The 57,671-nt window shown below is 63.1% G+C and carries 43 protein-coding genes and 1 tRNA gene (1 of these 44 running past the window's edge); 13 read left to right on the top strand and 31 right to left on the bottom strand.

What is annotated here, in order from left to right; genetic code table 11:
• The 4 genes from ACQ66J_RS10220 to ACQ66J_RS10205 all read right to left on the bottom strand — a co-directional run.
• Positions 1 to 1,282, bottom strand: the 5' portion of a protein-coding gene (locus tag ACQ66J_RS10220) for a type II and III secretion system protein family protein (RefSeq protein ID WP_430431551.1). It extends 311 nt beyond the left edge of the window; 1,282 of the gene's 1,593 nt are visible here — the first part of the coding sequence; it begins with the start codon at positions 1,280 to 1,282; the stop codon falls past the left edge of the window.
• Entirely contained in the window at positions 1,279 to 2,082 is an 804-nt protein-coding gene (gene cpaB / locus ACQ66J_RS10215; protein ID WP_375549867.1) for a Flp pilus assembly protein CpaB, read from the bottom strand. The genes ACQ66J_RS10220 and cpaB overlap by 4 nt, the downstream gene beginning before the upstream one ends.
• Before the next feature lie 96 nt (positions 2,083 to 2,178).
• Complete coding sequence (locus tag ACQ66J_RS10210) at positions 2,179 to 2,682, bottom strand: A24 family peptidase (protein WP_375549868.1); 504 nt, start codon at positions 2,680 to 2,682, stop codon at positions 2,179 to 2,181.
• A gap of 151 nt (positions 2,683 to 2,833) precedes the next feature.
• Complete coding sequence (locus ACQ66J_RS10205; RefSeq protein WP_022701485.1) at positions 2,834 to 3,049, bottom strand: Flp family type IVb pilin; 216 nt, start codon at positions 3,047 to 3,049, stop codon at positions 2,834 to 2,836.
• A gap of 341 nt (positions 3,050 to 3,390) precedes the next feature.
• On the opposite strand from ACQ66J_RS10205, the gene ACQ66J_RS10200 reads away from it, so the two are divergent.
• The 3 genes from ACQ66J_RS10200 to ACQ66J_RS10190 all read left to right on the top strand — a co-directional run bounded on the left by ACQ66J_RS10200 (position 3,391) and on the right by ACQ66J_RS10190 (position 4,988).
• The gene (locus tag ACQ66J_RS10200; protein WP_430431550.1) at positions 3,391 to 3,843 is read left to right on the top strand and encodes a pilus assembly protein N-terminal domain-containing protein; all 453 of its coding nucleotides are present in this window, start codon (positions 3,391 to 3,393) and stop codon (positions 3,841 to 3,843) included.
• A 67-nt stretch (positions 3,844 to 3,910) separates the two neighbouring features.
• Positions 3,911 to 4,447: a TadE/TadG family type IV pilus assembly protein gene (locus ACQ66J_RS10195; RefSeq protein WP_375549870.1), complete on the top strand. Its 537-nt coding sequence runs from the start codon at positions 3,911 to 3,913 to the stop codon at positions 4,445 to 4,447.
• A gap of 4 nt (positions 4,448 to 4,451) precedes the next feature.
• The gene (locus ACQ66J_RS10190; protein ID WP_430431549.1) at positions 4,452 to 4,988 is read left to right on the top strand and encodes a TadE/TadG family type IV pilus assembly protein; all 537 of its coding nucleotides are present in this window, start codon (positions 4,452 to 4,454) and stop codon (positions 4,986 to 4,988) included.
• Here the strand turns inward: ACQ66J_RS10190 and ACQ66J_RS10185 are convergent.
• The 3 genes from ACQ66J_RS10185 to ACQ66J_RS10175 are packed head-to-tail and all read right to left on the bottom strand — an operon-like array spanning position 4,985 to position 7,904.
• Positions 4,985 to 5,809: an aminotransferase class IV gene (locus ACQ66J_RS10185; protein ID WP_430431548.1), complete on the bottom strand. Its 825-nt coding sequence runs from the start codon at positions 5,807 to 5,809 to the stop codon at positions 4,985 to 4,987. The genes ACQ66J_RS10190 and ACQ66J_RS10185 overlap by 4 nt on opposite strands.
• On the bottom strand, positions 5,806 to 7,134 hold the full coding sequence (pabB, locus tag ACQ66J_RS10180) for an aminodeoxychorismate synthase component I (RefSeq protein ID WP_430431547.1): 1,329 nt from the start codon (positions 7,132 to 7,134) through the stop codon (positions 5,806 to 5,808). Before pabB ends, ACQ66J_RS10185 begins: the two co-directional genes overlap by 4 nt.
• Complete coding sequence (locus tag ACQ66J_RS10175) at positions 7,131 to 7,904, bottom strand: tyrosine-protein phosphatase (protein ID WP_430431546.1); 774 nt, start codon at positions 7,902 to 7,904, stop codon at positions 7,131 to 7,133. The genes pabB and ACQ66J_RS10175 overlap by 4 nt, the downstream gene beginning before the upstream one ends.
• 114 nt (positions 7,905 to 8,018) lie before the next feature.
• On the opposite strand from ACQ66J_RS10175, the gene ACQ66J_RS10170 reads away from it, so the two are divergent.
• Positions 8,019 to 10,070, top strand: a complete 2,052-nt coding sequence (locus ACQ66J_RS10170; RefSeq protein WP_430431545.1) for a putative bifunctional diguanylate cyclase/phosphodiesterase — start codon at positions 8,019 to 8,021, stop codon at positions 10,068 to 10,070.
• Positions 10,071 to 10,079: 9 nt separating this feature from the next.
• Here the strand turns inward: ACQ66J_RS10170 and ACQ66J_RS10165 are convergent, their stop codons facing one another.
• The 3 genes from ACQ66J_RS10165 to ACQ66J_RS10155 form a co-directional block, all read right to left on the bottom strand.
• Positions 10,080 to 11,582, bottom strand: a complete 1,503-nt coding sequence (locus ACQ66J_RS10165) for an AMP nucleosidase (protein ID WP_430431544.1) — start codon at positions 11,580 to 11,582, stop codon at positions 10,080 to 10,082.
• Positions 11,583 to 11,585: 3 nt separating this feature from the next.
• Positions 11,586 to 11,801, bottom strand: coding sequence for an AMP nucleosidase (locus tag ACQ66J_RS10160; RefSeq protein WP_107711462.1), 216 nt, complete (start codon positions 11,799 to 11,801; stop codon positions 11,586 to 11,588).
• Positions 11,802 to 11,903: 102 nt separating this feature from the next.
• Positions 11,904 to 13,199, bottom strand: coding sequence for an ectonucleotide pyrophosphatase/phosphodiesterase (locus ACQ66J_RS10155; RefSeq protein ID WP_430431543.1), 1,296 nt, complete (start codon positions 13,197 to 13,199; stop codon positions 11,904 to 11,906).
• Between the two features lie 146 nt (positions 13,200 to 13,345).
• Here ACQ66J_RS10155 and ACQ66J_RS10150 point away from each other — a divergent pair, with 146 nt between their 5' ends.
• Complete coding sequence (locus tag ACQ66J_RS10150; RefSeq protein WP_430431542.1) at positions 13,346 to 15,940, top strand: bifunctional aspartate kinase/diaminopimelate decarboxylase; 2,595 nt, start codon at positions 13,346 to 13,348, stop codon at positions 15,938 to 15,940.
• 152 nt (positions 15,941 to 16,092) lie between these two features.
• Here ACQ66J_RS10150 and ACQ66J_RS10145 read toward each other — a convergent pair whose 3' ends face one another.
• Positions 16,093 to 17,688: an alkaline phosphatase gene (locus ACQ66J_RS10145; protein ID WP_430431541.1), complete on the bottom strand. Its 1,596-nt coding sequence runs from the start codon at positions 17,686 to 17,688 to the stop codon at positions 16,093 to 16,095.
• A gap of 121 nt (positions 17,689 to 17,809) precedes the next feature.
• Between ACQ66J_RS10145 and ACQ66J_RS10140 the strand changes: the two genes are divergently transcribed.
• Both ACQ66J_RS10140 and ACQ66J_RS10135 read left to right on the top strand, forming a co-directional pair.
• On the top strand, positions 17,810 to 18,703 hold the full coding sequence (locus tag ACQ66J_RS10140) for a diacylglycerol/lipid kinase family protein (RefSeq protein ID WP_430431540.1): 894 nt from the start codon (positions 17,810 to 17,812) through the stop codon (positions 18,701 to 18,703).
• Positions 18,700 to 19,482 carry a metallophosphoesterase family protein gene (locus ACQ66J_RS10135; RefSeq protein WP_430431539.1) on the top strand — a complete coding sequence of 261 codons (783 nt, stop codon included), beginning with the start codon at positions 18,700 to 18,702 and terminating at the stop codon, positions 19,480 to 19,482. The genes ACQ66J_RS10140 and ACQ66J_RS10135 overlap by 4 nt, the downstream gene beginning before the upstream one ends.
• 73 nt (positions 19,483 to 19,555) lie before the next feature.
• Here ACQ66J_RS10135 and ACQ66J_RS10130 read toward each other — a convergent pair whose 3' ends face one another.
• The 7 genes from ACQ66J_RS10130 to ACQ66J_RS10100 all read right to left on the bottom strand — a co-directional run bounded on the left by ACQ66J_RS10130 (position 19,556) and on the right by ACQ66J_RS10100 (position 33,747).
• Positions 19,556 to 21,235 (bottom strand): serine hydrolase domain-containing protein, encoded by a 1,680-nt coding sequence (locus ACQ66J_RS10130; RefSeq protein WP_430431538.1) that lies wholly within the window; start codon positions 21,233 to 21,235, stop codon positions 19,556 to 19,558.
• Positions 21,236 to 21,353: 118 nt separating this feature from the next.
• Positions 21,354 to 23,438, bottom strand: a complete 2,085-nt coding sequence (locus ACQ66J_RS10125; protein WP_430431537.1) for a M13 family metallopeptidase — start codon at positions 23,436 to 23,438, stop codon at positions 21,354 to 21,356.
• A 119-nt stretch (positions 23,439 to 23,557) separates the two neighbouring features.
• On the bottom strand, positions 23,558 to 25,450 hold the full coding sequence (locus ACQ66J_RS10120; protein WP_430431536.1) for an alpha/beta hydrolase-fold protein: 1,893 nt from the start codon (positions 25,448 to 25,450) through the stop codon (positions 23,558 to 23,560).
• 200 nt (positions 25,451 to 25,650) lie between these two features.
• A complete protein-coding gene (locus tag ACQ66J_RS10115; protein ID WP_430431535.1) occupies positions 25,651 to 27,681 on the bottom strand; it encodes a M13 family metallopeptidase in 2,031 nt (676 codons plus the stop codon).
• A gap of 115 nt (positions 27,682 to 27,796) precedes the next feature.
• The gene (locus ACQ66J_RS10110; protein WP_430431534.1) at positions 27,797 to 31,018 is read right to left on the bottom strand and encodes an efflux RND transporter permease subunit; all 3,222 of its coding nucleotides are present in this window, start codon (positions 31,016 to 31,018) and stop codon (positions 27,797 to 27,799) included.
• A gap of 21 nt (positions 31,019 to 31,039) precedes the next feature.
• Positions 31,040 to 32,317, bottom strand: coding sequence for an efflux RND transporter periplasmic adaptor subunit (locus tag ACQ66J_RS10105; RefSeq protein WP_430431533.1), 1,278 nt, complete (start codon positions 32,315 to 32,317; stop codon positions 31,040 to 31,042).
• A 47-nt stretch (positions 32,318 to 32,364) separates the two neighbouring features.
• Positions 32,365 to 33,747 (bottom strand): efflux transporter outer membrane subunit, encoded by a 1,383-nt coding sequence (locus tag ACQ66J_RS10100; RefSeq protein WP_430431532.1) that lies wholly within the window; start codon positions 33,745 to 33,747, stop codon positions 32,365 to 32,367.
• A 202-nt stretch (positions 33,748 to 33,949) separates the two neighbouring features.
• Between ACQ66J_RS10100 and ACQ66J_RS10095 the strand changes: the two genes are divergently transcribed.
• From ACQ66J_RS10095 to phoB, 6 genes are all read left to right on the top strand, one after another.
• On the top strand, positions 33,950 to 35,380 hold the full coding sequence (locus tag ACQ66J_RS10095) for a sensor histidine kinase (protein WP_430431531.1): 1,431 nt from the start codon (positions 33,950 to 33,952) through the stop codon (positions 35,378 to 35,380).
• Between the two features lie 136 nt (positions 35,381 to 35,516).
• Entirely contained in the window at positions 35,517 to 37,208 is a 1,692-nt protein-coding gene (pstC, locus tag ACQ66J_RS10090) for a phosphate ABC transporter permease subunit PstC (protein WP_430431530.1), read from the top strand.
• Entirely contained in the window at positions 37,201 to 38,946 is a 1,746-nt protein-coding gene (gene pstA / locus ACQ66J_RS10085; protein ID WP_430431529.1) for a phosphate ABC transporter permease PstA, read from the top strand. Before pstC ends, pstA begins: the two co-directional genes overlap by 8 nt.
• Positions 38,947 to 38,959: 13 nt before the next feature.
• Complete coding sequence (pstB, locus tag ACQ66J_RS10080; RefSeq protein WP_430432247.1) at positions 38,960 to 39,778, top strand: phosphate ABC transporter ATP-binding protein PstB; 819 nt, start codon at positions 38,960 to 38,962, stop codon at positions 39,776 to 39,778.
• 37 nt (positions 39,779 to 39,815) lie between these two features.
• Positions 39,816 to 40,523: a phosphate signaling complex protein PhoU gene (gene phoU / locus ACQ66J_RS10075; RefSeq protein ID WP_375549892.1), complete on the top strand. Its 708-nt coding sequence runs from the start codon at positions 39,816 to 39,818 to the stop codon at positions 40,521 to 40,523.
• A gap of 14 nt (positions 40,524 to 40,537) precedes the next feature.
• Entirely contained in the window at positions 40,538 to 41,224 is a 687-nt protein-coding gene (gene phoB, locus ACQ66J_RS10070) for a phosphate regulon transcriptional regulator PhoB (protein WP_375549893.1), read from the top strand.
• 110 nt (positions 41,225 to 41,334) lie between these two features.
• On the opposite strand, the gene ACQ66J_RS10065 is transcribed toward phoB, so the two are convergent.
• The 13 genes from ACQ66J_RS10065 to ACQ66J_RS10005 form a co-directional block, all read right to left on the bottom strand.
• Positions 41,335 to 42,537: an acetyl-CoA C-acyltransferase gene (locus tag ACQ66J_RS10065; protein ID WP_430431528.1), complete on the bottom strand. Its 1,203-nt coding sequence runs from the start codon at positions 42,535 to 42,537 to the stop codon at positions 41,335 to 41,337.
• A gap of 35 nt (positions 42,538 to 42,572) precedes the next feature.
• A complete protein-coding gene (locus ACQ66J_RS10060; RefSeq protein ID WP_430431527.1) occupies positions 42,573 to 43,496 on the bottom strand; it encodes an SDR family NAD(P)-dependent oxidoreductase in 924 nt (307 codons plus the stop codon).
• Positions 43,497 to 43,591: 95 nt separating this feature from the next.
• Positions 43,592 to 44,122, bottom strand: coding sequence for a hypothetical protein (locus ACQ66J_RS10055; RefSeq protein WP_430431526.1), 531 nt, complete (start codon positions 44,120 to 44,122; stop codon positions 43,592 to 43,594).
• 222 nt (positions 44,123 to 44,344) lie between these two features.
• Positions 44,345 to 46,336: a methyl-accepting chemotaxis protein gene (locus ACQ66J_RS10050; RefSeq protein WP_430431525.1), complete on the bottom strand. Its 1,992-nt coding sequence runs from the start codon at positions 46,334 to 46,336 to the stop codon at positions 44,345 to 44,347.
• A 77-nt stretch (positions 46,337 to 46,413) separates the two neighbouring features.
• Positions 46,414 to 47,310 (bottom strand): M23 family metallopeptidase, encoded by an 897-nt coding sequence (locus ACQ66J_RS10045; protein WP_430431524.1) that lies wholly within the window; start codon positions 47,308 to 47,310, stop codon positions 46,414 to 46,416.
• Positions 47,307 to 47,990, bottom strand: a complete 684-nt coding sequence (locus tag ACQ66J_RS10040; RefSeq protein WP_430431523.1) for a hypothetical protein — start codon at positions 47,988 to 47,990, stop codon at positions 47,307 to 47,309. The genes ACQ66J_RS10045 and ACQ66J_RS10040 overlap by 4 nt, the downstream gene beginning before the upstream one ends.
• Before the next feature lie 73 nt (positions 47,991 to 48,063).
• On the bottom strand, positions 48,064 to 51,177 hold the full coding sequence (locus tag ACQ66J_RS10035) for an efflux RND transporter permease subunit (RefSeq protein ID WP_430431522.1): 3,114 nt from the start codon (positions 51,175 to 51,177) through the stop codon (positions 48,064 to 48,066).
• Positions 51,161 to 52,462, bottom strand: coding sequence for an efflux RND transporter periplasmic adaptor subunit (locus tag ACQ66J_RS10030; RefSeq protein WP_430431521.1), 1,302 nt, complete (start codon positions 52,460 to 52,462; stop codon positions 51,161 to 51,163). Before ACQ66J_RS10030 ends, ACQ66J_RS10035 begins: the two co-directional genes overlap by 17 nt.
• Before the next feature lie 35 nt (positions 52,463 to 52,497).
• Complete coding sequence (locus ACQ66J_RS10025; RefSeq protein ID WP_430431520.1) at positions 52,498 to 52,812, bottom strand: hypothetical protein; 315 nt, start codon at positions 52,810 to 52,812, stop codon at positions 52,498 to 52,500.
• 246 nt (positions 52,813 to 53,058) lie between these two features.
• Positions 53,059 to 53,135 (bottom strand) — tRNA-Arg (locus ACQ66J_RS10020).
• A 171-nt stretch (positions 53,136 to 53,306) separates the two neighbouring features.
• Complete coding sequence (locus ACQ66J_RS10015; protein ID WP_430431519.1) at positions 53,307 to 55,001, bottom strand: methyl-accepting chemotaxis protein; 1,695 nt, start codon at positions 54,999 to 55,001, stop codon at positions 53,307 to 53,309.
• 138 nt (positions 55,002 to 55,139) lie between these two features.
• On the bottom strand, positions 55,140 to 57,137 hold the full coding sequence (locus ACQ66J_RS10010; protein ID WP_430431518.1) for a TonB-dependent receptor plug domain-containing protein: 1,998 nt from the start codon (positions 57,135 to 57,137) through the stop codon (positions 55,140 to 55,142).
• Positions 57,138 to 57,162: 25 nt separating this feature from the next.
• Positions 57,163 to 57,666 (bottom strand): hypothetical protein, encoded by a 504-nt coding sequence (locus ACQ66J_RS10005; protein WP_430431517.1) that lies wholly within the window; start codon positions 57,664 to 57,666, stop codon positions 57,163 to 57,165.
• Positions 57,667 to 57,671: the final 5 nt, after the last annotated feature.

The following is a 57,671-nucleotide window of genomic DNA, read 5'->3' as shown; positions in this document are numbered from 1 at the left end:
CGATCACCATGGAGCCGCCAGAGGGCAGCTCAACCGTGGTCTCGGCGCGGTTCACCGACAGGGCCGGAATGGTCACGCCCGGCACCGAGCCGGTGACATTGCCGTCGCTGTCGGTGATCACGGTCGAATTCAGAGAAATCGCGCCTTCATTGGACAGCTCGGAGACTTCGGTGGAGACCCGCAGTGAAATCCGCCCTTCGGACAGAACGACGGGGGTGAAGCCCAGCCCGACGCCGAAGGGTTTAAACTCGATGGTGACATTGCCGTCGCGGTCACGGCCGACAGGCACAGGGAATTCCCCGCCCGCCAGGAATTGCGCCGGCTCGCCGGAAATGGCGGTGATGTTGGGTTCGGCCAGCGTCCGCACCAGCCCCACGCGCTCGAGCGCGTTCAATGTGGCGGAGATGGAGCTTTGCAGCACGCCGTCCACCAGATTCCGGGTCCCGATCGTGCCCGCAAGACCGCCGAGCGCCGCCCCTGCGACGCCAAAGGCGTTCGAGGTGCCCCAAGACGACGAATTCTGGAAGCGTCCGGCTTGATAGACTTCGAAAATGGGCGCGCCGTTCTGATCAAACAACGGGTCGCCGCGATCATTGGTGGCGGCGGTGCGAATGTTCGGCGTGAACTCGCCAAAGGCCTGTTCGCCGCTGAGATTGACGCCCAGCTGGCGCACCAAGGTGCGCTCCATCTCGACGATGCGCACCTGCAAGGTGACCTGATCGCGCCCCTCCACGGTCAGGAAAGAGACCACCTGGTCAGGGTTTTCCACCCAGCGCTGCGCCACCTGCAAGGCGGTGTCGGCGGCGGAGGCGGACGGGACCTGACCAGACAGCACGATATTGTTGTTCATGCTTTCCGCCTGCACCCGGCCTTCGGGCACAAAGCGGTCCAGCGCGTCCTGCAGCGCGGCGATGTCGCGCTCGACCCGAACATTGAGGTCGAGGATCAGTCCGCCGTCGGCGTCAAAAAAGAAGATATTGGTGCGGCCCACATCCTGACCCAAAACGAAGGCGCGCCGCGTGGTGCGCACCACGGCGCTGGCGACCGCATCATTGGCGATGACCACATCAGCGGCGTCTTCGGGCAGATGAATGACAGCGGCTTGCCCCAGCGGCAATTGCAGGCTTTCCGACGCCGGGCCTGCGCCCGGTTCGCGGATATGAACCTGCAAGGTGTTGTTGGCTTCGGTCCGGCCGCCCGACAGCTGGGCCTGCGCAGAAACCGTGCAAGCCGCTGCAAGCACAGCGGCGGCGCAGACAGCCTGGGTGATGGATCTCATCATGGCGTCCCTCCCAGAGCGACGCGCTGTTCGGCGCCATAGCGGATGATGCGCACTTCTCGGCCATTTTGGTTTTGATCATTGGACGATCCGTCCGGCAGGCGGGGCCCGCCCTCGCGGTCCGCGACCGAACGCAGGGCGAGCACGATATCGCCTTCCGCCACGCCCAGCGCCACGGCGCGGGTCTGTTCCGGGGTCAACTCCAGCGTGGCGGTCGAGCCCAGCACGACGCTTTCGCCATCCTCCACATAGGTCTGGTCGATGGCGAGCACGCGGACATTCTCGACGAGGACCTCAGAGATATAGCCCGTATTGCGCCCGTCAGTCGTCACAAGGACATCCACCCGGTCATTAGGCAGGATGAACCCGCCCGCACCGGATTCAGCCGAGATCGGCACGGCGACGCCGCGCATGCCTGGATCAATCACGGCGGCCATGAAGCCCGCCTCACCCGGCTGCACCAGCTTGCCCGGCAGGATCGGCTCGCCATCCACAAAGGCGGCGCGCGCGATCGAACCGCTCAGGGTTTCCAGCGCATCCGGAGTGTCATTGCGATTAAGAAAGGCGGGCATCACCGCTTCGACCGGCCAGTCCGCCCAGCGAAAATCAGAGGCGCTGACCCGCATGGAGGGGCTGATGTCACGCGCCGCGACAAGCACTTGCATCACTTCAGGCGCGGCCGCCTGTTCCACAATGACAGGCGCCGGCGCGGCGGCAGGCTGCATGGCGCCGCGCACGAACACGGCGGCGAAGACAGCCGCCAGCGCAGCGACAGCAAGCACAATCAAGCGGACAGCGTTCATGTCGGACCCCAAAACCCTTTTGCGCACAAGGCGTCAGCAGGCATCAGAGCCGATAATTCTCAAGGCCGCGTTAATGGTGGGTGATCAGCGCGTTAACTATCCGGTATAGACCGCGAACATCTGGGCCTGGGGCAGCACCAGCAAGGCGCCCGCCGCAATGGCGATCGCATAGGGCACCGGCGCGCCCTGCGCGAGCGCGGTCGCGCCCAGAACATCCGATGAAATCGGCAGCATGTTCACGATCTGACGCGCGATCACCAGGATCACCGCCAGCACGCCGCCCGCCGCCACGGCGATCAGCACAAAGGCCAGCCCGTCTGGCCAACCGAACCAGAGCGCGCCTGTCGCCAGCAATTTGACATCGCCGCCGCCAACCCAGCCCGGCGCCCAGAGCGCCATGCCCAGCGCCAGCACGCCCAGACCGGTCAGAAATGACAAGCCGGCGTCCATCCAGCCCAGGCCGAGAAAAGGCGCGGCGACGACCCAGCCGACTAACAAGGCGCCCGGCACCCAATTGGGAATGGTGAAGCTGCGCACGTCATACCAGACGGCGCAGAGCATCAGAAAGGCAAAACCCAACAGGGCGATATTGGAAATCATGACCCGAACCCGGACACAGCAAGAGGAGTCCGGAGCGTAGGCGCTTATGCTTAAGGCTTCTCAAACGCGATCAATTCGACCGCAAATGCAGAAAAGCCGCCCCTTTCGGGACGGCTTTTCACATGCGTCGCTTAAGTCAGCGCTGCGAGGCTTAGCCTTCGCCGCCGCCTTCACCGCCGCCGCCAGCTGCGCCGCCGTTTGCGGTCGAGAGCTGCGTGCCCACATTGGTGAAGGTGGTGCTGAGGTTAGTGCCGAGGGTCGTCACGGCCGTGATGATCACGACGGCGATAAGCGCAGCGATCAGGCCGTATTCGATCGCAGTAGCGCCAGACTCATCTTTCAGAAAACGCGAAACCAGGTTGTTCATCCCATCCACTCCATAGATATTTTTCTGTGGCCCCAGGAGCGCAGCCTTGTTTCCGCCCCGTCCTGAATGCATGTGGAGTAAAACCCGAAGACGATTTAAAGCGAGTAAAAATCCATGCTTTATTTTTGGTAAATCTCAAAACCCGCAGCCATGACTAATAAAAAGTAAACACAAAACCCAAAAGAACTCAGATCATCAACACCAATAAACAATCAACTAACTTGATCTCTCCTTAAGCCTGCGCACGGTCGCGCTTCAAACCCCGGATGCAGAAGGAGCGTTTAGGTTTCCTTCACGGCCCAACTCCATACTGACGTCAACTCTATAGAGAGAGGCCTGTCATGGGTTTTCGCGCTATCGCCATCGCCGTCTGTCTGGTTCTGGGTCTGGGTCTGGGGTCTGCTCAGGCGCGGGAATTTGTCGTCTCCGCCGATCAGGCGGGGCTGATCCGGCTGCCCGGCGACGCAGCAGGCGTAATTGTGGGCAATCCCGGCATCGCCGACGCCATGCTCTATGACTCGCGCACCCTATTTGTGACCGGGAAGGTGTTCGGCCGCACCAACCTCATCGTGCTCGATGAAGCAGGCCGCGTCCTCTATACCTCTGACCTTGTGGTGGCGCAGCCCGATAGCGGGACCGTTCAGATCTTCCGCAACTCTGGCCGCCCGGAAACCTATGTCTGCGCGCCGACCTGTCAGGCCCTGCCTCAGATCGGCGATGATCAGAGCTGGTTCAACGACATGAACATCCAGCGCAACGCGATCCGTGACGGCGCGGGAACCGCCGAAAATTAACTCTACCGTTTCATCGGGCATTAAGCGCTCTGCCGCATACTCCCGCCTTCAATAAGAGGGTGGGATCATGCCGCTGAAGGCGACGATCAAACGCAGCTTGCAACGCTTCATCCGTGCGCGCCGAGGCGCGGCGGCGGTCGAGTTTGCGCTGATTGCAGCCCCGTTTTTCCTGTTGATCTTCGCCACGCTGGAAGTCGCCTTGTTCTTTCTAGGCTCAACCATCATCGAGAACGGCGTCCACGAAGCGGCGCGCAGCATCCGGACAGGCCAGCTTCAGCAATCCAACCAGACTGTGGCGGATTTTCGCGGCTCGATCTGCGAGCGCATCAGCTCGGTCGCTGATTGCAGCCGCATCAGTGTGGATGTGCGCACCTTTGACTCTTTCTCTTCGAGCTCGACCAGCGCGCCCTTGAATGGGGACGGCGAGATTGACGACAGCGCGTTTACATTCGACCCCGGCGGCGGCGGCGATGTGGTTGTGGTGCGCGTCTTCTATGACTGGCAGTTGCTGGCGCCGGGCGTGGTCTCTGGCATGTCCAATATGGGCGGAAATAAACGCCTGATCACGGCGACCGCCGTGTTCCGCAATGAACCCTTTGAGTAGCCCCATGCGTCAGTTCATTCAGTCATTGCTGAGCTTACGGCGCGACGAACGCGGCGTGTCGGCGGTCGAGTTCGCCCTGCTCGCTCCGTTCATGATCGCGCTGTATCTGGGCTCGGTGCAGCTGACGCTGGGACTGACCGCGGATCGCAAGGTCTCTCAGGTCGCCAACTCCGTGGCCGACCTCGTCACCCAGGACGATTTCATCACGGATGCAGACCTGATCGATATCTACGCGGCAGGCGACGCCATTCTGAACCCGTTCGATACAGGGCCGTTGAGTCTGCGCATCACCTCGATCCGGATGGACGCCGATGAGGAAATCTTCGTGGACTGGAGCGATGGCGAGGGGATGACCCCGCTCGACACTGACAGCCTGCCCGAACTGCCCGAAGGTCTTCTGGCGCCGATGAACTCGATCATCATGGTGGAGGCCAATTACGTCTTCTCCACCAATCTGGGTGAGTTGACGAAAACCCCGATCACCTTGTCAGACACCGCCTATCTGCGGCCCCGTCGCGGACCCTGGGTTCGCCGCGGCTAAGGCGCAGCGTCACAGAGCGCCGCAAAACGAGCGGTCGCGCTGTCAGCGGATGGAAAATCACGGTCATTCACACGCGCAAGCGGCACGACGCCCCGTACGGCGTTGGTGACGAACGCCGCCTCAGCCTGCATCACGGCCTCTGGCGTAAACCTCCCCTCGATCACAGCCTCGCCCTCGGCCTTGAGCGCCGCAATCAGCGCCGCGCGACTGGTCCCGGGCAGGCATCCGCAGGACAGATCCGGCGTATAAACTCGCCCCTCCGTCACCCAGAACACATTGGCGCTGTCCGCGCTGGACACATGGTCGTCAGCGGACAGAACCAGCGCCATGTCCGCGCCCTGGCGCACCGCGTCGCGCCGCGCCATCAGCATGTCGGCGTAATCAGTCAGCTTGAACCGGCTGGAAATGTTTCGCGCATCGCGCCGGGCGCTCTCAACGATCGTGGCGCTCTGAGCTTGCTGCGCGCCCGGCAGCGCGCTGGCGGTGATCAGCACAGTCGGCATAGCGTCCGCGGGCGGCGCCAGCCCGCCTCCGGACGGGCCGCGAGAGACTGTCAGGCGCACCCTGGCGCGCTCAAGCGCATTCGCCTCACAGAGCTGCGCCGCCGCCGCTTCGAGCGTGTCAAAGTCCGGGCAGGCGATCTCGATGTTCAGCAAGGCGCTCTCAAGACGCGCCCGGTGACGCGGCCAGCGGCGCACCGCGCCCGCCTCATACCGCATCGTCTCAAACGCGCCATCGCCCAGAAGAAAACCCCGGTCCGCCGGATCAATCCGGGCGGTGTCCGCGTCCAGCATGTCGCCGTTCAGCCAGAGCTTTGTCATCGGCGCCCCTCGATCGCGGCCTTGAGCGCGGCGGCCTTGTCCCGGGTTTCCGCCAGCTCGTCTTCAGGGATTGAATCAATGGTGATCGCGCCGCCCGAACGCACCTCCACATCCCAGCCCGCCCCCGCTTTTCGCAAGCTGGCGGTGCGGATCATCACATTGAGATCGCACGCGCCGTCGGCGCCCAGCCAGCCCAGCGCCCCGCAATACGGTCCACGGCTTTGTTGCTCGAGCTCGGCGATAATCTCCATGGCGCGCACTTTCGGCGCCCCGGTGATGGAGCCGGGCGGAAACGTCGCCGCAATCAGGTCAAACACATTGAGGTCGGAGCGCAATCGCCCCCGAACGGTGGAGACCAGATGATGGACATTGGCGTAGCTCTCAATGCTGAACAATTCAGGCGTTTTGACTGAGCCGGGCTGACAGACCCGCGCCAGGTCATTGCGCATCAGATCTACGATCATCAGGTTTTCCGCCCGATCCTTCAGAGACGCCGCCAGCGCGTCCGCTTCGGCCCGATCCTGAACGGGGTCTGTTCGGCGCGGCCGGGTGCCTTTGATGGGCCGGGTCTCGATCTCCCCGCTCGCGGACGCCTGAACAAAACGCTCTGGCGAATTGGTGATGATGACTTGCTCATCGCTCAGCCGGAAATACGCTGAGAAAGCGGACGGGCTGTCCGCGATCAGACGCTCAAAAAACGCCAGCGGCGCTTGCTCCCCCGTCATATGACCAGTGAAGGCATGGGAGAGATTGACCTGAAACACGTCGCCTGCGTGGATATAATCCCGCGCGGTCTCGACAGCCTCGAGATATCGCGCATCCGGCCAGTCCTGAGACAACCGCCCGGCGCTGACGGACGGGTCGAGATCAAGCGCAGACGTCTTGAGCGCCTCAATCAGTCGCGCCGCCGCCTTCGGCGCGCCTAACGCCCGGATCGTTCGCGCCCCGTGATCAAACTCCAGCACCGCGTCATACCAGCCCATGGCCATGACGGGGCATCCGCCCCGGGCCGGGGGGCAGACCGGCAGGTCTTCGAACGCCTGGCCCAGATCATAGGCGAACAGCCCCGCATAGCCGCCGGCAAACCCCTCACCCTGCGACGAGCTGACAGGACGATAGCCCGCCTTGAGGCGCTCAAACCCCGCAAGAGGGTCCTGATCTTCAAGAGTGAATGCGGGATAGGCGCACAGATAGCTCTTGCGCCCCCAGGGCTGGGCGCCGCCGCCTTGCAGCAACAAGGTGTAAGGCGCAGCCTCAAACGCCCGGAGCGCCTGGACCGGCTCTACCCAGTCCAGCGTGGGCGCCCGATCCGGCGCCGCGGTCACGAGGTTTTCAGCCGCTCGTGCAATTGCGCGATCACGGCGTCACTCAGGCCCAGCTCATTGCGCAGATAGCCCGGCACATCGCCCACGGCGTCCATGGCGGTGTCGAGATAGGACTCCTCAACCCCTAAAAAGGCGCGGATCTCGCGATCGCCCACATCGCGCCCCATGTTGTCGCGGATGCGTTTGGCGAAACGCGGCGCCAGTTCGTCATAATCTACGGCGGTGTTGGTCATCAGATAGTCTTCGCGCACGGCGTCGGCGTCCACGCCCAGCTCGAGCAGCAAGAAGGCGCAGAATATGCCGGTGCGGTCCTTGCCCGCCGCGCAATGAACCACGAAGCCGTCTTCGGGGTCAGAGTGCGCCAGCGCTTCGAACCCGGCCTTGAACACCGCCTTGTTGCCCGCATCGAACGGCAGACGCTGATAGGTCTTCTGCATGAAGCCGCGGATATTATCGAGGGTCAGATCGCTTTCGCGCAGAAAGGCCAGATGCGGCGGCTCGGCATGACCGGCATGGTCAGAGCTGAGCACCGTCACGGCGTCGGTCCCGCCCCAGTGAGACGGCTCAAGCTCACGTTCCCTGGGGCGGCGCAAATCGGCCACGACCTTGATGTTGAGCCCGTCCAGGGCCTTCACATCCTCATCGGTCGCGCGGGAAAACTGTCCCGACCGATAAAGGCGGTCACGCACCTGTCCCCCGCCGCTGAGCGGGTAGGCGCCGAAATGGCGAAAATTGTAAACGCCGGCGAGAGGCAAAACGCGATCAGTCATTCTGATGAGGTAAATCTGAATACGTTTATGAGCAAGAGGGCGCCGAGAAGTTCCCAACCATAAGCGCGAGTTAAGGGTGTGCTGCTACCCAGTTTGCACCTTAAGGAGAACCCTTTGCGCGTCCTCACCTGCCTCTCTCTTGAACATCATTTCCCCAGCGTCATTCTGGCGGCGCTGGTGTGTATCCTCAGCTGTTTGCTCAGCCTGCGGCTGCAGCGGCGAAGCGAGCGCAGCAATGGCGGCGTACAAGTGGCGTGGCTGGTCATCACCGCCATCTGCCTGAGCGCCGGGATCTGGTCCACGCATTTCATCGCCATGCTGGGCTATCGCCCGGCTGCGACGGTCACCCTGGATGTGGACCAGACGGCGCTGTCCGCCCTGATCATCGTGTGCGGCACGATTGTCGGCAGCTATGTCGCGACCCTGTCCTGGTCATTCGCCCGGGCGCTGGCCGGCGCTGTTGTGGGGCTGTCGGTCACCGGCATGCATTATGTGGGCATGGCCGCTTATGATCTGGACGCTCTGGTGAGCTGGGATTTGCGCTATGTGATCGCCTCGGTGGTGCTGGGCGTCTTCTTCGCATCATTGGCGTTTGAAGTGTCTGACCGTTTCGACAAAGGCCTGAAAAAACTCATTCCGGGCCTGCTGCTCGCCCTGGGGGTGGTCAGCCTGCATTTCACCGGAATGGGCGCCATGGTCGTGATCCCCCTGGGCGCGTCTGAAGGCCTGAACCCTGTCACCTTCCAGATCCTGGCCTTCACCACCGCGGTCGCGACGCTGGTCGTGGTCGGCGCCGGCGGGATCGGCTATGCGGTTGAAGCGGGACTGCGCGAACGGTCGGACCGGCGCATGCGCCATCTGGCCTTGCATGACATCGTCACCAACCTGCCCAACCGCGCCTGTTTTTCCGCCATGGTCGATCACGCCATCGAAACCCGCGCTGGCAAGCGCCTGGCCGTTCTGATGATCGACCTCAACCGGTTCAAGGAAATCAACGATGTCTGGGGCCATCAGGCCGGGGACACAGTGCTGTGCGACATCGCCGACCGTCTGCGCGGGCATGAGCGGCCGGGCGGCTTTGCGGCGCGCCTGGGCGGCGACGAATTCGGCATTGTCATCCCGGTTGAGGATGAAGCGGCTCTGACAGAAGAACTGAACCTGATCGATTCCCTGTTCCAGACGCCGGTGCGTCATGCGGATTTTGAAATCATCACCAGCGCCAGCCTCGGCGTCGCTCTGTGCCCTGACGACGGCGAAGACCGCGAGACCTTGATGCGCAATGCGGACCTGGCCATGTACAAGGCCAAGACCGATCCCCTGCACCGCATCCAGCAATATGAACACGCCCTGGGCGAGGCCGTCCGGCAACGGCGTGAGCTGGCGCAGGATTTACGCCGGGCGCTCGAAACCAGTCAGCTCAAAATGCATTATCAGCCCCAGATCGACCTCAAGACCGGCGATGTATGCGGCTATGAAGCGCTGGTGCGTTGGCCCCACCCGGTCCGAGGCCTGGTGTCCCCCGCCGAATTCATCCCCCTGGCCGAAGCGAACGGGCTGATCGGTCGCCTCGGCGATTGGGTTCTGGAGACCACCTGCGAGGAAGTGGCGCGCTGGCCGGGCTCGCCCAAAGTGGCGATCAACCTCTCGGCCATTCAGCTCAATGACCCGCATCTGGTGGGCAAGGTGTTGCAGGCGCTGGTCTCCACAGGCCTCAGTCCGACCCAGCTCGAGATCGAACTGACCGAAACCGCTCTGATCCATGATCTGCGCCAGTCGCTCAGCGTGCTGCGGCGGATCAAGGCGCTGGGCGTGTCCATGGCGCTCGATGATTTCGGCACCGGATACTCGGCGCTCGAGACCTTGCGGCAATTCCCGTTCGACAAGATCAAGCTCGACAAGGGCTTTACCGACGGCCTGTCGGATGGCGGACGGTCCCGCGCCGTGATCAGCGCCGTGGTGACCCTGGCGCGCAATCTGGATATCCCCGTCCTGGCCGAGGGCGTTGAAACCGCAGACCAGCTGGAATTGTTGAACATGGTGGGGTGCGAACAGGCTCAGGGCTATCTGATCGGACGCCCTGCCCCGGCCGAGAACGGCGCGCCGCCCGCGGTGCAGGATGTGATGTGGCGACCGGCTGAACCGGCCGCCACCCACTATGGTTCGTGACGCCCAAGTCTAACGGAAGGGCGGCTCGTCAAAGCTGCGCAGCTTGCGCGAATGCAACGCGTCCGCGCCCTGCCGCTTGAGAATCTCCACCGCCTCAATGCCCGCCGCCAGGTGTTCCGACACCGATTTGGCGTAAAAGCGATTGGCCGCGCCGGGCAGTTTCAGCTCGCCATGCAGGGGCTTGTCGGACACGCACAGCAATGTGCCGTAGGGCACTCTTAAGCGAAACCCGTTGGCTGCGATGGTGGCGCTTTCCATATCCACGGCGATGGAGCGCGACTGGTTGATCCGCCGCGCTTCCTGGGTATAGCGCAGCTCCCAGTTCCGGTCGGCATAGGTCACCACGGTGCCGGTGCGCAAACGGCGCTTGAGCTCGCTCGCATCATCGCCGCTGACCGTCTCCACCGCTTCTTGCAGAGCGAGCTGGATTTCCGCGATCGGCGGGATCGGGATCTCCACCGGCAATTCACGGTCCAGCACGCTGTCATAGCGCAGATAGGCGTGCGCCAGCACATAATCGCCCAGACGCTGGGAATGACGCAGACCGCCGCAATGGCCGATCATCATCCAGCATTCAGGCCGCAGCACCGCCAGATGGTCGGTGATGTTCTTGGCGTTCGACGGTCCCACCCCGATATTCACCAGCGTGATGCCGCGACCGGTCTTGGTCTTCAGGTGATAGGCCGGCATCTGGAACCGCCGCCAGGGCGCGCCGCTGATCTCGCCCACCGGGTCTTCGGTGCTGGCGTCCACATGGACGAAACCCGCCGCGGACAGAGAGTCATACTCGGTGCTCTCGTCCTTGACCTGCTCGACCGCCCATTCCACGAACGCATCCACATAACGGTGGTAGTTGGTGAACAGGATGAAGGGCTGCACATCCTCATAGGGCGTGCCGGTATAGTGCCGGATGCGCTGCAGCGAATAATCAGTGCGCACCGCGTCAAACAGGCTCAGGGGCCGCGGCCGACCCGGAATCGAGGGCCGCTCGCCATTGGGCAACGCATCGTCAATGCCCGCCAGATCCGCATAGGGGAAATGGCGCACCAGCTCGGCGGGCGAGGCGGCGTCCATATCCAGATCATCCGCGCCGTCGAGCACATAGGAGAACGGGATCTCCTGCACCGACAGGCCGGTTTCGATCTTCACCGGATACATGTCCGACAACAGCTCGATCTGTTCGACCAGATAGTGGCGGAACTGTTCAGGATGAGTGATCGTCTGCTCATAGACGCCCGCTTCGGAAAACTTGCCGAAGGCGCGGCTGATCGGCGGCACGGCGCCGTCAGGCTGGTAGACGATGCGCAGCGCCGGATAGGCGAAGGCGCCGGAAAAGCGATCCGCCTCCGACGGCGGCGGTCCGCCTTCGAGATAGATTTTCAGCTCTTCGCGCAGCGCCTTGACCGACGCTTCAAACATCACGCACAGCCGATCCACCGCCTCAGTGGCGGTGGCGGCGCGTTTGAAGGTCTTCTCGACAGCCTCGTGTGACACGATGTCGGTATCGCCCAAGGCCTAGTCCTCGCGCTTGACGAAGGTCACCGTGAACAGCGGCTCGCCGTCAAACACCGGCTCGGTCTTGCCGTCTTCGTCAATCATCTGAAAGGCGGTGGGCTCGATCCGGCCTTCCATGCGGTAGCCGCGTTCGGCCATACGGCCGCGATGAAATTCGAGAGCCGCCGCCGAAAACGTCTTGGCCAGGAAAGTGATGCGATGCGGTTCGTCTGCCATGACGGCCTCCTTGAAACTCAGGTGCGCACGAAGCGCGGTTGTTAAGTCGTACCGCTATCTCCGCGCGCTTCCAAGCCGGGATGACCACCCGGAGCGTGCGACTTACTGCGCGGGGCAGCGCCCGCCGGTCACACGCGCGACCTCAGCGGGATCGCCGTCGGTCTCAGCGGGGTCCAGCTCCAGCGCGCAGGCGATCATCAGATAGACGTTGACGTTCTCGAACGCCGCCACCTCGCCCACCCCGTCAAAGCGGGGGCCGGCGGCGATGAACGTCGCGCCCATCACCGGGTCCATATTGTCATAGCCATGATTGCCCGGAATGATGCGCCGCGGCGATTGCTCAAGGCTCGGCGCGACCAGGCTCCAGCCCGCCTCCGCTACGACCAGCAGGTCCGGGCCGCGCGTGGGATGGTCGAGATGGTAATGATCGGGCATCTCGCCCGCCTTGTAGGCCATCACATGCTCATTGCCCGAGGCGTTGATGGCGTCATGCGCCTCATCAATCGCGGCTTGGTCGCCATCTTCAGAGAACAGGAAGATGTAAGGCTGTGCGCCCGCGCCCCAGCGCCCTTCCATGTGCGGCGAGTACACGCGCTCAAAGTTGATCCAGTCATCGACCGCGACGATGCGCTCGTCAGAGAGCTGGGCCATGCCATGGTCAGAGACGATGATGATGTTGGTAGTCTCCAGTAGGCCGCGCGCCTCAAGACCGGCCACCAGCTGGGCCACATAACCGTCCACGTCCGCGACGGCTTCGGCGACCGCCTCGTTCTCAGGTCCGTTGCGATGCGCGACGCTGTCCACGCGGTCAAAATAGACCGCCGCCAGACGCGGCTGGTCTTCAGCGGGCGCGTCATACCAGGCCAGAACCTCGTCCACGCGCTCCTGATAGGGCTTGTCATGCTGATAGGGCGTCCAGATCGACGGGCGCAGGCCATCATGCGCCACTTCCGAGCCCAGCCAGAACATGATGGCGCTGGTGAGCCCCTCACGTTCCGCCGTGGTCCAGATCGGCTCGCCCTGCCACCAGAACGGATCCTGCGCCGACATCGGGTTCACAAACCCGGTGCGCGCCTCGCGGTCATAAGGCGCGTTCTCGGTCATGCCGTGATTTTCAGGATAGAGCCCGGTGGCGATGGAATAGAAATTCACGAAGGTTTTGGACGGCATGACCGGGATCATGCGTTTGGCGCGCGCGCCGCGCTCGGCCAGCGCCTCAAGGGTCGGCGCGTCATACATGTCCAGAGCGTCCGCCCGCAGCCCGTCCAGACCGATCAGCAATACCCGCTCAGGCTGCGCCTCAGCTTCGGGCGCAGAGCCCGCATCCGTGACGCTGGCGCAGCTGGCGAGCAGCAGCGCACTGCAAACGGCGGCGGTATGAACAAATGACCGGAACATGACGCATCCCCATGCGATGACAGTAAAATCTGCGCTCGCCCTACCCTATGGCGCCGCCGGGGTAAAGTGACGGTCCCGATAAGAAACTTTCGCACTGCAACATGGCGGGCTATGTCCATCGCTCTGTTGTAATTTTGGACGATCCGATGACTGATCAATCCCTGCTCTCCTCCCGTATCTGGACTGTGTTGAAGTTCGGCGGCACCTCTGTGGCCAAGCCGGAAAACTGGGCCGTTATCGCAAAGCTTGCGAAGGCCCGGCTCAAACAGGACAAACCGGGCGGCAAGGTGCTGATCGTCCATTCCGCCCTGTCCGGCGTCTCAAACCGGCTTGAGGCCCTGCCCGACAAGGCGCTCAATGGCGATGTCAGCGTCGAGATCGCGGCCATCAAGGCGGTCCATCTGGATTTCGCTGAAGCCGCGGCGCTCGATGGAACCGCCTTGCTGGCGTCCCATTTTGATACGCTGGATCGCCTGGCCGCCGGGATTGCGCTGGTGCGTGAAGCCAGCCCGCGCGTGCGCGCAGAGCTCTTGGCGCTGGGCGAACAGATGGCGAGCGCGCTGGGCATGGAGCGCCTGCGTCAGGAAGGGCTCAGCCCGGTCCTGCTGGACGCGCGCGACGCGCTGACAGCGTCCTCTGACAGCACCGACGCCAGCGGCTATCTGTCCAATTCCGTCATCGAGGGCCTCGATCCGGCGCTGCAGGCCAAGCTCGAAACCGCCGATCTTGTGCTGACCCAGGGCTTTATCGCCCGCAATAGCCGCGGCGAGACGGTGCTGCTGGGCCGGGGCGGATCGGACACCTCGGCGGCCTATTTCGCCAACAAGCTAAACGCGAAAAAGCTTGAGATCTGGACCGATGTGCCGGGCCTCTTTAGCGCCGATCCGCGCCTGACCGAGGGCGCGCGCCTCTTGCAGGCGCTCTCCTATGACGAGGCGCAGGAGATCGCCACCATGGGCGGCAAGGTGCTGCATCCGCGCTGCATCGGCCCGGCCCGCCGCGGACATGTCCCTCTCGAAGTGCGCTCCACCTTGCGGCCGGAGCTGGCGGGCACCCTCATCACGTCCGAGCCCGGCGATGACGCGCCGCAATTGAAAGCCGTGTCGGTGAAGACCGGCGTGCGCATCGTCACCATGGAAGGCGCGGGCATGTGGCGCCAGGCGGGCTTCCTCGCCGATGTGTTCGCCTGTTTCAAGGCGTGCGGCGTCTCGGTGGATCTGGTCTCCACCTCTGAAACCAACATCACCGTCAGCCTTGATCCTGACCCCAGCCTCGACCAGGCGCGGCTCGACGCCCTGCGCGCGCGGCTTGAGCCGTTCTGCCGGGTGAAGATCATCGAGGATGGCGCCGCCGTGTCGCTCGTCGGCTATGGCGTGCGGCGCATCTTGCACAAGCTCGCTCCGGCGCTGGAAATGTTTCAGGATAAGCCGATCCGGCTGGTCAGCCAGGCCGCCAATGATCTCAACTTCACGGTCGTGGTGGATGAAAGCGAAGGCCGCACCCTCGCCGCGCGCCTGCATGAAGAACTGATCGCCCCCGCCCCCTCCGGCCCGGTGTTCGGGCCCAGCTGGGCGGAGCTCAATGACACCGCAGCCGCCAAGCCTCAGCGCCCCACGCCCTGGTGGGTGACCAAGCGCGACCAGCTGATCAGCCTGACCCCGCAAACCGGCGGGCGGTATGTCTATGACCTTGAGACGATCAAGGCCCGCGCCAGCGCGGTGGCGGGCATCAAGAGCGTCAATCGCGCCTTTTACGCCATGAAGGCCAACCCGCACCCGGAGGTCCTCAAGACCATTTTCGAGGCGGGTCTCGGCTTTGAATGCGTATCGCCGGGCGAGCTGATGCGCCTGAAAGACACCTTCCCCGGGCTTGACCCCAAGAAGGTGCTGTTCACCCCCAACTTCGCCTCGCGCCATGAATACGCCGCCGCGATCGAGCTGGGGACGAACCTCACCATTGACGGCCTGCATCCGCTGACCCATTGGCCGGACATGTTCAAGGGCGCGGAGATCATTCTACGCATCAATCCCGACCGTCCGCGCGGCCACCACCAGCATGTGCAGACCGCCGGGCCGAAAGCGAAATTCGGCATTCCGCTCGATCAGCTCGACGCCGCGCGCGAGGCCGCCGCCAAGGCGGGCGCGACAGTCATCGGCCTGCACGCCCATGCGGGCTCGGGCGTGGTGGAGGCGAACCATTGGCGCGAGATCGGGGCCATTCTGGCCCGCGCTGCCGAAGGCTTTTCTGACATTCGCATCCTCAATGTGGGCGGGGGGCTGGGCGTGCCCGAAAGCGCCGAAGCGCCCGCGCTCGACCTCTCAAAAGTGGACGCAGAGCTCGCCACGCTCAAACAGGCTCTGCCCGAGTATGAAATCTGGATGGAGCCGGGCCGCTATCCGGTGGCCGAAGCGGGCGTGCTGCTGTCAGGCGTCACGCAGATCAAGCACGCCTTCGGCACGCGCTTTATCGGCCTTGGGACCGGCATGAACTCGCTGATCCGCCCGGCGCTCTATGGCGCGCGACATGAGATCGTGAACCTCACGCGCTATGACGAGGACGGCACGGGCATGGCCTCCATCGTCGGTCCTATCTGCGAAAGCGCCGACCTTCTGGGCGCCGACCGCCTGATGCCCGACACGCAAGAAGGCGACGTCATCGCCATCGCCGAAACCGGCGCCTATGGCGCGGTCATGGCCAGCCGCTATAATTTGCGGGAACCTGCGGACGAGGTGGTGATTTAGGGGCCCCCTCTCTTCCCCGGCGCAGGCCGGGGCCCAGAGCCGCAGATGCGGCGTGCTATGATCTCTGGATCCCGGCCTGCGCCGGGAAAGAGGACATGAAAAAAGCCCCGGTCACATCGACCGGGGCTTTGTCGTTTCAGGATTGACGCGACCTAGTCGTCGTCATCCTCGTCTTCGTCGTCCTCATCCGCCTCGACCATGGCGGCGGTGGCGCTCCAGCCATAGGCATGGGTGATGACGTGGTGGAGGGTGTGTTGCTCCATGGCGCCATCCACCAGATGCGCCCAGGGGCCGACGGCGTAGGCGATGACGTCTTCGCCCGAATGGGTTTCAGAGCCCATGGGCACCGCCGCTTGCTGGCGGTAATCAGGGTCCATGACGATTTCGTCGGTCAGGGGCTCGGCGTCGTCGGCGCGGGGACGCAACGGGCCGCCATTGTGATAGCCCAGCGTGGTGTAGGGACGACCATCGCCCGCTGGCAGCGGCGGGGTTTCAGCGTCACTGAGGTTCGGGGCGGGCGGACGCACGAGCCCGAGGATCGGATTGCCGCGGCGCGGATAGCCCGCAATGGTGAACACATGGCCGTGGTCGGCGGTGACAAGGATCAGGGTTTCATCCAGATCCACCATCTGCTGAGCGCGATCAATGGCTTCAGAGAACGCCAGCGCGTCATTGAGCGCGCGAGCGGCGTTGGCGCCATGGTGGGCGTGGTCGATCCGGCCGCCCTCCACCAGCAAATAATAGCCGTCGTCATTATTGGAGAGGCGCTCAATGGCGAATTCGGTCAGCTCGGCGAGAGACGGCTCCACCGCCGCATCGCGATCAAGCTCATAGCTGAGATGGGAGTTGGTGAAGAGGCCCAGCACCGGCGCGTCGTCATTTGCATTCAGCGCGTCAAACCCGGCGCGATCGCCCACATAGACGCCGCCCAGATCCGCCCATTCGGCGGTGAGGTCGCGGTCGGCGCGCTGGCCGCCCTGATCGCGGGTGACGAAGGCCGCCCGGCCGCCGCCCAGCGCCACGTCCAGACCGTCGCCATAGTCACCCGTGCGCGTGCCGATTAATTGCGCCGCGATGTCGGTGCAGCCCGCCGCTGCCGCGTCCGCCGGCAGCGCGGTGTCCGTCTCCCAGTTGCGGCTGGTGAGGTGGGCGTAGGTGGTGGCAGGCGTCGCATGGGTCAGCCGCGCCGATGAGACGATGCCGGTGGACAGGCCGCGTTCTTCAGCCATTTCGACGAGAGTTTGCGGCACCGGGCCGCCCTGACAGGGCGCCAGCGTGTCGCGCGCATAGACCGAGATCGCGCCGGAATGGGTTTTCACCCCGGCATGAATGGCGGTGGCGGTCGCAGCGCTGTCGGGCACCTGGGCGTTGTCGGAATAGGTCTTGATCAGCGCCGAATGGCCCCAGCGCTCAAAGGGCAGGTAATTCTCTTCCCCGCTCATGCCCTGGTTCTGGCCGTCGAGAATGCGGGCGGCGGTGATCGTGCTGAGGTTCAGGCCATCGCCGATAAAGACGATGACATTGCGCGCCCGGCCTTCACGTTCGGGGCGCGCCAGCCGGTCCAGGATTTCGCTTTGCGCCAGCGTGCGCCACTCAGCGCCCGGGCCGTCAAACGCCGCCGGAGCGGCGGCGGCTTCAGGCGCGTCATCCTCGCGGCCCGACCAGTCGATATCGGACTGGACGGTCACGGTCTGACAGGCGCAAAGCGCCAGGGCGCTTGCAGAGAAAAGAATGGAGCGGATGATCATGATGGATCCCTCATCTAACTTGCGCGTTGGTTTAACGCGGGAATGTGACGGATCAAAGCATCTCGCCTGACTTCCCTGCGCCCCTCGCTTCGGGCGCGCCCCCCTGTAGGAGAGTAGACGCTTGAAAACCTTGTCGCTTGTGCTGAACGCTCACTCCGGAACCACGCGTGAGCTGGGCAAGGAAAAAGTGCTGGACGCTGTCACGCGCTCCGCCGACTGGGCCAAGGTGATCGTGCATGACTGCGAGGACGGGTTTGAAGATTGCATCAATCAGGCCTGCGCAGCGGCCTCTGATTACATCGCCGTGGCGGGCGGGGACGGCACGGCCGCAGCGGTGCTCAACCAGCTGGTGCGCACCCAGTGCAAAACCCCGGTGATCGCCTTGCCGCTCGGAACAGCGAATCTTCTGCCCAAACGGCTCTATGGCGACCGTTCCATCGAGACCATCTTGAAAGAAGCGCCCGGCTATCCCATCGAGCCGCTGCACGCCGGCGAGGTGGAGGGGAATCTGTTTTTCTGCGCTTTGATGGCAGGCTTTCCCGTGCGGGTCGGCCAGGCGCGCGAGGCCCTGCGCCCTGACGGAGACGGCCGTCAACCGCTGCGCGCCCTCTCCCGCCTGCGCCAGGCGCTGAAAGCTTACACCACGACCCGCCTGCGCCTGACGCTGGATGATGACGACGTACGCAAGCTCAGCCGCGCCAATGCGTTGATGACCATTCCCGGCGGCGCGGCGGCGATGATCCATGGCGCGCGTCCGGGCGATGAGGTGCTCGAGCATATCTTCACCCATACCGATGATCTGGGCGACGCCCTGGGCGCGATGACCAGCTTTCTGGGCGAGATGCTGAATATGGGGGAGCTCGCGCCCCAACGCTCGCTTGAGAGCGCCGTGCTGGATGGACCGTCCAAAGTCACCGTGATGCTGGATGGCGAGACCTTGACCCTGAAAACTCCGCTGCGCATCTCACTCAAGCCCAACGCCGCCCTGTTCGCCGCCCCGGAGGCTGACGCATGACCCGACTGGCCCAGATTTCTGACCTGCATTTCGGGGCGGAATCCCCCGGCTTGCCCGACGCCCTGCTTGAAAGCCTCAGCGCGCTCAAGCCCGACGCGGTGATCGCATCGGGTGATTTCACCCAATATGGCCGACGGAGGGAATTTGACGCCGCGCGCGATTTCTTCAGCGCCATTGATGCGCCCGTCATCGCCGCGCCGGGCAATCATGACACGCCCTATCTCAACCTGGCCGCCCGCGTCGCCTCCCCCTGGGCGCGCTTTGAAAAACGTCTGGGTCAGGGGGTGACGCCCAGCTGGCGCTCCGGGAAAGCGGCGGTGGAATCCTTTCTCACCGCGCGCGGGCTTCAGGCCCAGCTCGACTGGTCTCTGGGCCGGGCCAACCCCAAGCACGCTGCGAAAATCGCTCAGTCGCTGTCAGACTTTAACGGGCTCAAAGTGGTCGCGGCCCACCATCCGCTGGTGGCGCCGGGCGGGCTGACCGGCCGGGCCAAGACCCATGGCGGTCGCGAAGCCGCAGAGATCTTCGTCCAGTGCGGCGTGGATCTGGTGGTGACCGGGCACCTGCATCAGGTCTTCGCCCTGCCTCAGCGCCGTCCCGACGGCAAGGCATGCTGGTTTGTCGGCGCCGGCACGGCGCTCTCGCATCGCACCCGGGGGGAACCGCCGAGCTTCAATCTGTTTGACAACACGCTTGAAGGGCTCAGCCTGACCGTCTACGCGGCGCAAGACGGCGAAAACCGCTTCACCCCGATCAAGACCCAGGCCCTGCACGGCTAGATGGCCTCACCCCAAAGACAAACCCCGGGCGCTTCACGCCCGGGGCTGATCGTGTGGCAGTGTGGTCAGAGCCCTACTCCGTGACACGCTCCGCCAGGATTTCCTGGCCGCTCTGCTGCAGCGTCACAGAGGGGGCGGGTTCGCCTGCGGAGAAAACCAGGCGCGCATCCACGCCGGACACCAGGAACTCCATTTCGCTGATGGCGTTGATGGCGATCGGGTCCTGGCCTGTGAGCTGGGCTTCCAGAACGCCGGCCTCAGCGAATCGGATCTCAAGCACCGCAGCCCCAAGCGCGTATGCGCCCACATAAGCCTCAAGCGTGCTGGCGGGCAGGTCGATGACGTCAGGCAGTTCGGGGATCGGAGCGGACCACAGCGCAGGCTCCGCCTCGCTCGCGCCTTGCTGATACATGTTCATCTGATACGTCCCGGCGTCTGACGGAACAATCTCAAACCAGGTCAGGCTGTTGGGGCCATAGAAAAACCGGTTGTCGCCGGCCGGAAAGACCTCGCTGGCGCTGCCGCCAGAGCGCAGCGTGTAAAGCTGGCCGTCACGGGCGAAGAATTGACGCGTCTCGGCCGTGCCGTCGATCGCATAGACCCCGTACAGATCGTCCAGGCTCGCGAGATCGATCTCCACCGCTTCAAACATCGGATAAGGGTCGTTCAAAGCATAGCTGGCGAGGCGCCGCATCAAGACACCCACTTCAAGCGGCGGTTGATCTGAATTGGCCAGCACGGTGACGTACAGAGTGTCGTCCGGCACATAGACGCTGTCTGTGGTGAAGCCAAAAATACCGCCGCTATGGCCGATCGCCGGACGGGTGCGCACATCGTCCACAGACAGGCCGAAGCCGTAGGGAATCTCTGTCCCGTCCGGCATCTCGGTCGGCGCCGTCATTTGCTGGTAGAGCGCGGGCGACACGATCTCGCCGCCATGAAGGGCTTCAAGCCAGAGCGCCAGATCCTGCGTGTTTGCGATCAGCGCCCCTGCTGCGTGGGGCACGCTCATATGAATGGGGGTCGACGCTTCGACCGCACCCTCCTCGTTGACCGTGTAGCCAGACGCCATGTTCGCCATGGACCCGCTGTCCTCGCCATAGCGCAGCGTCTCAAGCCCGAGCGGCTCAGCGATGCGCTCGACGACAGCCTCGTGCCAGGACATCCCCGTCTTCATCTCAATGATGGCGCCCAGCAGGACATAGCCTGAATTGTTATAGGCATAGGTCTCGCCCGGAGCGTTCGGAGACGGAAGGTCTGAGAACTCGGCGATCAGCGCATCGGTCGTATACGCTCGGTTGGTGTTCGCTTCGACCATCCAGCCAGGAATGTTCGTGTAGGACTGGATGCCGGAGGTGTGGTTGAGCAGCTGGCGGACGGTGGCGTTGGCGCCGGGTTCGTCAAAGCCCTCAAACAGGTCACCGATCGTATCGTCGAGGGAGAGTGAGCCTTCCTCCACCAGCTGCAAGATCACCGCAGCGGTGAATTGTTTGGTGATGGAGGCGAGACGAAAAACGGTGTCGGGGGTCACGGCTTCGCCCGTCTCAAGATTCGCCAGCCCGGCCCCGCGTGCATAGACCACATCGCCGTTCTGGCGCACCAGAACCGAAACGCCCGGCGTTTGTCCCGTCCAGTGCGCGTCAATCAGGGCGTCGGCCTGATCGGCCCAGTCCGGCGCCTGGGCGAAACCAGCATTGAAGCCGGCCCCCATAAGGGCGATGGCGGATAGTCCGGCACGTAACATGGTCGACATTCGTCTCTTCCTTCTCTCAAGGCTTTATCAAGTCGCACCGCCCCCGTTGCGGAGCAAAAAATAACCCCGGGCGGCGAGCCACCCGGGGTCGTCAGTCATAATGATGCACGAAATGCGATCACCAGATGCGCACGCGCTGTTCGGGCGGCAGATAGAGCTCATGCTCTTCGGTCACGCCGAACGCGTCGTACCAGGCGTCCAGGTTCCGCACGACGCCGTTGATGCGGTATTGCGGCGGGCTGTGCGGGCCCTGCACCAGCTGAGCGCGCAGGGCGTCATCGGTGTACAGGTTACGCCAGACTTGCGCCCAGCCCAGGAAGAAACGCTGATCGCCGGTCAGACCGTCGATCACCGGCGCTTCGCCGCCATAGACTTCGTCCACATATTGACGCCAAGCGGTGTAGGCCATCTGCAGGCCGCCCAGATCGCCAATGTTTTCGCCCATGCTCAACCGGCCCGACACGCACATGCCGTCGATCGGACAGAAGCCGTCATACTGCTCGGCGAGCACGGAGGAGCGTACTTCAAAGCGGCTGTTGGTCTCTTCGGTCCACCAGTCGCGCAGGCGACCCTCAGAGTCGTAACGACGGCCGTTATCGTCAAAACCGTGGCCGATTTCGTGACCGATCACGCCGCCAATACCGCCAAAGTTGAGCGCCGGATCGGCGTTGGGATCAAAGAACGGCGCCTGCAGGATGCCGGCGGGGAAGGTGATCTGGTTCTGCAGCGGGCTGTAGCTGGCGTTGACGATTTGCGGCGGCCAGCCCCATTCGCGCGGGTCGACCGGATTGGCCAGGTCTTCCAGCTGTTCGGCCCAGCCGCGTTCAGCCATGCCCACCCGGTTGCCGAAATAGTCATCGGCGGAGATTTCCAGGCCTTCATAGGTGTCCCAGATTTCCGGATAGCCGATGCGCGGCTCGAAGGTGGACAGTTTGGTCAGCGCTTGTTCGCGCGTCTCGTCATCCATCCATTCCAGCTGCTCGAGGCGACCACGGAAGGCCACCGTCAGACGGTTGACCAGGTCTTCCATCTGGGTTTTCGAGCTCGGCGGGAAGTGACGCTCCACATAGATCTGGCCCACAGCATGGCCCAAGGCGCCGCCCACCAGGTTCACGCCCCGGCGATCGCGTGGACGCTGTTCGGTCTGACCGCGCAGGGTCTGGCCGAAGAACTCAAAGCTCGCCTGATCAAACTCGGCCGGCAGCCAGGAGGCGCGGTCGGAGATGAAATGAAAGGTCATCCACGCCTTGATGGTGTCGATATCGGTCTCGGCGAAGATCGCGGAGGTCTGCTCGATGGCGGTAGGTTGCACCACGATCAGGTTTTCAACGTCCAGACCCAGCGCCTGCGCGCCCTCGGAGAAGTTGAAGGACGGCGCCAGCACATCCAGCTCGTCCATGGTCATGACGTTATAGGTCTGGGTGACGTCGCGGCTGTCTTCGCGGGTCCAGTGCGCCTCGGCGATGCGGGTTTCCAGCGCCAGGATGGCGTCGGCGTTGGCTTCACCATTCTCAAGACCGGCCAGCTCATGCAGGCGGATGATGTAGTTGCGATAGCCGTCGCGATACTGCTGGAAGCGCTCGGTGTCCTCGAGATAATAGTCGCGATTGCCAAGACCCAGACCGCCCTGGAACAGGCGCAGCGCGTTGACGGTCGGATCAGACGGATCCGCCCAGACCGCAAAGCCGTAAGGCGATTGATGATGGATCGAGTTGAACAGGGCCGCCGCATCATCGAGGGTTTCGACCGCGTCGATTTCAGCCAGATAGGGCTGCAGCGGGGCGACGCCCGCCGCTTCGATCGCGTCCGCATTCATCCAGGAGGCGTACAGATCGCCGACCAGCTGGCTGTTGGAGCCGGTTTCACCGCCCTCGGCGGCGGCGTCGTCAATGATCGCCTGGACCTGTTCTTCCGCTTCCAGCGCCAGGATCGAGAAGGTGCCGTAGCGAGAGAACTCGCCCGGAATCTCGGTTTCGGTCAGCCAGGTCCCGTTGGCGAACTGGTTAAAGTCGTCGCCGGCGTGAACGCTGGCGTCCATGCCGTCCACGTCAAAACCGAACGTGCCATATACCGGCGCGGCAGCGGTTTCGGTCGAGGCGGCGACCTCTTGGTTCGCGTTTGAGTCAGCGGGCGCGTCGGCTGGGCCGCACGCCGCAAGGCTGAGCACGGCGAGCGCCGAGCATGACAGCAGAATTCGTTTCATATGGTTTCCCCTTGGTCGTCATAGCTGACGTCGGCCCGGAACGCCGGACGATGTCAAAATTGTGGCACACCCTCACGATCTCCAAGGTGGATGACAAGTGAAATTGCTGAAAGATGGGTTCAGTCAGGCGCTCGGTTTATGATCTGATCCAGCCAGACTCCGAAGGCTTCATGAGTGTCTTCATCCTGATACGTATGCCCGCGGCCTTCAACAAACCGCGTTGTCACGTCCGCCCCTGCAGATAACAGTCCGTCCGCTGTTTGCTGCATCAGATTCACGGGAAGGCCAGCATCAGCTAGCCCATGATAAATAAAGACAGGCTCTCCTTCAAAAACCTGCTGCGCCTCTCGCTCCAGGAAATTGGGATGATCGCCGCCCACCCACTCATTGGCGAGATTAGGGTGCCCCGCAAATACGGCTACACCCGAATACAGATCCGGATTTTCGTAATAGGCGCGCAAGGCGCCATACCCGCCCATTGAGAAGCCCGCTATCACGATCGCATTCTCATCAATCGAGAATTGCGCCGCCACATCCGCAATGGCTTCTACGATATCTATCTGGCTCTGCGGTTCGGAATAGGCGCGGAACTTGTCTCGCCCGAACGGAGCGAGTTCGATAAACCGGCCATTTCCTCGCTCAAGATCCAACAACCCCTGCTCGTCCGTCCCGCTGCCATGCAGAAACACCAACAAGGGGTAGGCGTGTGACGGATCATAATCCTCAGGCAGTTTAATTGAGTAAGGCTGCAAACTGCCATCTTGCGCCGAACGAAATGCGCGTCGATAGGGCGTGGCTCGCCCCGCATAAGGGTCCTCACCAGCTACGAATGCTGCGTATTCTTCTTCAAAAACAGCCCATTGCTCCAACAGCTCGGCGCCCGTTTCATAAGTGTAGAGCGCAGCCAAACCGGCTTCTAGCTGTTCGAGCTTGAACAACAGCGTGGTTCCCGCCCCCTCTGGAGCACCCCGCGCATTCGCCCTCAGGCTCTCGCGAAGAGATGGAAAGTCAAAGTCAGGAAGGACTCCAATCTCGTGCTCAGCGACGCCGTTCACACCCTCAAGCCTCAGCGTGTAGATCGCGGGCGCCAAAGCGGGCAAGGCCAAGGTCTGAACGAACTCGCGGAGGTCTGGATTGAGGCCGATGTCGAGGTCATGTGAGAATTGCACCTCGCCGTCAGAACCGATCAGAGAGAGATGAACACTGCGAGAATCCTCAGACAGTCCTGCAAACTGGACCGGTAGCGGCTCACTGATCGCCAGATTGCGCCTCGCCGGCTGGCCTAGCAGGATCGCCTGCCACTCTGGCGGGGATTCGAAAGTCAGCGGCGTCATCTGGCGACGGGGCAGTTCCTCATCCCAGATTCCCTCATCACGCACGACTGCATGTCCATGTGTGAAATACCCATGCGCCTGCGTATCAAAACCTTTGGCGAAATAGAGATTGAACCCTAGGTCATCGCTCATCCAGGGGTGATACGGCGGCAAGTCAGACCAAGCGATCAACAGCTCAAACCCCGACCCGTCAGGGTTGACGCTCGCCGCGGAGGCGCTGTCCGGTCCGAACGGGCGGTACACCTGCTGGAAATTATACGTGAGGATGCGGTTCTGATGAGGCCTCATACGCTCATCTAGCGTCGGTGAAACGCCGATCTCGTAGTACTGAGATGTGCCTTCTCCGGCCTCAGGCAAGCCAAGCAGCAGCTTGTAGCCGTCTCCCCAAAGATAACCCCGATTGTGATAACTGATCGCCTCGGCGCTTGTCTGTATGTGCACATAGAGATGGGTCGGCGTGTAGCCGAGACGATACTCGACCTGGACGGGTTCCACGGGGGGATTATCAAAGGTGAAATGGTACGGAAAATGGTAGCGTGGCAAAGACTGTGCAGTATCATCCAGAACGCCATCCAAAATGGGGTTCTCGTACAGAAACCCCGCCTGATGCGCGTCTTGCGCACTCGCTGATGAAGCGAGCACCGCTAATCCCAACCCGATAAAACCTGCGATTTTCATAGTGACCAGCCCACTCCCACTCCGATCTTGAGTGGATCTAGCCTGGGCTCATGGAATGCGTGAACAAAGTTGAAAATTGCTCATGAAGGCCTGAAACGGACTGTCTGTCAGAGAATTAATCCCACGGAAATGAACTGACGTTCAATGAAAAAGCCCGGCGCCGAGGCGCCGGGCTTCAACGGTTTCGATCAGAGGCTGGTCTACCAGATCGAAACGCGTTGCTCGGGCGGCAGGTAGAGATCATCGCTCTCATCCACCTCAAAGGCGGCGTACCAGGCGTCGATATTGCGCACTACGCCATTCACCCGATATTCCGACGGGCTGTGCGGATCGGTGCGCAGGCGGCTGATGAGGTTGTCTTCGCGATACAGACGCCGCCAGACCTGAGCCCAGCCCAGGAAGAAGCGTTGATCGCCGGTGAAGCCGTCAATGACTGGGGCTTCGCCGTCATAATGCTCGTCCACATAGGCGCGCCAGGCGGAGTACGCCATTTCCATTCCGCCCAGATCGCCGATGTTTTCACCCAGGGTGAACCGGCCATTGACGGTGTAACCCTCAAGCGGCTCGAACGTGTCATACTGGGCGACCAGCGCGTCAGAGCGTTCCACGAACCGTTCATTGGTTTCCGGCGTCCACCAGTCACGAATCCGGCCCTGGGCGTCGAAGCGGCGGCCCTGATCGTCAAAGCCGTGGCCGATCTCGTGGCCGATCACCGCGCCGATGCCGCCGAAATTGACCGCCATGTCGGCGTTCGGATCAAAGAACGGCGCCTGCAGGATGCCGGCGGGGAAGGTGATCTGGTTCAGAAGCGGATTATAGCTGGCGTTGACGATCTGCGGCGGCCAGTTCCATTCGCGGCGATCCACGGGACCGGCGAGATCTTCAAGCTGCTCCGCCCAGCCCAGTTCCGCCATGCGGATGCGGTTGCCGAAATAATCATCCGCTGAAATCACGAGACCCTCATAGGTGTCCCAGACTTCCGGATAGCCCACGCGTGATTCAAAGGTGGAGAGTTTCTCCAGCGCCTGAACGCGGGTCTCGTCATCCATCCAGCTCAGATTCTCAAGACGAATGCGGAAGGCCTCGCGCAAGCCCAGCACCAGCTCATCCATCTGGGTTTTGGACTCAGGCGGGAAGTGGCGGTCCACATAGATCTGGCCCACGGCATGGCCCAGCGCGCCGCCGATCAGATCCACGCCGCGCTTGTCGCGATCGCGTTGCTCTTCGACGCCATTGAGGGTGCGTGAGAAGAACTCGAAACTGGCCTGATCAAAATCATCGCCCAGCCAGCTGGCCCGGTCAGACAGGAAATGGAAGGTCATATAGGCCTTGAGCGTGTCCAGATCCGTGCTGGAGAAGATCTCACCGGCGTCCGCGATGGCGCTTGGCGTGGCGACCATGAAGCTGTCCTGGCCGCCCAGACCGAAACGCTCGAGATTGGCGCGGAAATCAAATTGCGGCGCGAGCTCGACCACTTCATCGAGCGTCATCACATTGTAGATCTCGGTGATCTCGCGGGTGCGCTCCTGGGTCCAGTGAACCTCGGCCAGCGCGGTTTCCAGCGCCAGGATCGCCTGGGCCTTGTCGGCGCCGCCGTCAAGGCCGGCCAGATCAAAAATGCGCTCGATATAGGCGAGATAGGCCTCACGATAGCGGGCCGAAGACTCATCGTCTTCCAGATAGTAATCGCGATCAGGCAGCCCCAGACCGCCCTGCCCCATATAGAGGGTGTAGCGGCTGGTGTCGGCGGGGTCGGGGATCACGCCCACGCCCCAGGGCGAGGCATAATGGACCGTGGCGAACAGGCGGGCGAAATCCTCCCAGTTATTGGACGCGTTGATCTCGTCGAGATAGGGCTGGGCCGGGGCCAGACCGCGTGCATTGATCGCGTCCGCATCCATCCAGGACTTGAACAGATCGCCCACCAGCTGGGCGTTCGAGCCCATGGCGGCGTCGGTGGCGGCGGCTTCATCAATAATCTCACGCACATGCTCATCCGCTTCGATGGCGAGCTTGGTGAACATGCCGTAATTGGACCGGTCGGACGGGATTTCCGTACGTTCGAGCCAGGCCTGGTTGGCGTACTGGAAGAAATCATCGCCCGGATCGAGCGCGGCGTTCATGCCGGTGGCGTCAAAGCCGAAATCGCCCAGAACCGGGTCTTGAACAGCGAAAGCGGGCGCCGCGGCGGCGAGCACGATGAACGCAGCGCCGGTCATAAGATGTTTCATACTATTCCCCTTTGAGATTTTTTGTGCGGACGCCTGAAAAAGCGTGGCGTCTGAGTAGAAAGCTGCCGCGCGAAGCCAGTGAGGCGGAGCCCCGCGCGGCAGTCAGTCGAGGGTTTTATTCAGCCGGAGCCGCACCCTCTTCAGGATGGCCGACATCCACGCCGTCCGGTCCAGAGTCATGGCCGATATAGCTCTCGCCGACCCGCGGCTGTTTCTCGCCGGTCCACAGACCTTTGAAGAAGCGGCCGATATCCGCGCCGATCGCATAGAGCGCCGGCACCATCAGCAAGGTCAGGAACAAGGCGAAGATCACCGCGAAGCCCAGTGAAATCACCATCGGCTTCAGGAACTGCGCCGCCGTGGAGCGTTCTGCGATCATCGGCAGGATGCCGATAAACGTGGTGACGGTCGTCAGAAGGATCGGACGGAAGCGTTGCACGCCCGCATCCACCAGCGCCTGCATGGCGCCGACGCCGCGGTCGCGCAGCCGGTTCACGAAGTCCACCAGCACCAGGTTGTCGTTGATCACGATCCCGGCCGCCGCCCCGATGCCGAACATGGAGAACAGCGCGAAGGGCTCGCCCAGGATCAGGTGACCGAACACCGCCCCCGCATAGGCCATGGGGATGGCGGTCATGATCATGATGGGCTGGGCGTAGGACTTAAAGGCCACCGCCAGCAGCACATACATCATCACGAGCATCATCAGCTGATACTGGATGACTTCGGCCAGGAACTGGGCTTCGCCCTCCGCCTCGCCGATGGCGCCGGTGGAGATGCCCGGATAGCGCTCTTCCCATTGCGGGAAGAACTCTTCTTGCAGCTCCTCGCGGATGCTGGCCGCCGCGTCATTGTCGGTCAGTTCTGCGCTGACCGTCACGGTGCGCTGACGCTCCCGACGGCGGATCTGATTGATCCCCGGCGCGAAATCGGCGTCGACCACGGCCGCCAGCGGCACTTCCCGACCATCATTGGTGCGGATGCGCAGATTGTTCACCGCATCCAGGCTGTTCCGAGCCTCCCGCGGATAGCGGACCATCACCCGCACATCCTCGCCGTCGCGCGGCAGGCGCTGGACTTCATAGCCATAGAAGGCCTGGCCGACCTGGCGGGTCACATCCGCCAGCGTCAGACCCAGCGCCCGGGCGTCGGGACGCAGCGTCAGGCGCAGCTCGTCAGCGGAGGATTGCAGATTGTCGACGATGTCATAGGTGGTCTCAAACGTCGCCAGATGCTGGCGCAGCTCCGCCGCCGCCGTCCGCAGCACGTCAAGATCGGGGTGGTTGATGGCGAACTGGATCGCCGGACCATTGCCGTTCAGCGTCGCTTCGAAGCGGATTTCCTCGGCGTCCGGCACCGGACCCAGAGCGTCGCGCAGACGCTGCGCCACGTCCGCCGTGGGCACGCGGCCCGGACGATTTTCCGGCGGGGCGATGTTGATCCAGGCCCGCACCGCGCCATCCGTGGCGAGGGTGGAGCGCGAGCGGATCATATCATTCTCGCCCGGGAATTCTTCGCGATAGGCGTGCTGAACTTCCAGTTCGGCCTCGTCCAGACGCGCCCGGATCTCATCGGTGCGCGACCAGGGCGTGCCTTCAGCCAGCTGGATGTTGACCCGGATCAGGTCGCTCTCGATTTCCGGCATGAAGGCGGACTTCACATAACCGTTCATCTGAAGGGCGATGGCCAGGCCGAAGACCCCGATAAAGAAGGTCAAAGTGGCGTAGCGCAGGCGGATCGCCGTCGCCAGGATCGGCGCGTACACCGCGTGTGCAAAGCCAAGCAGGCTATCGGCGATCATCGCCTGGAACTTCAGGAAAGGCCCGAAGAACCCGTCCGTGCGCTGGGGTTTGATATGCGCCAGGTGCGCCGGAAGGATCAACAGCGATTCAATCAGCGAGAAGCTGAGCGCTGCGATGATCACCAGCGAGATCTGGCGGGTGAATTGAACTTCAGGTCCTGACAGCATCATCCAGGGCGCGAACGCCATCATGGTGGTGATCACGGCGAACACCACGGGCTTGGCGACCATCTGGGCGCCCACCACCGCCGCGGTCAGGCCCTGTTCGCCCCGCTCAACACGGGCATGAATATTTTCGCCCACGATGATGGCGTCATCGACCACCACCCCGATCACGATCAGGAAGGCGAACAGCGACAGGAAGTTGAGCGTCAGCCCGATCATCGGCAGCACCAGGAAGGCGCCGGCGAAGGCGGTGGCGATGCCGATGGTCACCCACAGCGCCACGACAGGCCGCAGGAAGAGCACCAGAATGCCCAGCACCAGCACCAGCCCCAGCAGGGCGGACGAGCCGATCACCTGCAATTGCGAATTGAACTGGTCCGCGCCGTCCCACCAGACCGACAACTGCACGGTGGAGGGCAGTTCGGTGTTCTTGCGCTCGAGATACTCCTTCATGGCGTTGGAGACATCGATGATGTCCGAGCTGCCGGTGGAGCGGATCGCGATGATCACCATTTGCTCGCCATTGAAGGTGGCGTTCAGATTGGCGTCCACCAGTCCGTCGAGCACGGTCGCGACATCGCCGACACGCACCACCCCGCCGTCAGGCGTCTGACGCACGATGATGTTTTCAAAGTCATAGGCGGTGTCCGCCAGCTCGCGCGAGGCGATGCGCACATCCCCGAGATCGGTGCGGACCGAACCCGCTGAGGTGTTGATGGAGGTGTTGGCGATCGCCTGGGCGATCTCGGCGAAGCCCACGCCATAACGGCGCATGTCTTCTTCCGACACTTCAATCGCGACTTCCTCGCCCAGCGTGCCCATGATCTCGACCAGAGAGGCGCCGGGAATGGTGGAGGAGATCTCGTTGCGGATTTCACGGGCGATCCGTTGCAGATCGCGGCGCGAGACCTCGCCATGCAAGGCGAAGCCGGCGATCTGATCGGAATTCTGCCAGCGCGAGACCTGCGGGCGATAAGATTCGCGCGGCAGATTGTTGATGGAGTCCACGCGCAGCTTGATCTCGTCAATGAAGGCTGAGGCTTCCTGGCTGGGCAGACCGGACACATAGACCGAGCCCGAGCCTTCGCGGGCGACGGCGGACAATTCGTCCACCCCGTCCAGATCGCTCAGCGCTTCCTCGATGCGCACGATGATCTGCTCTTCGATTTCCTGGGGCGACGCGCCCGGCCAGGCGACCGAGATCGACGCGCCGGGGAAGACGGCGCCAGGGTTGTTCTCGCGTTGCATGGAGAAATACCCCACAACGCCGCCGATCAGCGCGATCAGCATCAAAAGGTTGGCGGCCACCGAATTCTTGGCCCACCAGGCCAGGATGCCGGTGTGTTGGTCATGTTCAGGATTATGAACCATGATCGTTCTCCTCAATCCTGATTAATTGGCCCGCGATGCGGTGGCGGTCTGTTCGACCATGGCATCGGTAGCGGGTTCATCCTCAGACTCGTCTTCGGCTTCAGGCTCGGGGTCGAGCGGATCGCCATTGGCGTCCAGCGCGCGCACCAGCATGCCGTTCGCGGCGCCGCGCAGCGGCGAGGTGACGATGCGGTCGCCCGGCTCAACGCCAGCGGTCACGACCACGCGTTCCGCACTGGTGTCGATCACCGTCACGCGATGGATGGCCAACGTGCCGTCCAGCTGCGCCACAAAGACCTGGTCAGCGCCGCGCAAGGCGCTGCGCGGCAACACGATGGCGTTGTCCAGTTCGCGACCGTCAATACGGGCGGTGACGAACAAGCCCACAGCCAGCGGCGCGCCAGCCGTTTCAGCAGCTTCACCATAAGGATCTTCGATCTCGATGATCGCGCTCATGGTGCGGGTTTGCGGGTCGATGGCGCTTTCAGAGCGCACCAGCAGACCTTCCCAGTTTCGCACCTGCCCCGCCACGTTCGCGCTCAGATGCGCCGGGCGGCCCGGATTGCTCTCATTGGCCTGAAACGCCAGCGGCAGGTTCAAGGTGGCCAGTTCCGCGTTCGTCAGCGGCAGGCGCACTTGCACCCGATTGGTGGCGAACACGCGGCCCAGTCGCGCGCCCGGGCCCACATACTGACCCAGATCGGCGGATTTGGCGCGCACCCGGCCTTCAAACGGCGCGGTGATGCGGGTGCGGCTCAGATTGAGCCGGGCTTCATCCAGAGTGGCTTGAGCCGAGGCCAGTTGGGCGCGGGCTTCAGCCATTTGCGGTTCGCGCAAGGTCAGCGCGCTGGCTTCGCCTTCGCCCAGCGACGCCCATTCTTCACGCGCCAGCTCGGCTTCGGCCTGTTCACGCACCAGCGCCTGACGGCTCTGGGCGACCAGAGCCTCGGCGCGGGTGACCGCCAGGCGATAGTCAGCGTCTTCCAGGCGAACCAGCACTTCGCCGGCCTCAAAGAACCCGCCATCCACGAAATTGGGATTCACATAGGTGATCCGGCCTGACACTTGCGCCGTCAAATCGATCTCGGTGAGCGGGGTGACCTCGCCCTGGGTGGTGACCGACAATTGCACCGGGCTCCGCGCGGCTTCGGTGACGAACACCGCGGACGGCCGCGCGACGATCTCCGCGCGTTCCGCTTGCGGCGCCGCAGCCGCCAGCACGATGTAGATAAAGATGAATGCGAAGAGCACCGCGACCGGCAGCCCTAAAATCAGAATTCGTCCAACAAACTTGCTCATGACCAACCTCTTTTGTCCCCTGACCGGTATGCCGGTCTTATGATGTCCTAGTTCTCGATATTGGATGCAGTGACGCCGCCGGCGGCGCGAAAATCGCCCGCAATGGCCAGATGCAGCGCGATCCGGTTATCGACCCGGTCATTGCGCGCTGTGATGAGTTGCGATTGCGCGGAGATCTGTCGCGTCTGCGCGTCAATCAATTCAAAAATCGTCGACAATCCCGACGCGTACTGACGCTCGACCAGCGCCAGCGCTTCACGGGCTTCATCCGCCGCCACGGTCAGGGCCGCGACACGCTGGTCCAGACGGCGATCCGCCTCGATGGCGTCCTCCGCTTCACGCAGCGCCGTCAGCGCCGTGCTCACCAGCCGGGCGGACAGCTGCTCGGCCTGGGCGTCAGCCTGATCGCGTTGTGCGCGCAGGCGGCCGCCCTGGAAGATCGGCGCGGTGATGGACCCCGCGACGGTGCGGACCAGATCGTCAAAATCAAGCGCATCGGCCAGATCGGCGCCGCCATCGCCCAGACTGGCGCTCAGGCTCAGACCGGGATAGAGCGCTTTTTGCGCCGCAGACGCGGAATAACCCGCCGCCGCCAAACGCGCCTGCGCCGCCACCACGTCAGGGCGACGCGACAGCATGGCTTCGGGGCGGCCCGGATTGGGCAAGGCGCCCAGCGTCGGCAGATCTTCCGCCGGCAGGATCTGGGCGGAGGGATACCGGCCCAGATTCACTTCCAGCACGCGCGCCGCATTGGACAGCGCCCGCTGACGCGAGGCCAAAGTGGCTTCAGAGGACGCCAGAGCAGAGCGCGCGGTGCGCACGTCCGAGGAACGGACGACGCCGCGCTGGAAACGGCGCTCGACGATTTCAAGCTGATTGGTGCGCGCCTCGACATCGGCCTGAGCGAGCGCAGCTTGCTGGCTGGCGCCGATCAGGGCGTACCAGGAGCGCGCCACAGAGGCGGCGATCGACAACCGAGCCCCGTACCAGTCCGCGCGGGCGGCTTCAGCCGTCAACGCGCCGGAGCGGGCCTGATCGCTCAATCGGCCCCAGACATCGGCCTGCCAGCTGGCGTCAAGCCCTGACGACCAACCCGTATTGCCCGGTGTCCGATCAGTATAGCCGCCCGATGCGTCCAGAGACGGCAAACGCGCCGCCCCGGACACCCGCGCCCCGGCCTGCGCCGCATCATAGTTGGCGAGCGCGGCCGCGACACTGGGATTGGCGTCGAGCGCTTCAGAGACCAGAGCCTGCAAAACAGGATCCTCAAACGCGGCGATCCAGTCAGACGCGGACGCATCCATCTCTGACGGGATGGCTGAAAACGCTTCTGGAGAAACGACAAGGTCCGATGCGCCTGGCGTGACGACGCTGGCGCAAGCGCCCAGCAGCAAAGGCGCAAAAAACGGTGAAATACGCAAAAGGGACACGGGCCCTCCCCCGAACAAAAAGTACAAAACCTGAATTGCACCCTAAAAGCGCGCTCTCGAAAGTCAATCAAAGATTATCGAAAAACGCTAAAAGTTTCTCGAATTACAAAAAATTTAGACACTGGCCGCCACATCGTGGCCGGCTGAATCCATAAAACAACAAGGGTTTCCGAGGTGTCACATTCCCATGCTACGAAAGGGCATGACTGATGACCGCTCCCCCCCTCAAAAGCGCCTCAAAGGTGACCGTCCGCGCCGGCGCGATATCGCCCTGACGGCGTCAATCGGACTCAGCGTCATGCTGGTTCTGACGATGGCGGGCGAACTCTCGGGCGGCGCTTTTCTGGGGGGCGGGCTGGCCTTTATCGCCTTGGGTTTAATCTATTATCTCACCGCCTTGACCACCGCTGAGCCGCATCCGCGCCCGACAGCTGTGAACGCGCCGCGCGATCTTGAGGGCGAAGCCAGCGTCACCATGCTGGAGCGTCTACCCATCCCGGTTTTGCTGATCGGCGCCGGCGGACGAATCGAGCGCGCCAATCCCGCAGCCCGCACCTTTCTGGGCCTGGGATCGGAACGCGGGCTGCTGTCCACCGTGTTGCGGCAGCCGCGTGTTCTGGAAGCGGTGAGCGCGGCCTTGCGGGGCGATCGTGGCGCGACGGTCGAGTATTCCACGCTGGCGCCGCTGGAAAGCCATGTGCGCGCTTTCGTCGAGCCGATCCGCCTGTCCGCGCCCGGCCCGATGCCGTTTCGCGCCATGCTGGTGCTGGCCGACGACACCAACTCCAAGCGCGCGGAACGGATGCGCGCGGACTTTCTGGCCAACGCCAGCCACGAATTGCGCACGCCGCTCGCCTCGCTCGCGGGCTTTATCGAGACCCTGTCCGGCCCCGCCCGCGATGATGAAGAGGCGCGCGACCGGTTCCTGGGGATCATGACCGTCCAGACCGAACGCATGCGTCGTCTGATCAATGACCTGCTGTCGCTCAGCCGGGTTGAGATGAACGAGCACATGCCGCCTACCGACCAGGTCGATCTCAACGCGCTGACCGCCGATGTAGCCGAAGCGCTCGCCCCTGTGGCGACGCGGCGCAACATCACCCTCAAGCTGTTAGAAGCCGACAGCGAGACAGCGCTGGTGCGCGGCGAGCGCGACCAGCTGTACGAGGTGGTCGAAAACCTGGTGCAGAACGCCATTAAATATTCGCCCGACGGCTCACAGGTCGACATCAGCGTCAGTCATGGCGTCTCCCGCGACGCCGCCGAGCATCTGGGCGCCCGCATTGATCCTGAATCCGGGCGACTGACCCTGACCGCTCCCGCGCTGGACCCCGACGCCCGCTTCGGCGTGGTGCGCGTGCAGGACCAGGGCGGCGGCATCGAACGGCGCTATCTGCCGCGACTGGCCGAACGCTTCTTTCGTGTGGACGGACAGAAAAGCGGACCGACCTCAGGAACCGGGCTGGGCCTCGCCATCGTCAAGCACATCGTCAATCGTCACCGCGGCGGTTTCACCGTTGAAAGCGCGCCTGAGACCGGTTCGGTTTTCACGGTGTTTTTCCCGGTGGCGACCGCCTCCAACATCGCGACGCAGCCCGATCTTCCCCGCACGGAAGACAGCGCGGTGCGATAGTCTGGCCGCCTACGTCACGAAACTGTCATCGTTCCTTCATATTGGATTGATCGATCCCGCCCATGTTCCCGGCTCAATCAATCTGAAAAGGGCCTGATCCGTCATCGTACGGACCGATCCCTCACCCGGTGGGTTCATGCAATCGTCTCTCTTTGCTGTCCTGGCGCTTTTGGTGCTGACAGCGGTCGGATTTCTGGTCGGTCGTCGCCGCGCTGTCGCGGCGTCGAACGGGCGTGCGTCCTGGTTGCATTCCCTGCCTAATTATTATGGCTATTACCTCGCTTTATGGACCGGCCTGCCCGCCTTCATCCTGCTTGCGGTCTATGGCCTGTTCGGCGCCAGCCTGGTCAACACGCTGGCCTTTGGCGAGCTGGAGCGCGAAGCGGCGCCGCTGATCCGCGAATATGAAGCCCAGATCGCCGCAGACGCGGACTATCAGGCGCTGGCGCAACAAACGGCGCGGATCGAGGCCGAGGCGCAAGCCGCCCGCGACGACATGTTTCGCGCTGAACGTGAGGGCGGGGATGCGCAGCGCTATTTGCGCCTGCTCGGGTCGTTGACGGCTGAACGCAATGAAATCGCCGCTGAGCGCGAGGCCAGCCGGGCCATGATCGCAGCCTCCGTCGCCGCCCGTGCGCCGCATACCGTGCCGGGCGTCCGGGCCCGCGCCGGGTTTGAATACTGGCGGGCGCCGCACGAACGGCGCGAACTGTTCATCGCCGACGCCCGCGCACTGGCCTTTAACGAAGGCCTCGCCAGCCGCAACACCGAAGACGTGCGCGCCGCCGCATTGGCGCTGCGTCCCTGGGAAGACCTGTTTCGGTGGAGCGCGGCGGGCGTGGCCCTGTCTCTGGCGCTGGCCGGTCTGGCCTTCGCCCGCACCCGCATTCGGGCGGATTTCCGCGCCCGCGACCGGGTGGAAGGCGTGGTCGGCCTGGCGCTGATGTTGACGTCGGCCATCGCCATCTTGACGACTTTGGGCATCGTCTTCTCGCTCTTGTTTGAATCCATTCGCTTCTTCGCCTCCATCGACTGGCGGATTCACGAGTTTCTGTTCGGCTTGCACTGGAGCCCGCAGATCGCCATTCGCGCCGATCAGGTGGGCCAGTCCGGGGCCTTCGGCGCTGTGCCGCTCTTTGCCGGCACCGCCCTGATCACCCTGATCGCGATGATGGTCGCTGCGCCGATCGGTCTCTTGTCAGCGATCTATCTGTCGGAATACGCCAGCCCGCGCATGCGCGCCTGGGCCAAGCCCGCGCTCGAAATCCTCGCCGGCGTGCCCACTGTGGTCTACGGCTTCTTCGCGCTGTTGACGGTGGGGCCGTTCCTGCGCCAGTTCGCCATGATGCTGGGCTATGAAGACGCCGTCACCCAGTCCGCCCTGTCTGCCGGGCTGGTGATGGGGGTGATGATCATCCCCTTCGTCTCCTCGCTGTCTGACGACGTCATCAACGCCGTGCCTCAGGCCCTGCGCGACGGCAGCTACGCCATGGGCGCGACCAAGTCCGAAACCGTGCGCCATGTGGTGTTCCCCGCCGCCCTGCCCGGCATTGTCGGCGCGCTGCTGCTGGCGGTGTCACGCGCCGTGGGTGAAACCATGATCGTGGTGATGGCCGCCGGACAGGGCGCGAACCTGACGGCGAATCCGCTGGAATCAGTGACCACCATCACCGTGCAGATCGTCATGCTGCTGACGGGCGACCAGGAATTTGACAGCCCCAAAACCCTCTCCGCCTTTGCGCTGGGCCTGGTGCTGTTCGTGATGACCTTGATCTTGAACATCATCGCGCTGCGCGTGGTGCAACGCTTCCGGGAACGCTATGAGTAACGCGCCGTCCATCCGCGACGCGGTTCAGGCGCGCCTGGCCCGCCGGCATCGCGCTGAGCAGCGTTTCCAGTTCTACGGACTGGCGGCGATCAGCGCAGCCGTGTTGTTTTTGTGCCTGCTGCTGGGCTCGATCATCATACAATCGCTGCCCGCCTTCACCGCGCACCGCATGATGCTGGACGTGGAGATCCGCGCCGAGATCGCTGATCCGCGCGGTGATCGCAGCGAGGCTTCTTTGCGGCGCGGCGCGTACAACACCTTGATCCAGAACAGCCTGCGCGAGCAATTCCCCGAAGCCGACACGGTCAGCGAGCTGCGCGAACTGTACGGGCTTTACAGCGCCGTCAACGCCGCTGGCTTGCTCAACCAGGTGGTTTCCGACCCCGAGCTGATCGGTCAGCGCGTCCCCTTCTCCTTTCCGCTCTCTGACGACGCGGATCTGTATCTCAAGGGCCTGACCACCGATGAACGCCGCCTGCCCGGCGCGGCGCCGATCACGCTCGCGCCGTCTGCGGACGGGCGTGTCGAGGTCCGCTCTGAAACCTCCGCCCCGGTGTTTGCCGAATTCGTCGACATTGTGCGCCTGCGTCTTGAAGAAGCCGCTGACGAGGCCCGTCAGCGCGCCATGCGCGCGCGTCAGGCCGCGCAAAGCGAGATTGACGCCGACGCCCGTGACAGCCTGGACTACGAAGCCCGGCGGGCCGATGCGCTGGCCGAGCGACTGAGCGCCGAAGCCCGGTCGGACAATGTCATCACCCTGGGCCCGCAGACCGCCTCCTTGATGCTGCGCGCCCAAGGCGGGGTTCTCAGGGTCAATGACATCCGCGCCGACGCCCGGCAGGCGACCGGGGAATGGCTGATCCAACCGGATGTCGCAGACCGCAGGGCCGAGAGCTGGTCGCTCTGGCTGATTGAAACCCCCGCCTTCGCCCGCCGCATCAGCGACCGGCAAATCGTGTGGGCCCGCGCCCTGAAAGAGCGCGGTCTGGTCCAGAACGGGCTGAACACCACCTTGTTCACCAACGCCGACAGTCGCGAGCCTGAACTGGCGGGTGTCGCCGGCGCGCTGGCAGGCTCGGTGCTGACCATGATCATCACCATGTTCCTGGCGGTGCCGATCGGGGTCGGGGCCGCGATCTATCTGGAAGAATTCGCGCCGAAGAACCGGCTGACCGATTTCATCGAGGTGAACATCAACAATCTCGCCGCCGTCCCCTCCATCGTCTTCGGTCTGTTGGGACTGGCGGTCTTCATTAATCTCTTCGGCCTGCCGCGGTCCGCGCCGCTGGTGGGCGGCATGGTGCTGGCCCTGATGACGCTGCCCACGGTGATCATCTCCGCGCGCGCCTCATTGAAAGCGGTCCCGCCCTCCATCCGAGAGGCGGCGTTGGGCGTCGGCGCCTCGCGCACCCAGGCGGTCTTCCACCATGTGCTGCCCTTGGCGATGCCGGGCATTCTCACCGGATCCATCATCGGTCTGGCGCAAGCCTTGGGCGAAACCGCGCCCTTGCTTATGATCGGCATGGTGGCCTTTATCGCCGACCCGCCCACGCTGGGGCTTGCGGGATTCACGGAACCGGCCACGGTCATGCCGGTTCAGATTTATATCTGGTCTTCAAGCGCAGAGCGCGCCTTCGAAGCGCGCACCGCCGCCGCCATTCTGGCGCTGTTGACGCTGCTGATCAGCTTCAACGCCGTCGCCATCTATCTGCGGCGCCGCTTTGAGAGACGCTGGTAAGGTGAACACACTGATGAAACCCGATTATGAAGCTCAGGGCGAGCCGACGCGCTATCACCCGCTGACAGCGCAGCTCCCCATCAAGGTGGCCACGCAAGACGTCAGCGTGCGCTATGGCGACAAGCCGGCCCTTGAGGGCGTCTCGCTGGAAATTCCTGATCGGGCGGTCACCGCCTGCATCGGCCCGTCAGGCTGCGGCAAATCCACCTTCCTGCGCTGCCTGAACCGGATGAACGACACCATCGACAATGCGCGCGTGACCGGATCCATCCGCATTGATTCAGAAGAGGTGAACGGCCGCGATGTGGATCCGGTGGTGCTGCGCGCCCGCGTTGGGATGGTGTTTCAGAAACCCAACCCCTTCCCCAAGTCGATCTTTGAGAACGTGGCCTATGGCGCACGCATTCACGGTCTGGCCGACACCAAGAGCGAGCTGGACGACATTGTCGAGACCAGCTTGATCAAGGCCGGGCTCTGGAATGAAGTCTCAGACCGTCTGCACCATCCCGGCACCTCCTTGTCAGGCGGCCAGCAGCAGCGTCTGGTGATCGCGCGCGCCATCGCGGTGAACCCCGAAGTCATCTTGATGGACGAGCCGTGTTCCGCGCTCGACCCGATCGCCACCGCGCGCATCGAGGAACTGATCGACGAGCTGCGCGAGAACTACACCCTGATCATCGTCACCCATTCCATGGCCCAGGCCGCCAGGGTGTCGCAAATGACCGCCTTCTTCCACCTTGGAAAGCTCGTCGAATACGGGCCGACCGAGGAAATTTTTACGAACCCGCTCGACCAACGCACGCAGGACTACATCACCGGACGTTTTGGATAAGCCTCACGCGGCAACGGACCTTTGAAAGGCCATCGCAATGAACACGACGCATAACGCGCCGCACATCGTCAAAGCCTTCTCTGAAGAGCTTGAACAATTGACCGCCGACGTGGCGGCCATGGGCGGTCTGGCCGAGAGCATGGTCAGGGATGCGTTGCACGCCGCGACCAGTCGTGACGGCGACCTGGCCGACGAGGTGCGCCAGCGCGACGCGCAGGTGGACCAGATGCAGCGCGATATCGAGAAGAAGATCATCCGCCTGCTCGCTTTGCGTCAGCCCATCGCCCAGGATTTGCGCGTCTGCATCTCGGCGCTGAAAATCGTCGCGGATCTGGAGCGCGTGGGCGATCTGGCCAAATCCATCGCGCGCCGGGTGCATACGCTGAACGCGTCCGAACCCACCGCCCTCAACAGCGCCGTGGAGCGGATGGGACGGGTGGTGCAAAGCCATCTGCATCAGGTTCTGGACGCTTACGCGACCGGCGAAGCCAGCCGGGCCGTGGCGGTCTGGGAACGCGATGACGATGTGGACGAGCATTACAATGCGCTGTTCCGCGATCTCGTCACCGCCATGCGTGAAGACGGCTCGATGATCGAGCCCGGTGCGCACCTTCTGTTCATTGCCAAGAATCTCGAACGTATCGGCGATCACGCAACCAATATCGCCGAAGTGGTCCATTACCTGGTTACCGGGCAAGAGCTGACGGCCGATCGGCCGCGCGGCCCTCGTCCTGAAACGTCCTAGCGAAGGGGATCGCCATGCAACCGCATGTCCTGGTCGTAGAAGACGAAGACGCTCTGTCCGAGCTGCTTCAGTACAATCTGAAAAAAGAAGGCTTCCGGGTCTCCCTCGCCGCCGATGGCGAAGAGGCGATGATGCTGGTCGAAGAGCGCCAACCCGATGTGGTGGTGCTCGACTGGATGCTGCCGAAAATTTCGGGCATTGAGGTCTGCCGCCGACTGCGCAGCCGTCATGAAACGCGCAACCTGCCGATCATCATGCTGACCGCACGCGGCGAGGAAGCGGATCGCATTCGCGGGCTCGACACAGGGGCGGACGACTACATCGTCAAACCCTTCTTGATGAAAGAGCTGTTCGCTCGTGTCCGCGCCGTTCTGCGCCGCATCCGGCCCGGCCTGGCCGAAGACACCGTCAATGTCGGCGACATCACCATCGACCGGGTGGCCCACCGCGTGGTGCGCGCCGAGACGGAAATTCATCTCGGCCCGACCGAGTTTCGACTGCTCGACTATCTGATGCAGCACCCCGGCCGGGTGTTCTCACGCGAACAACTGCTAGACGCTGTTTGGGGCTCTGATGTTTATGTAGAGGCGCGCACCGTCGACGTGCATATTGGTCGCCTGAGAAAGGCGCTCAGCATCGGCGGCGAACTCGACCCGATCCGTACGGTGCGGTCAGCCGGCTACGCTCTGAACGCCGTCTAAATCCAGTTTGATAATACGGCGTCCCAGGAACTGCAGACCCTGAGACGCCGTTAAAAAGGCCGGCCTGGTGATCCAGGCCGGCCTTTAACACTTCAGGGCGTTGCAGCGCACTACAGCACTTCAAACAGGCCGGCTGCGCCCATGCCGCCGCCCACGCACATGGTGCAGACGACGTATTTCGCGCCGCGGCGTTTGCCCTCGATCAGGGCGTGGCCGACCATGCGGGCGCCCGACATGCCATAGGGGTGACCCACCGAGATCGCGCCGCCATTGACGTTCAGGTTCTCGTTGGGGATGCCCAGCTTGTCGCGGCAGTACAGAACCTGCACGGCGAACGCTTCATTGAGCTCCCACAGACCGATATCGTCCATGGTCAGGCCATTGGCTTTCAGGAGCTTCGGCACAGCGTAGACCGGGCCAATGCCCATTTCATCGGGATCCAGACCGGCCACCGCGATGCCGCGATAGGCGCCCAGCGGCTCAAGACCGCGTTTTTCCGCTTCCTTGCCTTCCATCAGCACCGCAGCAGAGCCGCCGTCTGACAACTGGGACGCATTGCCTGCGGTGATGAACTTGCCTTCCTTGATCTGCTGACCGTGAGCGAAGACCGGGTTCAAACCCTGCAAGCTTTCCAGCGTCGTCGAGGGGCGATTGCCCTCGTCCTTCTCGAGCGTGACCTGTTGCTTGGAGATCTCGCCCGTCGCCTTGTCCTTGACCAGCATGGTGGAGGGCAGCGGCACGATCTCGTCGTCAAACTTGCCCGCAGCCTGAGCGGCGGCGGTGCGCTGTTGCGATTGCAGGGCGTACTCGTCCTGGGCTTCGCGCGACACGCCATAGCGCTCTGCGACGATTTCCGCGGTCTCCAGCATGGACATGTAAAGGTCCGGGCGGTGCTCATTGATCCACGGATCAAACGCCTTGTGGATGTTCATATGCTCGTTCTGCACCAGCGAGATGGACTCAAGCCCCCCGCCGACGGTGACGTTCATGCCGTCAGAGATGATCTGCTTGGCGGCGGTGGCGATCGCCATCATGCCCGACGCGCACTGACGGTCCATGCTCATGCCGGACACGGCGGTGGGCAGGCCGGCGCGGATCGCGGCCTGACGACCGATATTCTGGAAGGTCGAACCCTGCTGCATGGCGGCGCCGATGATCACATCCTCGATCTCGTCAGGCGCGACCTTGGAGCGTTCCACGGCGTGCTTGATGGCGTGACCGCCCAGTTCCTGGGCCTGGGTGTCGTTAAACGCGCCGCGATAGGCCTTGCCGATCGGCGTACGGGCGGTGGAGACGATAAGCGCTTCACGCATGGTGAGGCTCCTTTGCTGGCGTTGAGGGGCGCGACCTAGCCCAGGGCGAGGTCGAAATGCTTGGCGGCGTACTGGATGAATTTGAAGGTCTGGCGCGCGCCTTCTTCAAACTCTTCCTGGCCGTGTTCAGACGTGATCTTGTCCATATTGGCGAGGACGTTCTCCGCCGTCTGCTCTTCTGGCGAGAGATAGACGCCTGGCGTCTCGTAAATCTTGGTGGCGGCGTATCCGCCCGCGCCGGCGCACAGAATGGTGCGTTCGGGCGCGGTCTCGGCGCACAAGGCGATCAGGCCCGCCGTGACGCTTTCGGGCGTCATCAGCTTGGCGGCCTCTTCAGGGATCAGCCCTTCGGTCATGCGGGTATGGGCGGTGGGCGACAGGGTGTTGACCTTGATGTTGTTCTTGCGCCCTTCCAGATGGAGGACGTTCATCAGGCCCACAACCCCCATCTTGGCGGCGCCATAGTTGGACTGGCCGAAATTGCCATAGATTCCAGAGGATGAGCTGGTCATCACGATTCGGCCATAACCGGCCTCTTTCATGTGATCCCAGACCGCCTTGGTGCACACGACCGCGCCCCACAGATGGACCTCCATCACGGCGTGGAAGTCCTCAAGGCTCATTTTGGTGAAGCTCTTGTCGCGCAAGATACCGGCATTGTTGACCAGGATGTCGACCTTGCCCCAGCGCTCGCGTGCGGCGTCGACCATGGCGGCGACTTCATCAGGCTTGGTGACATTGGCGCCATTGGCGATGGCCTCGCCGCCGGCGGCCTTAATCTCTTCAACGACGGTTTCGGCGGCGCTGAGAGACGATCCGGTGCCATCCACCGCGCCGCCCAGATCATTGACGACCACTTTGGCGCCGCGCCGCGCCAGCTCTAGCGCATGAGACCGGCCCAAACCCGCGCCCGCGCCGGTGACAATGGCTACGCGCCCGTCAAAACGAATATCGCTCATGGCAATATGCCTCCCTGATCAATCGGTCTTTTCGCTCATGCGAACCGGTTTTGATCAGGAAAGCAATTGCTGCAGCGCCGCGCAAGCTAGTTAAGCTATAAAAGAAATGCCGGTTCAGACACGGTGTCAAACCCGCTGCGGCTGATAAACGCCTGAACGGATGCGGCCGCCAGGCCTGTGATGAAAGCTTGATCGGCCAGCGGGTGCGCGCCGGCGGACGACCGGCTGACAGCGCTGCGCTCATCACCGGTCGCGCCGACATGACGCTCCCAGTCGTCAACCGCCAGTTCAATGGCGGTCGGGTCGAGATTGAGCGCATCCACACAGGCGGACAACCGCGCGCCAGTGAGATGCCGCAGATCCAGAACAATCTGAAGTTTGAGCACTTCCACGATCGGCCACAGCCGCATGCGTCCGCCATGTGGGCGTACGCCGTGCACCGCCTTGATGAAGCCCAGACGTTGCAGGTGACGCAGAACGCCGGTCGAGACGGGCCGATCCACCGCTTCGGTGATCACCTCGTCATCAGTCAGGAGTTTTCGCAAACGCCAATCATAAACGAGCAACGCCCCCAGAGCACCAGGGTCACGCAGGGTGAAATCCGTCCGTTCGGCGAAAGCTGGCATGTCTGCCCCCTATTTATCCAAGGCGATGCTCAATAATGAATGCATATATTGAGTTCATCTAATAAATAGATTCGTCGAATTGTCTTAACGAACCATTTCCACGATTCCTGAATTATATGCAAATAACTGGAGGGTTCCCGCTCAAGCCCTTGAACTCAATACAAAAACCCCGGAAGCGATGGCTCCCGGGGCGAGAAAATAATTTGACCTAAGCGTGTATTGCTAAAAGCGTACTTGTAATCCGCCCCCTTTGCCATCTGACCAACGAACCTGGCAAGGTATTGTTTTGCCTCCGTATTCCAGATGGAAATGGCGCCCGATATCGGCCGATGTCAAACCTTTCACTTTGAAACCGCCTTCGCTTTGATCCACCAGCTTCACTTCACGGCGTTCATCATCCGTGATCAGCACCACTGTGTCGCCGGTTGCAGGCGTCCGATCTGCCTTGCGGCGATCCGTCTTGGTCTCGCCAGCGCTGAGATGCGTAGCCACCTCTTCCAGCAAGCGAACCACCTCGCTGCTGGCGCTTTCAAGCGCCTTGAGCTCTTCAATGGCGCGGTCCTGATCGCCGGCTTCATGAGCCTTCAACGCCGCTCGGGCGACCTCATGCACCCGGGCGTGCGGCGCTTCGAGCGCCTGCATCGGAGCAATCTGCTTGAGCGCCTGATCGGCCGCCGAATCGAACCACCGGCCCAGCCGACAGCTATGATGGTCAGGCACGTCAGACGACGCCCAGCTCTCCTTGCCGAGCACGACCTCGACCACGCGTTTTTTGAACAAGACGTGGTCGATTTTCGCCATTTCGCACAAAGACCGGTCAGACGCGTTGCGATGCCATTGATCCGCCGTGCCCGCGAAGCGCGAGTTGCTCGCTCGCAAGGCTTCTGCGATAGCCGACAGACGCTCGGCGTTGTCTTCGGTCAATTCCGACATCTCGCCGGCATGCTCGGATATCTTGGTGCTTGAGTTTTTTTGCTGCTCAAGAATGCTGGCGACCTCGCCCATCCCGCGCGTCACAGAACCCATACGACTGCCGGCTTCCTCGATCTGAACACTGGTTTCATCCAGCGTGCTTTCGCCGGTCTGCAAGGCTTCATGAGTTTCAGAGAAGCCGGCGCTGATCGCTTCAATCCCGCGCTGCAGCGCTTCGATCTTGCCGCCAATATCCTCGGTGGCGGACGCGGCCTGGCTGGCCAGCGCTTTCACCTCGCTGGCCACGACCGCAAAGCCCTTGCCCGCTTCGCCCGCGCGCGCGGCCTCGATGGTGGCGTTCAGCGCCAGAAGATTGGTTTGATCAGAAATCGACTGGATCACCCCCAAAAAGTCAGTGATCTCCTGAGAGGCTTGCTGCAGCGCTTTGAGACTTTCCGTGGAGCGTTGAGCGGCGCCGCTTACGCTTGTAATGGCGGACTTGGCCTGCATCATGCTCTGTACGCCGTCGCGCAGCGCGCTGTGAGTTTGCTCGGCCTCGCTGGAGGCGGATTGCGAGGTCTCCGCGATCTGCTGCATGGCTGCGACCAGCTGCCCCACTGAGTCTGAAATCGCATGACTGCCCGTAGTGGTTTTCGCGGTCGAGCTGCTGAGGACGGCCAGGTTGAGCATCACTTCATTGAGTTCGACAATCGTACTCGCGACGGTTCTCAGGCTCGTATAGTCATTCTCTTCGCGCCAGCTTTGGCTTTCTTGCTGATTGACGCCCATGGAATAGGTCGCGTCCGCCACGCCCATGTCCAGGTACATGCGCGATATAAGGATCTGCAAATCGCCCGCGGCGCGCTGCGGCGTAAAGCGGTGCGCCTGCAAGATCGCGGGGATCGCCTCCATCAGTACGACGCCGTAGCCGGCGATGAACCAGTCTGAGGACAAGCCGATGCGCACATGCGCTTCACCCACCTTGCGGGCGCGCGCGTCGAAGGCGTCGTCCACCGGGCTGCAGAACATGGCGCGCCAGTGCTCGGTCTGTGACGCCTTGAGCTTGGCCACGCCCTGCTGGGAGCCTTGCAGGATTGCGTTCAGATGCGGCTGGTTCTGAATATGGGTGTAAAAATGATCCAGAATGCGCGGCAAGGCCGGCTCCAGTTGCGACCAGATCGCCTTGGCCCGCACCCCGTTGGGATCCGCCTTGTCCAGAAAACTCAATAACTGCCGTCCCGACGCCCCACCCTCTTTCGGGTCCGGATCCGTCACAGCCTGACTTGGGAGCGCCGCCGCCATCTTTTCCTCCTGGTCACAGAGACTTGGAGGGAACGACTATTCCACTTATGGATGCGTTAATCATACGCGTCAGGCGCTTAACCGTGGTCGCCCTCGCCTGCTGTCAGCAGTGTCTGATAACTCTCCACGAGCGCGACATAGGGCGGAACATTGACGGTCTGCAGGCCCTGAGGCGTCTCAAGCGCCATCTTGATCTCGAAGTGCAAATGAATGGTGGTGGGCGTGCCGCCAAACTCGTTAGACACGAAGCCCAATCGCTCACCTTTGCTGACGGCGTCTCCGGGCGCCACCTGCAAGCTGTCGAGCTCCAGATGCAGATAGGTGTAGCGAACGCCGTCCTCACTCATCAGCCGAACAGAATAGCTGCCCACAGATGTGATCACGCCGTCATCAGCCGCCACGGCCCAGTGCACCGCGTCCTGACAGGTTGCGGGGCGAATGTCCTGTCCCTGATGCCCTGTGCCGGACGGACAGAGCGGCGCGGAGTATGACCGCGTTTCACAAAAATTATCGCGCCAGGCATACGCGTAATTCGCCGCATCGCATTGCCCTCCGCCTGGCCCCAGATAGCCGCCATGGCCATAGACTTGAGAATTGGCGTAGGCCTGCCCAACCTCCATGGGAAAGCGCATGCCCGGAACATAATTGATCTGTTCGGCTTGCCCTGCCCCGCTGCCGGGGGTCAGATCGCCTGGCGGCATGAAAGAGACCGGATCTCCTGACGCATCCACCACAGGACCGTCCGCCTCAGGCTCCTCCGGCGGCTCGGCGGGAGGTTCAGCCTCTTGTTCAGGCGGCTCATCCTCTACCGCAGGCTCATCGTCCGGTGTATCTGCAGGCTCTGCCGGCGTCTCCTGCGCAGGCGGCGTTTCCGGGGCAGGCGCATCTGAAGCGTGCGGCCAGAACACCAGCACCGCGCCGCCGCATATGGCGACCAGAAGCGCGAGTGCGTAGTCGACCGAACGCCGGTTCATCCCGCGCCCTCCCGTCCGCGTGTTCCAGGCATGACTTGCAGCGATTGCATCAATCGCTCGCCATACTCCGGCTCGACGCAGCGCACGTCCTGCTCAGGCGCATCACACTCGAGCGTGATGGAATAGGCGACATTATAGCGGTTGAAGGTCAGCTCTCGCCCCGAACGCGTGCGCGTCGTGCGATAGCCCTCAGGACCTGATCCACGCAGGAAGCGCGCGGTTCTCGCATCTTCGACCTGCGCATGAGCCAGCCTTGTGCCGAACACCTCGATGATGACGCCCTCGCCCTGGATGACGAGCGTGTAAAAGTCTCCGCGCGCGAACAGCAAAACGTCGGCCTGACGCTCAAATTCCAAGACCGCCGTACCGGGCGTCAGGATCGGCACTTCGGTCTCGATGGGTTGGCCCGCTTCAAGATTGCGCGGCAGAACCGGAAAGCTTACAGCCCGCGCCGCCGTCAGCCGCCCGACGCTCTGACGTTGCGCCACATCAGCGCGCACGGCCTCCCAGTCCACCTCGGCCGCGACCGGCTGATCGGGCCGAGGGGTAGTCTGGGGCTGGGCCAGACGCGCGGGCTGAGCCGTCTGAGCGGTCTGGGCCTGCGCCGCAAAATCGGCGCAGATCGCGAGACTTAGCCCCGCCATCATGGCTCCCAGACCTCGACTGCACCCAATAAACATGCGCGCCTCCCACCACCAGAATACCAGATTTACCCTAAGTCTGGCGCGGTTTTTTGCGATCCTGACGGCCTCCTTATGTTTCAACTTCTTGCGGGGTATCGCGATAGGCTGGCGCAAACCAGGCATAGACTGCAGGCAGGATGAACAAGGTCACCAGCGTCGAGCTGACCAGCCCGCCGATCACTACAACCGCCAGCGGACGCTGCACCTCTGAACCCACGCCGTCAGCGAACAATAGCGGCACCAATCCCAGCAAGGTGGTGGACGCCGTCATCAGAACGGGTCGCACCCGCAACAGCGCGCCTGTCACGCTCAACGCGCGGCGGTCGCGCTGCGTGATCGCCAGACGGTCCAGGAAAGACACCAGAACCATGGCGTTGCCCAGCGCAATGCCGAACAGGGCGATAAAGCCCACTGAGGCCGGTACTGACAGGTTCAACCCTGACAGCCACAGCGCCACCAGCCCGCCGACCAGCGCCAGCGGGATGTTCAGCACGATCAGGACCGCGCTTTTGAGACGGTTGAACGCCAGCATCAGCAAGATAAAGACCAGCGCCAAAGTCACCGGGATGATCATGGCGAACCGGGCGTTGGCCTGTTGCTGCAGCTCGAACTGGCCGCCCCATTCCACGAGATAACCGGGCGGCAGATCCACCTCTTGCTGCACGGCGGCGCGCGCCGCCTCGACGAAGGAGCCGATATCTCGCGCCCTTACATTGCTCTGAATGGTGATGAAGCGCCGTCCGTTCTCGCGCGTCACCTGCCGTGGCCCCTCGATACGCTCCACCCGGGCCAGCGCGCCCAGCGGCATGCGCGCGCCATTGGGCGTTTCAATCAAGGTGCGGGCGATGCGTTCGGGCGTGTCCCGGTCAGCTTCGGCATAGCGGGCGACAATGTCGAACCGGCGCACGCCGTCATAGACTTGCCCGGCCTGGGCGCCGCCGACCGCGTCGCGCACCGTCTCCAGAACGTCTGCGACCTGCAGGCCGTAGCGCGCGATAGCCCCGCGATCGACCACAATGCGAATTTGCGGCGCGCCGGTGACCTGTTCCACCTGCACATCCGCCGCGCCGCGCACCTCGCCCACCACCGAAGCGATCCGGTCAGCCTGTCGCGCCAGCACGTCCGTATCAGGGCCAAAAAGCTTGATGGCGATCTCGGCGCGCGATCCCGTCAGCAGCTCATCGGTCGCTGCGGCGATCGGCTGGGTGAAGTTGAACTGGGCGCCGGGGAAATCCTCGAACGCTTCACTCATCAAATCGAGCAGCTGAGCCTGATTGTGCGCCGTCACCCAGTCTGACCGCGGTTTGAGCGCCAGAAAGGCTTCCGCATTGTTGACCGGATCAGCATGGGCCCCCACTTCGCCGCGGCCCACGCGCGTTACCACACGCTCGACCTCGGGAAAGCGCTCAAGCACTTGCCGCTCGAACCGTGTGACGGTCTCGCCCGCCGCGTCGAGTGAAATCGACGGCGCCATGGTCAGACGCACCAGGATGTCACCTTCGTTCAGACGCGGCGAGAATTCCGATCCGAGCCGGGTATACGCCACACCGCCCATGAGCAGCATCACCGCCGCCAAGCCGGCGGCCAGGCCGCGCCGCCCCACGAAAAACCCGATCGCCAGCCCCATAAGGCGGTCAATCCGTCCTGTGCTGACCATCTGAGAGCGCGATACTTTCAAAAACCGCGATGCGGGCGGTGCGATCACCAGCGCAAACACCAAAGACCCCGCCATGGCGAGAATGACGGCGAAGGCCAGCGGCCGGAAGGTCTTCCCCTCCACGCCCTGCAAGGTGAGGATCGGCAGGAAAACCAGCATCACGATGGCGATGGAGACGCTCAAGGGTTTGAGCACCTCCGTCACCGCACCGGCGATAACGCGCGCGCGATCGCTGTGCGCCGTTCCCGACACATGCCGGCGAGCGTTCTCAACGATCACCACGGCGCCATCCACCATCATGCCGATGGCGATGGCGATGCCGCCCAGAGACATCAGGTTCACCGACACCCCGAAGCCCCGCATGGCGATCAGGGCGAAGGCGACGGAGAACGGGATCGAGGCGGCGACGATAAGTCCAGGTCGCCAGCCGCTCATGAACACCATCAGGACCAGACCCACCAGCAATGCGCCTTGCCACAGCGCCGTCGTCATGGTGGAGACCGCCTGACTGACCAATTCGGACTGATCATAATAGGGCCGCGCCGTCACGCCTTCGGGCAGGGCCGCATTTATGGCGTCGAGGCGCGTCTGCACGCCCTCGATGACGGCGGTCGTATTGGCGCCGATCAGTTTCAGGACCAATCCGGCGACGATCTCGCCCTCGCCATTCATGGTGGCGAGCCCTTGCCGGGGTGCGCCGCCCACAGCGATGTCGGCGATCTCGCTCATCAGCACCGGTACGCCGTCCACAGCCTTGACGACCACCTGGCGCAGATCCGCCTCGCCTTGCAACAGGCCCTCGGCGCGCACAGTGTATTGCTCGTCATTCTCCACAATGTATTGCGCGCCCGCATTCAGGTTCGCGCGTTCGAGCGCGATCACGACTTCGCTCATGCTCAGATCGTACTGAACCAGCGCCTGGGGGCGCACATTGACCTGGTACTGGCGCTCAAACCCGCCCAGCGACAACACTTCAGCAACCCCCGGGACGGTTTGAAGGTCAAGCTTCACCAGCCAGTCCTGCACCGTCCGCAAACCGATCAGATCGCCGTCCGTGCTGTCGAGAGAGTAAAACAGAACCTGGCCCAGCCCCGAGGCGATAGGCCCGAGTTCGGGCTCGCCAAAGCCGTCCGGGATCGCGTCGCGAGCGGCGGACAGACGTTCAGACACCAATTGCCGCGCCAGATACAGATCCGTCCCGTCCTCGAAATAGACCGTCACCACCGACAGACCGAAGCTCGAGTTCGAGCGCACCTGCCGCACGCCCGGCAGGCCGCTCATCACCGTCTCCACCGGGAAGGTCACATAACGTTCCACCTCCTGCGGCGACAGCCCGTCCGTTGTGGTGAAAACCTGCACCAGCGGCGGGGTGATGTCGGGAAAGGCGTCCACCGGCGTGGTGCGCCAGGCCCAGACGCCCGCCGCCAGCACGGCCAGGAAAACCAGCGCCGCCAGACTGCGCGCCGAGACGATGTTTCGCACCAGGCTTAAAGCCGCAGAAGGAACGGTGTTAGTGGGCGTGGCCATCACCAAACTCCCCTTTTTGAAGTTCGGCCTTGAGCGCAAAAGCGCCCTCCGCCACAAGCGCGTCGCCCAGGGCGAGCCCGGAGACGATCTCGACAAAGTCCGGCCCGCGCCGGCCCAGACGCACCGGGCGCGTCTCAAACCTGTCGCCCTCAGGGACGAACACGATCGTCTCGCCCTCCACCATCTGGATGGCGCTCGCCGGCGCCCTCAGGCTCTGCGCCGCCGCCGCGTCCTCAAGCTCAACCGTCACGAAGGCGCCGGGCATCAACCGCCCGTCCTCATTGTCCACGATCAAGCGCGCCAGACCGGTCCGGGTCGCCTCGCCGATCTGGGGCGCCACGAAACTGACCTCTGAACGGATCAGTCCGGCGTTATTGAGCAGGATGCGAGCACGGGCGCCTGGGCGGACCCGCAGCATGTCCGGGCCGTAGATCGCCGCATCCACCCAGACCTGGCGCGAATCGGCGATGACGAAGGTCGGCTCCACATCGCCAGCCTCGGCGAATTCACCACGCACCGCATGGCGCTCGGTGATCACCCCGTCCATGGGTGCGATCAAAACATAACGACTGAGCGAGCCTGTCTCGGGATCCGCCAAGGCGTCGCGGGCGGTCTCATCCACGCCCAGCGCGTCCAGCTGGTATTGCGCGCTTCTGACGGCGATGCGGGCTTCTTCAAGCTCTCGCCGTGCGGTCTGGAACCGGCTTTCGGTGGACACGCCGCGATCAAACAATTCGCGCTCGCGCTCAAATTCGGGGCGCACCAGCTCCATCGACGCCAAAGTCGACAGATAGGCCGCCTTGGCTTCCGCCAGCTCGCGGCTATCTAGCACCGCCAGCACATCGCCTTGCCGCACCTGATCGCCAACGCTGGCCAACACCTCGCGGATCACGCCCTCAACCGGCGCCGAGACCAGCGCAATGCGGTTTTCATCAAAGCGCACCTCGCCCGGCAGCTCGATCCAGCCATCGACCGGCCCGCGGCTGACCGCGCCCAGCACCACGCCCAGCGCGTCCCGCTCGGCGTCAGACAGCTCAATGTCGGTGTGAGAGTCAGCGTGGCCGGAATGATCATCCCCGCCCGCCTCAGTGTTGTGTTCGCCGCCGTGCTCGCCATCATCATGCGCATCAGCGTCATGATCTTCAGCATGGTCTGCGTCGTGAGCAGGGTCGAAAGAAGGCTCGCCGGGCGCCGCATCGCTGCAACCGGTCAAAGCCAGGCTCCACGCTGCGCTGCACGCGGCGAGGAAGAGGGCGAAACGCCCCCGGTCTAAAGTCAATGTCATGTCAGTCCCTGGAGGTCAGTGCGTCTTCAAACGGATCAGACGACGACGCTCCGGGGCGGTGAGACGGGGGGCGCAGCGGGGATGGAGCTGAACGCCATAGGCTGCAGGGCCCGACGGATCGGCAGAGCGGAGCGCTCTTGCGTGCCGGCCAGATCGGGAAAAATCACCAGATGATGCGTCGCGCAGACATCCGTGCACGGCCCGTCCACATCATGCGCTTCTTCAGCGTGATGGATGGAATGCCCGGTTCCGGCACCAGTCACCGCATCCCCCGCCGCACACGCCATCTGGGCGCTGAGCAACATCAGAGCCAGCGACACGAACACGATTTTGAGCGCGCGAACCATCATGCTCGTGAAACTAGACAGAGGTGCGAGCCCGGGCAAGGCGGATCGATCAGATGGCGCACGCCCCGAAGGCAGCGCGTCCAGCAACCTGTTGGCGAACAGGATGACCAGCGATAATAACTTTGCTTTTGGGAAGACTGGCGGGCCTTAGCGGGCCAACTTCGAACCTGCAGGGTACGCAAGGGCGACCGCCCGCCCGAAGCGTGAGCGAGGATCGACTAAGCGGACGCGAAAGAGAATAAGAAAAGGTGGCGCGCCGGGGAAGATTCGAACTCCCGACCCCCAGATTCGTAGTCTGGTGCTCTATCCAGCTGAGCTACCGGCGCCTGTTTCGTCGATGGGGGCGCGTGGCGTCCCTGTCAGCGAGGCGCGGAAACTAGCCAAGGGATTTGGGCTTGGCAAGCGTCCGGGCTGCGCTTTTCTCACCTTAACTGCAAACGGGCCGGTTGCAGCCGAGACGCGGGGTCCCTTCACTGCGACCGGCCCGCTCAAATGCCTTACGCTGCGCGGACAGCGGAGAGGAATTCGCGCACTCGGCTGGCCAGCCCGCCTGCTTGTTCGCGGACGGTGGCGGCGGTTTCCTGCACGGTGCCGGCCTGACCGCTGGTCTCGTCCGCAGAGCGGCTGACCTGTTCGATATTGGCGGACACGCGCTGAGTTTCCGACGCTGCGCTCTGGGCCGAGCTGGCGATCTCGGTGGAGGCCGCGCGCTGTTCGTCGATGGCCGCATTGATCGCAGACGCCACGTTGAGCATCTCGTCGATCACGCCGCGCACTTCCTGCATGGCGCTTTCCACTGCGCCTGTGGCGGACTGGATCTGGGTGATCTGGTTTGAGATCTGACCCGTCGCCCGTCCGGTTTGTTCCGCCAGCGTCTTCACTTCACTGGCCACAACCGCGAAGCCTTTGCCGGCTTCGCCCGCGCGGGCCGCCTCGATGGTGGCGTTCAGCGCCAAGAGGTTCGTCTGCTCGGCGATATCGGAGATCAGCTTGACCACCTGGTCGATTTCATTAGCGGCGCTGGTCAGCTGGGTCATCTCGGTGGAGGCGCGCTCCATCCGGTCCTTGGCCTGGCCCGACACATCGCTTGAGCGTTCGACCTGGGCCGCGATCTCGGACACCGAGGCGGACAGCTCTTCCGCCGCCGAAGCCACCGTGGCCACGGCCTGGGACGCCACAGCGCCGGCGCCGGACACTTCGCCTGCACGGCTGGTGGTGTTGGCGGAGGCGCCGACCAGCACTTCGGCCGTTTCCTGCAGCGCGCTGGCGGACATGGTCACCGCTTCCAGCGTGCGCTCCACGGCGGAGTCAAAATCAGCCGCCAGGGTTTCGATCTTGCGGGCGCGCTCAGCCTCGGCTTCGGTCGCCTGACGGCGCTCTTCTTGCAGCTTGAAGGCTTCCTGGCCGCTATTACGGAAGGTTTCGAGCGATTCAACGATCGAACCCAGTTCATCAGCGCGCTTGAGAGAGGCCACTTCGACCGTGAAGTCGCCGCCCGCCAGTTTCTGGGTCGCATCAGCAATCTTTTTCACAGACTGGCTGACAGCCCGGCCAAAGCCGAAGGCGACGCCGGTCAATCCCAAAGCCACCAGCAAGGTGACGATGGCGAACATCCATTTGGTCTGTGCGGCGGAAGCCTTTGCAGCGTCCGCGCCCGCCTGCGCCTCGGCCACAGCGCTTTCGCTCAGATCAACGATATCAGCGTTCATTTGTGCGAACACTTCGTCGAACGGTTCGACAAATCCCACAGCGCTGGCGAAATCCATTTCGAGCATTGAGCCGACGACTTCCAGGCCGCCCGCGTACAATTCCAGCTGCTCGTCGAGATTGGCGAACACGGCCTGGTTCTCGGCGCTCGCCTCGGCGCCGATCTCAGCGAAGCTTGAGCGCAGTTCGCCGACACGGGAAATATACCCGTCAAAAGCAGTGAACACGTCCACCGACTGCCCCGCCGCGACTGCGGTCAGCGTCTGGTAGACGTCTGCGTTGAGAGATTCGGTCTCGGTTCTCAAGGAGTCGAGCGCAATCACGCCGGTCAGGCGTTCAACGGTTTCTTCCTGGCTCTTGGCCACTCCGTTGAGGGCGAAACCGCCCATCAGAGCGATGCCGATCAGGGCTAGAACCGCCAGCGCCGGCGCGACGCCGAACTTGAGCGAAAATGGCCAGTCGTTAAATCTCAGACGCTTGAACATGATAGCGCGACCCCTTGTAATCCCAGCGCGAGCATATGGTTATCACCAACCTAAGCCTGATATGATTAATAGGTTATGGATGCTCGTCGCAGCGTTCGCCGCCCCGTCAGACACGAGGCGGCGACGCAATCAGGCCTTTTAGAAGTTCGCCCGCAGGCTCACCCAGTACCGCGCCTCGGTCTCATAGACCGGGGTGGTCAGCTCGCCATCGTCAAAGTTGACGTTCTGGGCCGTCAGGCTGAGGTCCAGATTGTCAGTCAGGGCGTAGCTGGCGCGGCCGGAGAACGACACATGACCGTCGATGTCACGCGAAGACACCAGGCCGAACACCGGCTGGAACGGCATGGTCGTTTCCGACACATAATTCATGTAGCCGTCCAGGCTCAGCTTGCCGCCCGTCCAGCCCATATGGGCATTGAAGGTATGCTCGGGCGTCACGCCTTCAAAGTCCGTCAACGTCGTCGTCGGGAACGGCGTCAGATCATCTTCGACAGACTTGTAGGTATAATTGACGTCCCAGTTCACGCTCTCGCCGATCATGCCGGCCAGTGACCCTTCAAAGCCCCAGAGCTGGGATTCGCCACGATTGCCGAAGACATAGGCCGTCAGAGGCACGTTTGGCGGGAACAGCTCAGGCGCGCCGCCCAGGGACGACTTCACATCATCGGTGTTCTGCCAGAAGAGCGCCGAGCGCAGCTGAACGCCATTGGACAAGGTGCGGTCATACGCGACTTCCAGATTGTCCACGATCGCCGGCTGGATCGCCGGGTCGCCGATCAAAACGGCCGTGCCAACCGGCAGCAGGAAGCCCATGTCGAACATGGTCGGCGCCTGAACGCCGCGGGCGGCGGACAAACGAACCGTGCCGCCGAATTCCGGCGTGTAGACGAGCGCGGCGTTATAGCTGAACTCTTCAATGCTGACGTCAAAGTCAGCTTGCGTGTACGGATAGAGCGCCGGGTTGGGCGTGCCGTCACGGCTCCAGTCCACCATGTCGTAACGCACGGCGAACGTGGTTTCGAGCGAGCTCGAGAACTTGTGGTTCCACATGCCCGAGAACGCCAGGGTCTCGTAATTCAGATCACCGGCCGTCGTGTCCGGGAAAGAAGCCGTCTGCGCGGTGCGGAATTCGACCGCCACACGAACCGTATCGTTCGTGCCGATCTTGATCAGATCTTGCAGTTTGAACGAGGTCAGCTCGCCTTCAAGATCGCCGAAGCTGTAGGCAATCTCGGAATCGTTGCGATACGCGCTGAGCGTGATGTAACCAAAATCAGTGTCTGCACCCAACTCGCCCTGATAGGACGTCAGATCATAAGAGGTTGCGACGGAGGTGTAGACCGAGCTGAGTTCAACCGTATTGGCTTCGGACTGGGTGTATTCGAAGGTCAGCCCCACCTTGTCGGTGAACTGGACCGAACCGCCCAGCGCAAAATGTTCGCGCTCGAAATCAGGGTTGGCGGCTCGCAACGTATTCGCTTCGATCGCATCAGGTTCCGCATCAAATTCGCGGGCGTCGGTGCGGCCATAGCTGAAACGCAGGGCGATCTGATCATTCAGGGCGCGACCGCCGGACAGACGATATTGCTGATAGCCGTTGGTGCCCACTTCCGCCGTCGCATTGGCGTAGTCGCCGAAAGCCGGGTTGCGGGTGATGATGTTGACCACGCCGGCCACAGCGTTGAAGCCGTAGAGCGCAGATTGCGCACCTTTGACCACTTCGATCTGCTGGATCTCGTCAAGGCTCACCGGAAGGGTCGACCAGGCTGTGTAGCCATAGCTGTCGAGATAGACTTCACGACCGTTCACCAGCACCAGAAGGCGCGGCGTGTAGGGCGTGGCGGCGGAGCGGATGCCCACTTCGCCCTGGCCCATGGAGAACCGGGCCACGTCCACGCCGCTGTAATGGCGCAGAATGCCGGGGATGTCGTATTCCGGCGCGCTGGCGATATCATCCTGGGTGATGATGATCATCGTGGCGGGCACTTCGGTGGAGCGCTGCGGCGCGCCCGTGGCGCCCGTGGTCACCGGCTCGCCGAACATGTCGCCCATCACCTGATAGTCGATGGATTGGGCGTTGGCGGCTGCGGAGGTCGCGATCAGCGCCGCCGCGGAATAAAGCAGGGTATTTTTCATCGTCTCAATTCCTTAGGAGGCAGCTTTAGATTTCTTCGACCATCATGGCGAAAGCGGTGGAGAAGCTGACGGAGGCCGAGCTTGCAGCCGCATTGTTCACCACGATGCGCACGGAGGGCTCGCTCTGGACGCCCATGACGCAATTGCCGGCCTGCACGCAGGCCATGTCGGTGGAGACCGTCATCACCCCGGCTGAAGTCGCGGCTTGCACCGCACCGGCGTCTGAGGCTGCGCCCCCGACAAACATGGCGGCGTCAACGCCGCTGACCGATTGGCCAAGCGGGACAAGCTGACCGTTCAAGGTCACGCGGCCCGCGCTGAGCCCGCCCGCCATGGCGCTGTTCAACGCTTCAGCTTCGGCCTGACCGGCCGGGTCATACACGATGGCGACTGTCCGGTCGGAGCCGGACGCACCCTCAAGGAAGCTCAGCGCACGCCCGACGACCGCCAGGTCGCGCTCAGTTGTTTGCGCGGTAGCCGCGCTGCTCAGCAGCAAGGCCAGGCCAGCTGCGCTTAAAATGCGGATCATTCTCA

Source organism: Oceanicaulis sp. (assembly GCF_965284345.1).
In the GTDB taxonomy this organism is placed as follows: Bacteria; Pseudomonadota; Alphaproteobacteria; order Caulobacterales; family Maricaulaceae; genus Oceanicaulis; species Oceanicaulis alexandrii_A.
Note: the sequence above shows the minus strand (reverse complement) of the source record. Positions and strands in the feature narration are given on the sequence as shown.

Coding starts and splice junctions, on each gene's coding strand:
- ACQ66J_RS10125 (WP_430431537.1), bottom strand. CDS start 23,438: ATGAAACGAATTCTGCTGTCATGCTCGGCGCTCGCCGTGCTCAGCCTT.
- ACQ66J_RS10210 (WP_375549868.1), bottom strand. CDS start 2,682: ATGATTTCCAATATCGCCCTGTTGGGTTTTGCCTTTCTGATGCTCTGC.
- ACQ66J_RS10120 (WP_430431536.1), bottom strand. CDS start 25,450: ATGAAAATCGCAGGTTTTATCGGGTTGGGATTAGCGGTGCTCGCTTCA.
- ACQ66J_RS10195 (WP_375549870.1), top strand. CDS start 3,911: ATGCCGCTGAAGGCGACGATCAAACGCAGCTTGCAACGCTTCATCCGT.
- ACQ66J_RS10175 (WP_430431546.1), bottom strand. CDS start 7,904: ATGACTGATCGCGTTTTGCCTCTCGCCGGCGTTTACAATTTTCGCCAT.
- ACQ66J_RS10035 (WP_430431522.1), bottom strand. CDS start 51,177: ATGGCCACGCCCACTAACACCGTTCCTTCTGCGGCTTTAAGCCTGGTG.
- ACQ66J_RS10155 (WP_430431543.1), bottom strand. CDS start 13,199: ATGTTCCGGTCATTTGTTCATACCGCCGCCGTTTGCAGTGCGCTGCTG.
- ACQ66J_RS10095 (WP_430431531.1), top strand. CDS start 33,950: ATGACTGATGACCGCTCCCCCCCTCAAAAGCGCCTCAAAGGTGACCGT.
- ACQ66J_RS10015 (WP_430431519.1), bottom strand. CDS start 55,001: ATGTTCAAGCGTCTGAGATTTAACGACTGGCCATTTTCGCTCAAGTTC.
- ACQ66J_RS10065 (WP_430431528.1), bottom strand. CDS start 42,537: ATGCGTGAAGCGCTTATCGTCTCCACCGCCCGTACGCCGATCGGCAAG.
- phoB (WP_375549893.1), top strand. CDS start 40,538: ATGCAACCGCATGTCCTGGTCGTAGAAGACGAAGACGCTCTGTCCGAG.
- ACQ66J_RS10205 (WP_022701485.1), bottom strand. CDS start 3,049: ATGAACAACCTGGTTTCGCGTTTTCTGAAAGATGAGTCTGGCGCTACT.
- ACQ66J_RS10050 (WP_430431525.1), bottom strand. CDS start 46,336: ATGGCGGCGGCGCTCCCAAGTCAGGCTGTGACGGATCCGGACCCGAAA.
- pstA (WP_430431529.1), top strand. CDS start 37,201: ATGAGTAACGCGCCGTCCATCCGCGACGCGGTTCAGGCGCGCCTGGCC.
- ACQ66J_RS10200 (WP_430431550.1), top strand. CDS start 3,391: ATGGGTTTTCGCGCTATCGCCATCGCCGTCTGTCTGGTTCTGGGTCTG.
- pstC (WP_430431530.1), top strand. CDS start 35,517: ATGCAATCGTCTCTCTTTGCTGTCCTGGCGCTTTTGGTGCTGACAGCG.
- ACQ66J_RS10130 (WP_430431538.1), bottom strand. CDS start 21,235: ATGTCGACCATGTTACGTGCCGGACTATCCGCCATCGCCCTTATGGGG.
- ACQ66J_RS10115 (WP_430431535.1), bottom strand. CDS start 27,681: ATGAAACATCTTATGACCGGCGCTGCGTTCATCGTGCTCGCCGCCGCG.
- ACQ66J_RS10025 (WP_430431520.1), bottom strand. CDS start 52,812: ATGATGGTTCGCGCGCTCAAAATCGTGTTCGTGTCGCTGGCTCTGATG.
- ACQ66J_RS10010 (WP_430431518.1), bottom strand. CDS start 57,137: ATGAAAAATACCCTGCTTTATTCCGCGGCGGCGCTGATCGCGACCTCC.
- ACQ66J_RS10160 (WP_107711462.1), bottom strand. CDS start 11,801: ATGGCAGACGAACCGCATCGCATCACTTTCCTGGCCAAGACGTTTTCG.
- ACQ66J_RS10145 (WP_430431541.1), bottom strand. CDS start 17,688: ATGATCATCCGCTCCATTCTTTTCTCTGCAAGCGCCCTGGCGCTTTGC.
- ACQ66J_RS10055 (WP_430431526.1), bottom strand. CDS start 44,122: ATGCCAGCTTTCGCCGAACGGACGGATTTCACCCTGCGTGACCCTGGT.
- ACQ66J_RS10030 (WP_430431521.1), bottom strand. CDS start 52,462: ATGACATTGACTTTAGACCGGGGGCGTTTCGCCCTCTTCCTCGCCGCG.
- cpaB (WP_375549867.1), bottom strand. CDS start 2,082: ATGAACGCTGTCCGCTTGATTGTGCTTGCTGTCGCTGCGCTGGCGGCT.
- ACQ66J_RS10105 (WP_430431533.1), bottom strand. CDS start 32,317: ATGAGCAAGTTTGTTGGACGAATTCTGATTTTAGGGCTGCCGGTCGCG.
- ACQ66J_RS10005 (WP_430431517.1), bottom strand. CDS start 57,666: ATGATCCGCATTTTAAGCGCAGCTGGCCTGGCCTTGCTGCTGAGCAGC.
- phoU (WP_375549892.1), top strand. CDS start 39,816: ATGAACACGACGCATAACGCGCCGCACATCGTCAAAGCCTTCTCTGAA.
- ACQ66J_RS10135 (WP_430431539.1), top strand. CDS start 18,700: ATGACCCGACTGGCCCAGATTTCTGACCTGCATTTCGGGGCGGAATCC.
- ACQ66J_RS10060 (WP_430431527.1), bottom strand. CDS start 43,496: ATGAGCGATATTCGTTTTGACGGGCGCGTAGCCATTGTCACCGGCGCG.
- pstB (WP_430432247.1), top strand. CDS start 38,960: ATGAAACCCGATTATGAAGCTCAGGGCGAGCCGACGCGCTATCACCCG.
- ACQ66J_RS10040 (WP_430431523.1), bottom strand. CDS start 47,990: ATGTTTATTGGGTGCAGTCGAGGTCTGGGAGCCATGATGGCGGGGCTA.
- ACQ66J_RS10185 (WP_430431548.1), bottom strand. CDS start 5,809: ATGACAAAGCTCTGGCTGAACGGCGACATGCTGGACGCGGACACCGCC.
- ACQ66J_RS10150 (WP_430431542.1), top strand. CDS start 13,346: ATGACTGATCAATCCCTGCTCTCCTCCCGTATCTGGACTGTGTTGAAG.
- ACQ66J_RS10045 (WP_430431524.1), bottom strand. CDS start 47,310: ATGAACCGGCGTTCGGTCGACTACGCACTCGCGCTTCTGGTCGCCATA.
- ACQ66J_RS10110 (WP_430431534.1), bottom strand. CDS start 31,018: ATGGTTCATAATCCTGAACATGACCAACACACCGGCATCCTGGCCTGG.
- ACQ66J_RS10190 (WP_430431549.1), top strand. CDS start 4,452: ATGCGTCAGTTCATTCAGTCATTGCTGAGCTTACGGCGCGACGAACGC.